Source organism: Microcoleus sp. POL10_C6 (assembly GCF_036701585.1).
Taxonomy (GTDB): Bacteria; Cyanobacteriota; Cyanobacteriia; order Cyanobacteriales; family Microcoleaceae; genus Microcoleus.
In genome coordinates this window covers 1-56869 of record NZ_JAUBRB010000015.1, presented here as the reverse complement: position 1 = coordinate 56869, position 56869 = coordinate 1, and the positions used below count along the sequence as shown (strand labels likewise).

Sequence of the window (56869 nt, the reverse complement as noted above, 5' to 3'; positions counted from 1 at the left end):
GCAGAATTTTCCACTGTTTCCGCTTCCCGATTTCCTAATAAGTGGTATCTGACTTTTTACGTACTAATTGCCTTAGCAATTCTGGCTAAGGGGCCTGTGGGAATTGTCTTGCCAGCGCTGATTGTTGGCAGCTTCGGGCTTTATTTGGGAAATTTTCGGCAACTTTGGCGCGAAATGCGTCCGGTGTCGGGAATCTTGATTATTCTGGCGATCGCCTTGCCTTGGTACATTTTGGTTATTTTAGCCAACGGTCAAACTTATATTGACAGCTTTTTTGGCTATCACAATTTCCAGCGTTTTACTGGAGTAGTCAACAAGCACTCGGCGCCTTGGTATTTTTACTTTTTTGTAGTGCTAGTTGGTTTTGCACCTTGGTCGATTTATTTACCCGTGGCGATCGCCCGCACCCGTTTTTGGCAGCGCAGTTACTGGCGTCGTCAACCGCGATCGGCTCAGTTGAGTTTATTTGCCCTATTTTGGTTCGGCTGCATTTTTGGCTTTTTCACGATCGCCGTGACCAAATTGCCCAGTTATGTATTGCCTTTAATCCCCGCCGCTGCAATTTTGGTAACGCTGCTGTGGAGCGATATTATTGCAGGCAATGAACCCGGAAACAAGCGGGTAAAGTTAGAAAAAAAACCGAATTCTTTACCGCGAGGGCTGTTAGCTACATACATTTTCAATGTCGTATTTTTATTAATTATAGCCGGAGCAACTTTCTACTGCTACAACTGGCTGGGAGACGACCCGGCAATGCCCAATTTTCCCCAAGCAATTCAGCAGTCGGGATTGCTGATTGTCGGCGGTACGATTTGGATAACTACAGCGGTGGCGATCGCACTTTTACTTTGGCAGCGGCAACAACGCTGGATTTTGGTTGCTAACTTCATCGGGTTAGTAGCATTTATCATCTTTGGTCTTACTCCCGCCTACAAAGTCGTCGATATCAACCGCCAGTTACCTCTGAGACAATTAGCGCAGGTTGCGGTTCAACAAAAACTGCCGGGGGAAGAGTTTATTATGGTTGGTTTCTGGAAACCCAGTCTGGTTTTTTATACCGAAGGGCCGGTGACTTACTACCGAGCTGTCAGAAGGGCGATCGATTACATTAAGCAATCTAAAAACGCAAATTCTCCCTCTATTTTGCTGCTGGGATATCCAGAGAAATTTGTGGAATTAGGATTGCAGCCAAGTCAATATCAATTGTTGGATACTCGGGGCGCTTACCAACTCGCCAGGGTTCCGAGACAAGCGTTTCAATAGTGCCTATAGTGTGATCTCATACTTGTTAAACAAGGTAGAAAAATGATTACAACTAAGAATCTTCAACTACTTGCCGTCGAAAGGATTCACATAGAAGCTTTCTTACGAAGTAAAAGCCAGCTTGCAGCAATTTTAAATGTCATAGTGCCTAATAGCTGGCCTCATTTCCCGGAAGCATTTTCCCTCCCTGCTGACGAATCTTCCGAATCCAATCCGCCTCCAACTGACTGGCACAGCTACTTCTTTATTCATCCAAAAAATCAAGTGCTTGTCGGCAATGGAGGTTTCACAGGCTCACCTGATGAGTCGGGGAATGTAGAGATAGGTTATGAAATTGCTTCCGAATATTGGAATCGCGGATTTGCAACTGAGGTGGCACAGGGAATGATCGATTATGCTTTCGCTCGCGAGGAGGTGAAAGCAGTCATCGCCCACACTTTAGCTGAAAAAAATGCCTCGAATAGCGTGTTGCAAAAAGTGGGAATGAAGTTCATTGCAGAGGTGGACGATCCTGAAGAAGGCAAGATATGGCGATGGCAAATAAGCAGGGATGAATATCATCCGACTTGAACTGTAACGCCGTTTCGCGGTTTAAGCCACTGGTTTTGGCGGTAATTTGAAGGTTCTCGGTTGGAGCATTAAATCTGGCAGATTGAATAAAAGCTATAATCTAGTCACTACCTAAAACCCGAAGCTCGGAGCCTACAATGGTTTCAATTCTCAACAAACCCTCCTCGTTAGTCCATGAGATTTGCATTGAAAAAGTCGATGGGTGGAAGTTGTTCAAATTTAGTGAACCGCTGCTACAGCGGATGGAACAATTGTTAGAGAATAAAAAGGCAGATCAACTAATGGCAGAAGAGGTAGCGGAACTCGACGCCATTGGGGAATTAGATCGCATCTTTACCCACATCAATGCAATGATGGTGGCTCAAGATGTCGATCAGCGATGCGACTATATAGAACGTTTTGGTTAGCCACGCCCTTCAATGTATCCCTTGAGAAGTTGGGTAAGAGCTAATACCTCAAGCATTAAGTAAGTGAATAAATTAGCTATTAAAAATGATTTATTAACTTGGCTTTTTTCAATTATTTTTAGTCCCCAACTACCTATTAATAATTCTAGGTAAACGGAAAAGAAAAACATAGGAATCAGTGTAATCATAATTTCCAACGGCAGAAATGGAAAAGAACCAGGCTGTACAGGCACGGTTGTTTGGAAGACGATATGTCCAATAAACGCCCCAATACAGAGGATAATAAAACCTCCCCCAATCGTCGATATGATATTTGTTATAAAAGCAATAAAAATTGCTTTTAGGATACTGAGATTGAGTAGTTTTTTGTGAATGCATGCTTCTATCGCGATAATGGGAATGAGCAAAATAATTTGATAGAAAACACTCTGACTGAATAATGGAATCCCTGCATTTGCGAGATATAGAGATGTATTTAAGTGCATGAAAAAGCTAATAGAAAACATAGAAGTGGGTTGACCGTAGTTATTAATGATGAGAATTAGCCTACCATTTGTTCGACCTACCCTCAACTTGGCTGAAACAAGGGATAATGGATAGGATGCCATTTTAATTGTAAAAGTGTGGTAGCCATGACTGAGTTACTCGAACGTGCGATCGCCAAGTTGAAAACATTGTCTGCCAGCGAGCAAGATGCCCTCGCTTCAATGATTCTGGAAGAACTTGAAGACGAGAGGCGCTGGGATCAAGCATTCTCCCGTTCCCCAGATACTCTTGCTAAACTCGCAGCGACCGCAATGGCTGAGTATCATGCAGGCAAAACCCAAGAACTCGATCCAGAAACCTTGTGAATTCACGCACTACAACCGAGTTCCGTAAATTATTTGCTGATTTACCTGAACAAGTTCAACAGCAGACGCGCGCGGCGTATCGCCAGTTCAAGGAAAACCCAAGTCATCCAAGCCTGCGTTTCAAGAAGGTGCATCCTGACTTACCAATCTACTCCGCCCGAATTAGCAAAAACTATCGAGCAGTTGGTCAGTTGGATGGAGACACTGTAATCTGGTTTTGGGTTGGTTCACACGCAGAGTACGACAAGTTTCTGGGGCAGTTGTAGCAGTGTCTACAGCCAGCCAATATCAATTAGAAAAGTGTATTTAGACAAGTGGAAAATTATGATCCCAATCAATCAAGCTCAACAGCAGTTACAGCAGTTGATCGATGCGGTGAGTCAGTCGCATCAACCTATTGTGATCGCAGGACAGACTAGCAATGCAGTGTTATTATCTGAATCTGACTGGGCATCTGTGCAGGAGACTCTGTATCTTCTATCAGTGCCAGGGATGCGGGAATCGATTCGGGAAGGAATGGCAACGCCGATCGAGGATTGCGCTAGGGAGTTGGAGTGGTGAGTTGGAATCTAGTCTATACCAAACAGGCACAGAAAGATGCCAAAAAGCTCGCTTCTAGCAATTTACGAGACAAAGCGCAAGAGTTACTCGACATTATTCAAACCAATCCGTTTCAGAATCCGCCACCCTACGAGAAATTGGTGGGAGATTTGGAAGGTGCATATTCACGGCGAATCAACATTCAGCATCGTCTGGTGTACGAGGTGATTGAGTCCGAGAATACGATCAAAATTTTGCGGATGTGGACGCATTATGAGTAGTGTTTCTTACAGGTTAACTAATACAGGGGTATAGCGATCGCTCTTTGGACTGGTGAGGAGAGCCGACCATACGTGCAATAATCAGCCATATTATCTGGTACGCGATCGCCTGAACCTATGGATGCGCTAATCGGCAAAACTTTACAGGGTGGAAAATACACCCTCGAACAAGAATTGGGAAGAGGCGGCTTTGGAATAACCTTCAGGGCAAATCACCGCTATTTAGGACAGCCTGTAGTCATTAAAACCCTCAACGAATCTCTGCGGCAGCAACCCAATTTTGCTGAGTTCGATCGCAAGTTTCAAGACGAAGCGAGGCGGTTGGCTTCCTGCGTTCATCCGAATATTGTCCGCGTCAGCGATTTCTTTGTCGAAGACGGGCAGCCTTACATGGTGATGGACTACATTGCCGGTCAGAATTTGGGCGATGTAGTCGGTTCAAATAATCCGCTGCCAGAAAATCTCGCAATTCTCTACATCACTCAAATTGGGGCTGCTTTGAAGGCAGTTCATCAAAAGGGTTTGCTGCACCGAGATGTCAAGCCACAAAACATTATTTTGCGCCAAGGTACTCAGGAAGTCGTGCTGATTGACTTTGGCATTGCCCGCGAGTTTACTCCGGGTGCAACCCAAAGTCACACTAATATGGTGTCCGACGGCTACGCGCCGCCAGAACAGTATTTCGCTCAAGGAAAATATACGCCCGCCACAGATGTTTACGGTATGGCGGCGACGCTTTATACTCTGCTGACAGCACAGGTGCCGGTGGCTGCAATTTTGCGTACCAGCCAGCCGATGCCTTCACCCCGCGACTTGCAGCCTCAGCTAAGTACGACAGTCAGCTCTGCGGTGATGCGGGGGATGACGGTAGAAGCTCAAAATCGCCCTGCTACCGTGGATGAGTGGCTGTCGCTGCTGCACGGGCAGCCTCTTGGTGCTGCGTCGCCGAGCACCGGGCCGACGGTGGCGGTGATTCCGGGACACGGGCCTCAGTCGCCTGTGGGATCGAGAACAGCGCCTGCTGTGGTGCCTTCAGGGAACAACAACCGCCAGGTTTGGTGGATTTTGGGGTTCGTGGCGATCGCACTTATTGTTGCAGGTTTGGTCGGGATTGCTAGGGTTTTCCTCAGCCGGCCGTCTTCAGAACCCGCACCGGTAGCCCAGGACGATCGCACTTCGACCCCCGCAGATCCAGACGCGCGCTCAAACCCCGCACCCATTCCCGCGCCGACACCAACGCCTTTCTCGCCGACTCCCAGAGAAACTCCGCCGGCTGCTGAAACTCCAGCGCCGACTGCTGAAACTCCAGCGCCGGCTGCTGAAACTCCAACACCGGCTGCTGAAACTCCAACACCAGCACCAGCGCCAACACCAGCGCCTTCTCCGGAGGCTGTCGAACCCACACCAACAGAAAAACTTGTTGACAAAGAGTTGCCGCCCGATCGATCGCCCGCACCCAGCGAACAACCGGGAACCAATGATCAGAAGACTCCCACAATCCCTGGGTATGCCGTTGGTACGGCGGAAAGTCAGATTTTATCCGAATTGGGAGAACCGACTGACTCTCAAGCGCGGGGCTATTGGCCAAATACTCGCACCGCACTTTACGAAATATTGCCAAATCGGATTACTCTGGGCTACATTTACGATCGCGATTCGGGCCAGCTAGTACAAACAGAGGGTTCTTTTGCCCAGTCGGTGGACGATTTGGTAGTGCGAACCGCCTTAAACGGGATGGTGGGCGGCGCCAGCACCGAGATTTTGCAAGGCTTGGGCGACGTGCAGCAGCGCCGGAGTAATCGGTTTACGTTTAGGAAGGGTTCCCTCGAAGGGATGATCGAACGCAATGAGCGCGATCGGATTTACATCGGCGTCTGGGACGACAACTTGCATTAATTAGGAATTACGCACGGGTGGTCAGAAACCGGGTTTTTTTGCCAGATACTTCGTTACAGCCCGCATTAACAGCAAAAAAACCGGTTTCTTTAGTCCCCAATCGAAAATCTACAATCCCAAATCTAAAATCGACTTGACCACTGTCAATAAACCTTTCAAGGGCGGGCTCTGGGGACCCACCCAAAAAAACTGGAACTCTTGTGGAACAGGCATCTTGCCTGTTCAAGAAAATGGTGCAAAATGTAAATATTCTTGACTCAGCTTTGTGCCAAAATCCCAAATCCAAAATCTCAAATCTAAAATCGCTTGACTTGACGCAACACGAAATATTGTCTATCATAAAAGAACACACGAGGGGCTGTAATGGTTTCGACAGGGTGGCGAAAGCTGCTCCGTGATGCAGGTCGAGAGGGAGTCTACTCTCGTTAATATCGGCTCAAAAAAAATAGTAAATGCGAACAACATCGTTCCTTTCGCTCGTGTAAACAAAACTGTTGCTGTAGCCTAAAAACTTCTTAAGCCCAGTTTAGAGCGTCTGCCACCTCACTCCGTTAAAGGTAGCAGAACAACCCCCAACGGATGCCCTAGCTAAACGTTTCTAGTCGGCTAGCTGGGAAAGCAATCACTAGAAAATCCCCCCATTTGGGATAAAAATGGTTCCCGCCCCGAGGATTAGAGGGGATAAACCTGTGAACGATCGGAAGGTTAATACCCATTTTGGACGGCAGTTCGATTCTGCCCAGTTCCATAAAAGAAGTAGCGTAAAATCAATGGTTTAAGCCATTTGAAAGTTACTTTAAAGCATTAAAAGGGCCCAGAGTTAACTCTGGGCCCTTTTGTTTGGCCTATATCTGGCTTATAGCTGAGTCTAGAGCCTCCTCGCATCCCAGGGCTGTTTCATTCTCAGGAAAATCATGGTTTTGTAGGGGTAGTACCCCCGTGCCTATCCCCCACCGACGCTCGAATGGGCGTTTCAGCCATCGGGGCAACCATGGGGGTTTGCCCCTACAGATATTGTTTCCCCCTGTTATTAAGAATGGCTAGGAGGGAGCGAGGTTGGAGGCACGAGAGTACGTAAATCCAGATTGATTTCTTACTCAAAATCGATCGGGTACTCAACAGTCAACAGCCAACAGTTAACCGTCAACCGTCAACAGTCAACGCTCAACCATAAGTTACCCACCCATTAGCTACGCTGCGGGCTCATATAATTAGAACTTCACCTTGTCTGTGCGTTCTTGGAGCCTGTCGGGCGATATACTATTAGGCGGTAAAGCATTAAAAATCTTTACAAAGACCCCGATTTCTAAGCCTACTCCTACAAAGGACGGGTGAAAAATTATATGCTGATCGCTCAAAAGCTGGACAAATGAACCCAGGAATTGACTTACAAGGAAGTTTCGTAGAAGCCCTCATGAATTTGGGCTTACCGGCGGACATCGCCCAAGTGCTTTGGCTACCGCTGCCAATGTTGCTGATGATTGTCGCTGCCGTTTTCGGGGTACTCACTAGCGTCTGGCTGGAACGGAAAATTTCCGCCGCCGCTCAACAACGGGTAGGCCCGGAATTTATCGGCCCTCTGGGAGTTTTAGCACCCGTTGCTGACGGTCTGAAGTTGGTATTCAAAGAAGACATCGTACCGGCCAAAGCTGACGCGCTGCTATTTACCCTAGGCCCGGTAATTGTGGTGATTCCAGTTTTTCTCTCCTACTTAATCGTGCCATTCGGAGAGCATATGCTGATCGCCGATATGGGGACAGCGATATTTCTGTGGATTGCCCTGTCTAGCATTCAGCCGATCGGCTTGCTGATGTCCGGCTATGCTTCCAACAACAAATACGCCCTCCTCGGAGGACTCAGAGCCGCGGCTCAATCCCTCAGCTACGAAATTCCCCTAGCTTTGGCAGTATTGGCAGTTGTGATGATGTCCAACAGCCTCAGTACGATCGACATCGTACAGCAGCAAGCAGGCTACGGGATTGTCGGCTGGAACGTTTGGCGGCAACCTGCAGGTTTCCTGATTTTCTGGATCGCAGCACTAGCAGAATGCGAACGTTTACCCTTTGACCTTCCAGAAGCAGAAGAAGAATTGGTAGCAGGATATCAGACTGAGTATACAGGCATGAAATTTGCCTTGTACTATATCGCTTCCTACGTTAACCTCGTCCTTTCTTGCCTGCTAGTAGCAGTTTTGTACCTCGGCGGCTGGGAATGCCCGATTCCTGTCGGAGTGCTGACAAATGCCCTGGGATTGAGCGAGACGACTCCTTGGTTACAGGTAATTACTGGCTTGCTGGGCATTACAATGACCATGTTGAAAGCCTACTTTTTCCTGTTTCTGGCAGTTCTGCTCCGCTGGACTCTGCCGCGAGTGCGGATCGACCAATTGCTAAATTTGGGATGGAAGTTTTTACTTCCCGTTGCTCTAGTTAATTTGCTATTGACCGCAGCTTTGAAACTTGCCTTTCCCTTTGCTTTTGGCGGTTAATTAATAATAGGTAAAGGGCAACAGCTAAACAAAAATAGCTGTTAACCAATTACCTATTATTAATTATCAATTACCAAAAACTCAAGTACAGAGAGAGAACACCATGCTAAAATTCCTCAATCAAGTAGGCGAATACGCCAAAGAGACTCTTCAAGCTGCTAAGTATATCGGTCAAGGGCTATCTGTTACTTTTGACCACATGAGACGCCGGCCGATTACGGTGCAGTATCCTTACGAGAAACTAATTCCTTCGGAACGTTTCCGGGGTCGAATTCACTTTGAATTTGACAAGTGCATCTCCTGCGAAGTATGTGTTCGGGTGTGTCCGATCAACTTACCTGTAGTGGATTGGGAATTTAACAAAGAAACTAAGAAGAAGCAACTCAAGCACTACAGTATCGATTTCGGAGTGTGTATCTTCTGCGGCAACTGCGTAGAATATTGTCCGACTAATTGTTTGTCGATGACAGAAGAGTATGAGTTAGCCACCTACGAACGTCATGAATTGAATTTTGACAACGTGGCCCTCGGACGTTTACCCTACAAGGTTACAGACGATCCGATGGTGACACCGATGCGGGAATTCGCTTATTTGCCGAAAGGTGCGATCGACCCCCATGAAGTTTCCTACACCGATCGCCGCGCCGGTCTGCGTCCAGAGGAAATTATCGAAAAGTAAGTAATTAGTCATTAGTCAGCAGTCATCAGTCATTAGTGAAATAACCAATTATTAATGACTGCTAACTAATGAGTAAAAACGAACAATAGAAAACTAATAATTGAGGATAAAAAATTGTGAATCTAGCTGAAGGGGTTCAAATTGTTTCATTTGGCATACTGTCGGTAATGATGATTGCAGGAGCACTAGGAGTAGTGCTGTTCTCAAATATCGTTTACTCAGCATTTTTGCTGTGCGGCGTATTTACCAGCATTGCCGGCTTGTACCTGTTGCTGAATGCCGACTTTGTAGCAGCAGCGCAGGTATTGATTTATGTTGGCGCTGTTAACGTCTTGATTTTGTTTGCCATCATGCTAGTAAACAAGCGAGAAGATTTCCGCACAATTCCCAACGCTTGGGTGCGTCAAGTAGCAACTGCACTGGTTTGTGCTGGTTTATTTGCGCTTTTGGGTACGATGGTGGTTTCTACTCCTTGGGCTATTGTCGCGACGACAGGAGCACCGGCCGAAAGTTCGATTGTCACAATCGCCAAACATTTCTTCACCGACTTTTTGCTGCCTTTCGAGTTAGCATCAGTGTTTTTGTTGATGGCAATGGTAGGGGCAATTGTGTTGGCGCGCCGCGATTTCTTCCCGGATGAACTGTCAAAGAAGCTATCCGAAACACCTGCTTTGAGTTTGCCGGAAAGACCTCGCGAATTAGTTTCTGCCGGAGATGTGTCTTCGCCAGAATCTAAGTAATATTATGGTGCGCTAGGCGCACCATAGTGTTAGTTTTGTAGTAACTTTAGATTGAGACAAAATCGCAAAATTTATGCAACTGCAACTCCAGTATTTCCTGTTATTAGCCGCCGCACTTTTCTGTATTGGTATTTACGGTTTGATTACCAGCAGAAATGCAGTGCGCGTGTTGATGTCGATCGAGTTGATGCTGAATGCTGTCAATCTCAATTTGATGGGTTTCTCCAATTATCTCGACCCTGTACAAATTAAGGGCCAAGTATTTACCGTGTTTGTAGTTACGGTAGCGGCGGCTGAGGCTGCGGTGGGTTTGGCAATTGTTTTGGCGATTTATCGCAACCGCAATACGGTAGACATGGAAGAATTTAACTTGCTGAAGTGGTAATTCATCAATAGTCATCAGTCAATAGTCATCAGTCATTAGCGACAAACTAATGCAGATTAAAGACTGATGACTAAGGACTAAGGACTAAGAACTAATGACTAATGACTTCTAGTAATTTCTAGAGTAATTCTACCTCCGAAATCAGGGATGGGGGCAGCAGGTTTCGAGAGTTGTAGTTTAACTTTTTCGACTAACGGTAGTTCTAAAAGCGCTTGAGCAATAGTATCTGCTAGGCGTTCGATTAATAAAAATTTCGACTCTTTGACTAGCTTTTGAATCAGAGTAATTGCGCTGCGGTAATCAAGAGTATGTTGAATATCATCACTTTTTCCAGCTTGCGATAAATCCAGCCAGAGAGTAACATCCACTTCAAACCACTGCCCCAAAACTTGCTCTTCCGGCAGATAGCCCGTATATCCGTAGCAGCGAATTCCTGTAAGTTGAATAGAATCCATTTTGCAATAAACTAAAAGTGCGTTGTCTATACCAATTTGTATTAAACCAGATAAAGTTCTCTTTCCCTTCCCTCTCTTTTTTCGCCCTTTTCCTTCTGCCTCTGCGCTCTTTGCGCTCTCTGTGGTTCAATCACTCTTATTCTATCTTAAATTTCACAACTCTCCTCCTTTCTCCAACTTGTCCAGTAAATCCTCAGCAACTTCATACCATTTCCGCCTAATTTCAGCATCTTCAGGCTTTTCTGTCAAGGTACGACCTTGGAATTCTGGATATTTATTGTAATATAATTCATCCACTTTTTGATAGAATATATCTTGATTAATGTTGAGATTTTTACGTCGTTTACCAATCTTTTCTTGACGAACTATTTCGGCTTCTTCTAAGGATGTATCGGGAGGTTGCTGGCGCGAAGTTAATTTAGGTAACTCCGGCAACTTGGGCAACGTGAAACCAGATTTGACTACACTAAAAGCTAAAATTCCTGGCACCAAAACGACAGTTAAACTACCTAGGGTTTTCCAAGGAATTAACTTGAATGTGCTGTTGTGGTTAACAACTTGAGGAGTTTGGTGAACAGGAGTATGATTGCTGGTAGCAGTTTGAGTGGTGTTTTTGAAAGGGCGGCCGACAAAGTTCATTGTCACCATTTGGGAAATTATACTGCCAATGTGAGAGAGTTTTGGATCTTTGAGTGCTTCGCGGACTTCTTTTGCAGATTGGTAGCGATCGCCCGGTTGTTCTGCTAACATCCGATCCAATACCGTGGCTAAATTAGGGCTGACACTGACGTGCGATCGCCAATCCCAAGTTTTATTATTGATATCGTACAATTTTTGAGGCTTTTTGCCGCTTAACAGTACCAAAGCCGTGACGGCTAAAGCGTACAAATCGCTAGCAGCAGAAACTTTACCCAGCCGCATTTGTTCCGCTGGCGAATAACCCTGTTTGCCGATAGCCGTATCCGATTGTCCGTTAAACTGAAGTACGGCATTGGCTGCGATTTGCTTAACAGAACCGAAATCAATTAAAAATGGTAGTTTGTCAGCATCATGCTGAATAATATTATCCGGGGAAATATCGCGGTGAATTAAATTTTTCGAGTGGATGTATTCTAAAACTGGTAAAAGCTGAAATAGCAGTTGAGTAACTTCGGCTTCGGTAAAATTTTTACCTTGCTGCTGGCGCGATATCAATATTTCTTCGTAGGTTTGACCTTTGATATAATCTTGCACTAAAAATAAAGATGGATTCCCGCCCAAATCCGTTCGCAGGAGTTCTCGAAATTTTGGAATTTGCGGGTGTTGGAGGTGGTAAAGCATACTCGCTTCGCGATCGAACAATTCGGCCGCTTTCGGGCTGTGAACCACCGGAGAAAACTCTTTGAGGACGCAATGTTCGTTGTAGCGGTTGATGTCTTCGGCGAGATAAGTCCGCCCGAAGCCACCGCGGCCCAATTCGCGGAGAATGCGGTAGCGTTTTTCGAGAGTCGAACCAGGGGTGAGGAGGGAGGAGTTAGACATAAACCACGGCAAATTGTTCGATTTGGGGAGTCGTCGAGCACAGTATAGCTTATTGTAGCTAAGTTTGTTTACCGGGGAGGGCGATCGCTTTTTTTGGGATGGATGAAGGAGAAGAGACACTTTACTTAAGATTCAGTATCTACCGACTTTTTTATTGTCTGGTTTGATCGGCTATGGAGGATTTACAAATCTCGATGCGTAAACCCCTTAGCATCTTTCCCTACATAACTCGCGGCAACATGGCCATCTCCAACAACTCGATACTTATAGGTAATTAACCCCTCTAAACCGACAGGGCCGCGAGGCGGCATTTGCTGCGTGCTAATCCCCACTTCTGCACCGAAACCGTAGCGGAAACCGTCGGCAAATCGAGTCGAGCAATTGTGATAAACTCCGGCCGCATCGACTCCATTTAAAAAAGTTTCGGCGGCTTCGCTGTCTTCGGTAACAATGACATCTGTATGTCTGGAACCGTAAGTATTGATATGGTTAACTGCCTCTTCCACAGAATCTACTATTTTGATTGACAAAATCAAATCGCTGTATTCTGTAGACCAATCGGTTTCTGTCGCTTCGGCAATATTTTCGAGGATGGCGCGAGTTTTTTCGTCTCCCCGCAGTTCGACTTCTTTATGCTGCAAAGCTTCGGCAACTGCGGGCAAGAAAACGGGGGCGATCGCACTATGGACTAACAAAGTTTCAATGGCATTGCAGGCGGCTGGGTACTGAGTTTTTGCATCGACAGAAATCTCTACTGCTTTCTGAATATCCGCCGCTTTGTCTGCGTACAAATGACAAATGCCGTCGGCGTGTCCCAAGACTGGAATTCTAGTATTTTCCTGCACGAACCGCACGAAGGAATTAGAACCTCTGGGAATAATCAAATCTACATATTCATCCATTTTTAGCAGTTCGATTGTTTCTTCCCGCGTGGTCAGCAACTGCACGACTTCTGGATTAACAGGAGTTTCTGCTAATGCTTGATGTATCACTTTTGTCAAGATTTCGCAGGAATGGACTGCTTCTTTGCCGCCTTTGAGAATGACGCCGTTTCCTGATTTTATTGCCAAGGATACTATCTGAATTAAAGCTTCTGGGCGCGCTTCAAAAATAATGCCTAAAACGCCCAAAGGACAGGTGATGCGCTTCAGAATTAATCCTGTATCCAATTCACGGTGAATTTGCACGACACCTACGGGATCTGGGAGTTTCGCAACGTCGCGCACGCCCGCGATCGCACTTTTCAACTTGCTCTCATCCAACTTGAGGCGATCATACAGCGGTTTCGCTATTCCATCAGTCTGGGCCGCCTTGCAGTCAGCCGCATTCGCCGCCACAATATCCGGCGCAGCAGATTCTAAAGCTTTCGCAATAGCCTCAATAGCTTGATTTTTGGCATCAGTCGACAAAACTGCCAACTTTCTAGCAGATACGCGCGTTTTTTGGGCAATTTCAATAATAGACATGGCAGTAAGTTTTAAATAGTTTTGATTGTTGGTTTTGAATTTTGAGTTGTGAATTGAATCCGCACAAATAAATTTCGGGGCGGTTTTCAGTCTTAACAATTTTAGAGGAAATTCTATATTTTTGTTGAGACCCCTGACAGCAATCCGCATTAACAGGTTAAAACAGGGAAGTATAGATAAAATCCCACGGTCATTTCCATTTGTCAATAACCTTTGGAGATTATTATGTCATCTCATGCCCCTTTACGCAAGGCAGGGCGAGCCACCAAAGCAGGCGTTAAACTGATACAGAAAACTGGCGGAAATCTCGTTTTAGCTTCCGGCGTCACCCTCAGCCTGCTGTTTGGTATGGTGTTAGCGCTATCTTTAGCCTCAGTTTTGATTCTCAGTAGTCCCGATCCAGTTACCGGATTGGCGATCGCACTTCCCATAACTCTGATTTTTAACATCGCTGCTTTTTTCCTATCGCCTTACTTGATGGACTTAAGCCAAAATTGGCTCTACAATACCCGCTGGGTTTCCCTAGCAGAAATTGAAGGCCTCAGTCCCGAAACAGCGAAAGTTATTCAGAAGGTTTGCAAGCAGAAAAAACTCTCTTCTCCGCGTTTAGGAATTATCGACGACCAAAACCCTACTGCTTTCACTTACGGTTCATTTCCCAACAGCGCTCGTTTAGTCGTCAGTCAAGGTCTTTTTACCTATTTAGACGACGAGGAAATTGCCACTGTTTACGCCCACGAACTCGGTCACATCGTCCACTGGGACTTTGCAGTAATGACTTTAGCTTCGACTTTGGTGCAGATTACTTATTTAATTTACACTACAACTCAAAGAATGGGTCGAAGTGGTGGCGAAAAAGCTAAAGATGCGGCGGCTACTGTAGCTGCTGTTGCTTATTTGTTTTACATCGCTGGCACTTATTTATTACTGTATTTGTCGCGGACGCGAGAATATTTTGCCGACCATTTTGCTGCCGAAACTACTGGCAACCCCAATGCTTTGTCTCGCGCTTTGGTAAAAATTGCTTACGGTATTTTGGAAGAAGGACAAAGAGCAACGGAACCCAGCATTTTGTTAGAAGGAACTCGCGCTTTAGGCATTTACGATGCCAAAGCTGCCACCTCTACCGGTACCGCTTACCGGATTTCTTCGGAACCAGAAAAGATTGGACGAGTGTTTTTGTGGGATATGTTTAATCCGTGGGGTTGGTGGATGGAGTTGAACTCGACTCACCCGCTGACTGGTAAACGAGTTCGCGCTTTGAGCACTTATGCCGAACAATTAGGCTTGGATATTGAGTTTGATATGGGTCGAATTGTCGCCGAAGGCAACGATTTGAGCAAACGGAGATTGTACGGCAATTTTGTGTTCGATGTGCTGCTGTACAGTGCAGAAACTCTGGGCTTAGCGGTGGGTTTTGCGATCGGCATTTCCCTGTATGCTGTAAACCCGATGATGATGGTTGCTTGTCCTTTAATCGGTTTGGGTACGGGAATTTTGCTCAAGACTCTGGTGATGTTCCCGAATTACCAACAAGCAGAACATTTTGATGTTTTAACCTTAATGTCTGACCCTTACGCAAGCCCTTTACGGGGTCAGCCGGCGCAACTACAAGGCGAATTAATTGGTCGCGGCGATGCGGGTTATGCCTTCGGTTCAGATTTGAAATTGCAAGACAGAACGGGAATGATTTATCTGCGATATGCTTCTCGTTTTGGGCCACTTGGTAATTTCCTGTTTGGCATGAAACGGGTTGAAAGTTTGATTGGAATGGATGTTAGCGCATTGGGTTGGTTCCGCCGGGGTGTTGCACCTTGGATGGATTTGATTCAGCTTGAAAGCGATAGCGGTACGACGGTTAAGAGTTATCACCGCTTCTGGTCTTTTGTGATGGGTATCGGTGCGATCGCGATCGGTATTGCCTCGCTATTTATATCATTTGCTGCTTGAGAGTTGAAAGGAATAAAGTCCTTACTACAAACAGTTTCATAGTAAAGGCTTTATTCCTCTTAAGTCAGGGTTAATAACTTGAGCATTCGTGTCCACTTAAACAGTTGAAAAATTAACCTCTTTGTGATTATGATTCCTGGGTGTTAAACCAGGGGCTTAACTTATGATTGAGAACTGTTAAGTGGTTGAGATGATTTGAATTCCGGTGTGGAAGACAATTGCTTCAGATTGATAAATACCGAAAATTGGCTGGTATCCAAAAACCCGCATTTAAGCTGTTTTTTCTTATGCAATTGTTGACCGATCGCACAAATTTTGCACATGATTTTAGCTCTTTTTGATGATATAATAGTCGTTCTGGAAATCATGGGCTAGTTGCTTGATTTCAACGCTGCTAAACCCAGCTTCACTCAACATTTGCAGCGCTTTTTCTTGACCCCACATCGTGCCCAATCCCATGCCGCCGTAGGCTAAAGAAACAGTCATGCAGTGCATACAAGAAATGGTGTAGAGTAAGGGCGCAATGGGATGCTCTAGATTACCGCCGACATCCGTTGTGGCGCGGATATCTTGCATCAGGTAAACGCCATCGGGACACAACGCTTTGTAGATGTTTTGGAGTACAATATCGGGTCTGGCTTGATCGTGAATTGCATCAAATGTGGTGATCCAATGGTAGCGATCGCACTCATCCAAGGTGGCGGCATCCTTGACCTCAAACTGGATATTGCTTAATTGCCGCAGTTGGGCTTCGGTGTTGGCATGGGCAATGGCTTCTCCCGAAAAATCATAGCCTGTGAATCGGCTATTCGGAAAGGCGACCGCCAGCTTGTTGAGTGCTCGCCCGCAGCCGCAGCCGACATCTAGCACCTCAATACCCCGTTGCAACGCTTCGGTAAGTCCGGGAATCAGTGGCAGAATGTGGTCAAATAGAGCAGATACCACGGTTTGACCGCTATCTTCTGCCATCACGGCATGAAAACGTTTGAACTCGGAGTAGGGTACACCGCCGCCTTTGTAGAAACAATCGATAATCCGGTCTTCCACCGATGCCAACACCGGAATGAATTGAGCAAAGGGGGCAATGTTGTCAGAAGCCGCAGCCCGTGTCAGGAATGCTGCATATTCTGTCGGCAAAGTGTAGGTTTTGTCGATCGAATTATAATCCACCAACCGACCCGTTACCATTGCACCGAGCCATTCCCTCACGTAGCGTTCGTTCAATCCGGCAGCATCGGCAATTTGTTGACTGGTAGAGGGCGGCAATTCTGCCATTGTGTCGAACAGTTCGGTGCGATGCCCGATCGAAATCATGACGGAGAGTGCGCCACTGTTGAGAATGTCCAGCATCCGTCCGGCGAATGCTTCTGCTTTGGTTTGATCGAATGTTTGTGTCATCATAATTTAAGCGTGATGGTATTCAAAAGTTTCTATTTGGAAGATAAGATTTATGCAGGGGTACGATAGTCAGATTCCTGCCCGTCAATTCAACATTTCACCTATCTGTTCTTGCACCCAAATTTCAAACAATTCGCGCAGCAAACGTTGACGCATCGCTAAATCAAACTGAGCCGGAATCAATGTTTCTAATCTGACGATCACCAGCCATCCTTCTACAGGGATAGGATGCCAAAGCTGACCGGGCAGGCTGATCGCCAACAGATGCGCCAAATTCGGGTGGATTGTGCCGAGTTCCGCCGGGCCAACGATTCCATGGACTTGAGCTTCTGGGCCTTGGGAATACTCGCGCGCCAGTTCGGCAAAGGATTGCTCTTTTTCTTGAATCCGAAAATACAGTTCTCGCGCAATTTCTGCGTCTTTAACCCGAATCAAAGAATAGATGACTCGATCTAGCGATCGCTTGCGTTGCAGAAAATATGACTCTAGTTTGTGATGCCAATTTTGGTGTTTGAATTTCTCAATTTTGAGCAGCCGCGGAATGAAAACAGTCTCTAAAAATTCCCGACTCATCCCCTGCTGTTTTAGCCAAATCTGTTGTGTGGTTTCGTCCAGCAGTTGATTTTGTTCGTAGAACTGCTGGCTGGCATTCACGATTTCTTCAGCGGTGCAATCGATGGGGGCGATCGCTTCATCAATGATGCTTTCGCGGTATAATTGGGGCAGCATTTGGTAGCTGGCAAGTCGAGGAACTATCTCCTCCCCAGAGATGGTGCGATTGCGGATTTGTAATAAAACTGCGGTCATAGCTGTCTGGCTTCAATTAAAGCCATTTGAACGAACAATTGATAGGGTAAGGTGCACAGTGTGCACCCTACAGATAGAGTTTTTACCCAGGACTTTCTAGTTGGGAATGGGAGTCAAGGTAACAGAGTAATTAGTGTTACCTGTGAATTGAGAGGCTTGAAGATAGTAGTTAGTTGCCGGAGCCAAGTTTTGGACAAATCCTTCGGAAATAGTGCCTCGCTTAACCACACTTCCAATTACCTCACCTGCATCGACGGCGCGATTGTTGTTTTTGTCTTGAATCAATCGGAGATCGGCATCAGCGCTGAGATTATTGAGACCAAAGTGATAAAATCCCTGGGTATTGACAGCGAGATGAATAGTATCGGTGGTGTCGGTGTTACCCACAGAACCTTGATGAGTTCTTGGTTTGTCGTTGGAAAACACGGCACCGAAATCATCTTCTATGGCAAGGACTTTGCTGGGTGTTCCTGCTGCGTCAGCCGATACTCTCAAATTGTAGGGAGTATCGTTGAACACACGGTTCCGATTGACTTGCACCACGTAATTGCCTGCATCAACGTCAGCAACTGCTGAGGACAAGTTGATTACTTCATCCAAACGCAATCGATCGGAAATAGCAATTTGCTTATCGTTACCATCAACTAAGCCATTGCCATTGAAGTCGCGAAATAGTTGAACATTGAGATCGTCGGTCATACCAACCAGCCCAAGGTTGATATTTTTATCGCTATCCAGACGGAAACTGTAGGTGTCTTTGCTGTTGAGATTACTGATAGTGCGGCGCGGAACTACTACGGCACTATTAGATGGCAAGGTACCAAGGTCAAATTCAGCCATTTTATTTCTCCTTAAAGTGTAAAGGGATGAGTTAATTTGCTGGTTGTTTGATTAACTTGATATCAATCTAACGAGGCGATCGTTCCGAAACCGTTCCGAAAGCGTTCTCGAAGCGTTCCCAAAGCATCCAACCCCGATCGTCCGCGCGAATTTAAGGTTTGAGAACTTCGGCACACCAAACGCGATCGAAGGGAATTCCAGCTTTACCGTGGGCTTCTCGAATCACTTCCGCATCGGGCGCGTTCAGTTCGCACACCACGCGAGTTTTATCCAGCGACGCATAGGAACGCACCCATTCAATACCCCGTTCCTCATAGCACGCTAAAATTAATCGCTGGGCTTCCTTCCACTCTTCATCGGTAAAGCCCTTCGGATAGCTTCCCTCCCACACCTTGAGGATGGGTTCGTTCCATACAGGTAGCACACCTTCAGGTTCAATAACTTGGGCTGTCCAAACCTTGCTAAACCCAACATCGGCTTGGCGATAAGCTTGTCGCACAGACTCTGCATCTGGTGCCTCAAAGGTGCAAATCATGCGATCGCGATCGGCTGATAGTAAAGAGTAGTGCCACGTGGCATTTCTTGCCCCAAGACAATCCAAAACTCGCGTATCAGCTAACATTTCTGCGGTTATTGGTTGATCGGTCGTTGTTTCAACTTTGATGAGAGACATAATGACCTCTGTAAGATAATTTAAGCGTTTTTTGCAGGAATTTTCTGCATCTGTTCGATCGCCCGATCGACAGCAGTGCGCGCACGGAAACTGAGCGCAGGGCGATCTATGCGATCGCGCAGCGATTCAAACCGCGCGATCGCCCCTTCTCGATCGCCCAAACCTAAAGCACCCTCAATCAAAATTGCCCAAGCCAGAGCAATCTCGCTGGGATGATCGACCGTCTGAGCGGCTTCTAAAGCAGCTTCAGCGCGGGCTGTTGCCAAAAGGGGTCGATCGCACTCTAAATCGACTTGGGCGGCCCCAATCAGCACATAAGACAGCATCCGTTTCGCATCCACCTGCTGCAAAGTCGCGATCGCCCGCTCCAAAGCAGCATCCCCACCAATTTGCTGAAGCTGATAGTTTGCTAAAGCTAAAAGCGCATTGGCCACCGCACCTTCACTACCTTCGCCTTTAATTTTGGCGGAGACGATCGCCATCTCCTGACAATAAGGCAAGGCCGCAGCCGGATCGCCCGCTTCCAGTTCCGTCATCGCCAAATAGCTGAGGTTATAAAACTCGCACCAGTGATCCTGCTGGGCCGCGGCCGATCGCCACGCCTGTTGCCACAAAACTCGCGCTTGGGCATAGTTCCCGTGATGGCGCTGTACGGCACCCAACCCTTGGTCAATTCCGATGTTCTTCAAACCAACTCTCTCAGCCAGGGACTGCGCCTCTAGCAACAATGCTTCTGCCCGCGCCATTTCCCGTCCAATTTCCGCCAAGCAAGACCCGCCATAGGCCAGCAATCGCACGGCAGTAGCTGGACTCGATGCCCGACTTACCTCTGCTGCCCGCAGCGAGTGTTGGTGAACGTTGGCGAAGTTGCTGCGATCGAAATGCAAGATCACCAATGCCTCAAGTCCCGTGGCTTCTGCTTCTTCTAAACCGAGAGCATTTGCTTCATCGATTAAGCGGTGCACCTCCCTGTCGAGTTGAGAAACTCGATCGCCAGTAACGCCTGCGATCGCACTAACCCGCAGCAATTTTAAATGCAATTGAATGCGAGTGCGATCGTCAAGTCCTTGACACTGCTCAATCCCAAGCTGAGCCAATTCTGATGCTTCCGCGTAGGCAAACAATTTCAAGCAACGTTCGGCTGCACAGAAGGCGCTAGAAGCGGCTAATTCTCGATCGCCCCCGATGGCGGCGTGACGAGCAATATCGCCAGCCCAGGCGTTGTCTGGTGTGGAGAGTTGATGCAACTTATGAGCAATTTGCAAATGAATCAAATGGCGGCGCGGTTGTGACAACTGCCGGTAGACAGCCTGACGCACAATATCGTGAGCAAAGTCATAGCCGATTTCGTCACCGAGAGAGGCGCTGGGACGGATAATAGTTTGTTGTTCGAGCTGTTCGATCGCCATCAGCAATTTCGGCAGCGGATAGTCTGCCACATGAGCCACCGCTGTCGGTTTAAAGCTGCGCCCCAATGCTGCTGCCCAAGGCAAAAATTCGCGAGCCATGTCATCTAATTGGTGGAGACGATCGCGGATCAAAGCCTCTAAATTATCAGCATGAGTAGAGCGATCCTGGGACAATGCCCGGGCAACTTCCAGCGCAAACAGGGGATTCCCGCCACTATCGATAAATACGCGCTCCACCGCTTCTGGAGATAGCTCTAACGGATTAACCGCTTGCTGTCTGCGAATCAATTCAGCCGTTTGTTGTCGATCGAAAGGCTGCAATTCCAGCGTTAGCAGCCGTCGCTCTCGTCTGAGTGCCTGCACCACCCGCGAGATGCCCGCATTCTCCTCTAGTTCCCTGGAACGCCCGGTGCAGGCGAATAAAATCGGCTTATGACTCAGCAAGCGGATGGCGTAATGTAGCAATGCCGATGAGGCTTCATCGATCCACTGAATGTCATCTAGAATGACGATTAAGGCAGCCTCACTGGCAGATTGAGCCAGCAATTGTACCACCGCATCAAATAGATGACTGCGTTCGCGCAAGGGTGCCGGAGGCATATCGGGCGGAGCTTTCCCAGGTTGAGCGAGCTCTGGGAGTAAGAAACCTAGCTCTGGCGGAATGTTGAGGGCGGGGGGAATAACGAGCGATCGCAAAACATCAATCCAGATACCGTAGGGTCGCACCATCTCGGCGGCAAATCCGCGTCCCCACAGCACTTGAACCGCCTGTGCCGTGACTCGTAGCTCCTCCAGCAAGCGAGTTTTGCCGATTCCGGGTTCGCCCGCGAGCAAGAGCACTGGCGATGCCTCAGCGGTGGCGATCGCGCCGCAGTTTGCAAGCAGTATCGGCTTTGCCCACTGCTGAATCGATGCCCATTCGCGATCGCGTCCCACTAGAGGCGACAAAGCCAAAGGTGAGGGAAACAAATTCGTTTGGGGTGGCCCGGCGGAGTGAGACGAGGGTTGAATGTCGGGCGCTTCGTCTTCCAGCAACAGTTGCTCGTACAGCTTGCGAGTGATCGCACTAGGGTCAACTCCTAGTTCCTCGCGCAGCAAAGTCATGCAGCGGTGGTAGACTTGGAGTGCATTGGCGCGATCGCCGTTCAAATGGTGCGATCGCATCAAAGCTGCATAGCTGGTTTCGTGCAACGGATCGATCTCCAGTAAGCGCTGTGCAGAGCGGATTGCACCCCGATAATCACCCTGAGCTTCCGACAGGCGAGTCAGAGATTCGAGTGCATGGAGCAATTTCTGTCGTAGGTGTTCGCGCTCTGGAAAAATCCACTCATCCTCACAACTCGGCAGCAAATCACCGCCGTAAAGTGCGATCGCTTGCTCCCAGGCTGTTCTGGCACCGTTAACATCTGCGGCTCGTTCCGCTGATTCTGCTGCGGCGAATGCCCGTTCAAACTCAGCCACATCCAGCACGAAAGAGGCATGGGGATTCCATTGCAGGGTTTTGGCATCCGCCAGCAGGTAGCGATCGGCATCGGGGAGTCCCTGACGCAGGTGATGCAATTCCCGGCGCAAGTTGGTGCGAGCTTGGGCCTCGGTGGAATCGGCCCAGAATTGAAAGGCAAGCCGCTGACGGGTTTGCGGGATATCGCGGTGCAGTACCAGGTAAGCCAACAAAGCTTGCGGGCGCTCTGTTGTGACACCGACAACGGGCTGGTCTGCACAGGAAAGGCAGAATCCGCCTAGTAGTTTGATATCTAACATAGAAAGCATATAGCTAGATATTATTTGTGATTTTAATCCATGCTCCGGCGTGTCAACTTCAGGAATGTCAGCAGGTGGCGATCGCTAATTGAAATGACATTGCTATACTATGTTATCCGCGCGGCGGTCTGTTTGAAGCCACACTTTTGTATTCTTAATATAAATGTAATATAGGTGCGGTATGATCGCTTTTACTACGACTCTCACTCAATGCAATTAACAAGGCCAACATGATCGCCAAAATTGCTACCATCAGCCTCTTGTTTATAGTTTTGACTCTAGCATTCAGCAACACGCTTTTCAAAAATCATCTGTTAAAACCTTTCACTGACAGCAATTTGTCCAACCAATTAACATCTGATTTGACAATCTTGACCGCCCAAACGGAAAACCAGGACAAAAAAAATACCATGCAACGTATTCTCGATGACAGTGCAAAATTAGAAAAACTAGCTGGCGATTTCCAATTTATAGAAGGCCCGATTTGGCATCCAGACGGCTTTTTGCTGTTCAGCGATATTCCCGCCAATATTATCTATAAATTCGGCTCAAATCAGCAAGTTGAGGTATTTCGCAGCCCTTCGGGAAAAGCCAACGGTAATACTTTAGACAAAGAAAACCGCCTACTTACTGGCGAACACGAAAATCGCCGCGTATCCCGCACAGAAAAGGACGGCCAAGTTATCACCTTGGCGGATAGATACGAGGGCAAGCGGCTCAACAGTCCGAACGATTTGGTGGTTAAATCTGATGGCAGCATTTATTTTACCGATCCGTCATACGGTGTTAGTAAAGATCAGGAAGAATTGGGCTTTTACGGTGTTTATCGACTGGCACCAGACGGAAAATTAACTCTGCAGGTTAAGGATTTGGTGCTGCCCAATGGCATCGCTTTTTCACCAGACGAGCAAAAACTTTATGTCAACAATTCGGAAGCGGGATACATTGCCGTTTTCGATGTAAAACCGGACGGAACTGTTACCAACCAGCAGCTTTTTGCGGAGTTAAAAGACGCTAGTCAAGGCGGAGTTCCCGACGGTTTAAAGGTTGATGTAGAGGGGAATGTTTACAGCACCGGGCCGGGGGGAGTGTGGATTTTTTCGCCGGATGGCAAGCTTTTGGGGAAGATTTCTGTGCCTGAGACGGCGACTAATTTGGCTTGGGGAGACAGCGATCGCAAAACGCTTTATATTACGGGAAGTACAAGTCTGTATCGGATTCGCCTTAAAATTGCGGGCGTGCAGCCTGGAAAATAATCTAAAATTGGGCAGAGTTGAAAGTAAACTGGTTTTTATTAGGGGTAATTGACCGGGCATGATATAATCCTAGGTTTGAGAATCAGTCCTTCCCGATTCTTTAATCTCAAATCTCCAATCTCACATGGTATTAATAGCTCGGTTGCACAAATTTCTAACTGCTACAGTCGATCGCAAATCCCGATCGCACACAATATTTTGGTTAACTCTGAGCCTGACATTTGCCGCCCTCTATGCTATTTTAGGCTTGAAGCAAGCCTTTAGCGGTGAGTATATCGTGCAAGACGATGCGAGGCAGCACGTTTTCTGGATGATGCGATTTGTAGATCCTGAATTATTCCCCAACGATTTCATTGTTAATTACTTTCAATCTGTCGCCCCCGCAGGATACAGCACGCTCTACAAATTAGCCGCAACAGTTGGTATTCACCCGCTATTTCTTCACAAAATATTGCCGCTATTTCTCGGCTTAATCTCGACTTATTACTGTTTTGGGCTTTGCCTAGAAATGCTGCCAGTGCCGATGACTGGGTTTATTGCATCTTTGCTGTTAAATCAGCATATGTGGATGACTGATGATTTGGCTTCCACAACGCCAAGAGCTTTTATATATCCGATATTTCTGGCTTTTTTATATTATTTGTCGCGCAGTTCGTTGCTGCCTTGTTTAGGGGCGATCGCACTTATCGGACTATTCTATCCTCCTTACGCCTTGGTTGCTGCCGCAATATTAGTTTTGCGCCTGCTATGCTGGAAAAACGGCGGTTTGTGCTTGTCGGGCGCTCGAACTAATTACCTATTTTGCACTACAGGTTTGGGATTAATATTTTTAGTAATGCTGCCCTATGCCTTAGATAACTCTGAATTTGGCCCAACTTATACCGCAGCAGAAGCGAAGCAAATGGCCGAATTTGCACCAGGTGGCAGAAATGCTTTTTTTCGCCCAAATCCCAAAGATTATTGGTTGACAGGGCGGGGTAGCGGGATGTTTCCCAAGTCGCTGTTTACGCCTGTAACTCACTGTGTCGCGCTGTTATTTCCGCTGCTGCTATTTTTGCGATCGGCTTTTCCCTTAGCAAATCAGATTCAAAGCAAAATCTGGCTTTTGCTTCAGCTATTTCTAGCATCCTCGGCGATGTTTTTTGCGGCTCACGCCACCATTTTCAAGCTATATCAACCCGGTCGCTATACAGCCTATAGCTTGCGATTTATTGTTGTTTTAATAACTGCAATTGCCCTAACTTTAATTATCGATGGAGTAGGTCTTTGGGCTTCAAAAACCACAACAACATTTGATGTAAAAAACCTAGTTGCACTAATTACGACAGCGATTATCGCTATCGCCGTTGTCCTTTATCCCTGCTTGACCGAAAAATTTCCCACCGTCGGGTATGTAGAAGGTAAAATATCGGGTTTGTACAAATTTTTTGAGCAACAACCTAAAGATATCTTGATTGCTTCAATAGCGGGAGAGACTGACCACTTGCCAACATTTAGTCAGCGTTCTGTTCTGGTAGCCAAGGAATATGCAGTGCCTTATCAGAAAGGCTACTACCGCAAATATCAACAGCGACTTAACGATTTAATTCGCGCTCAATACACTCCCAATCGAGCTGTATTGCAAAATTTTATTAATCACTATGGAGTTGATTTTTGGATGCTCGATCGCAATGCTTTTACTCTTGAGTATATAAAGGATGATGGCTGGCTCAATCAATTTGATTCTACACCGGAGGCGACGCTTTCTCTAGAACAAGGGAAAATTCCCGCCTTAGCTTCAGCAATGACAAGTTGTGCTGTTTTTCAAAATGAAATTCTAGTGGTTTTAGATGCTTCTTGTATTGTGAAATTGACCGGGAATTAAGGCGTGGCAGAGCCTTGGGATATGCGTTCTCAGGAAGAGCCTGGGAACTAAGAAGAACTGTTCGGATTCTGAAACTAAAATTGCTGCACGGATCTTCTGTAGGAGCGATCGCACAATGCGTTATAATGCCCATAAGAGATAATGGTGCGAGTCAATGACACAAGTTCTCGATCAGGAAATTCTCGATGGGCGAGTGGTGATCAACGGCACTTGGGAGCAATTCAAGTTAATCCAGAAGGTTTCGGAAGATTCCCCTGGCATAAAGTTGTCTTTTTTTGCAGGGGCGATCGAGATTCTGATGCCGGGATTCCAACACGAAAATTTTTCTGCAATCATTGGTTACTTGGTGACTACTTTTCTGCTGCAACAAGGTATTAAGTTTTACCCTTCTGGTTCAATGACGCAGGAGAAGACGCCAGAAGCTTCTACTCAAGCAGACAAATCGTTTTGTTTGGGAGAAGCTAAGTTGATTCCCGATTTGTCGATCGAGGTAGTTTATACTAGCGGTGGACTGAGCAAATTGCCAAAATATCGGGCTTTGGGCGTGCCTGAAATCTGGTTTTGGGAAGATGGCACGCTGCGGCTGTATCATCTCCGGGAAGATGGCTACGAGCAAGTAATTAAGAGTCAACTGTCAGGATTGGAAACGCTGGATATCGATTTGCTAAGACGCTGCATTTTAATGGGTGAAACTGATTTGGCTGAAGCGGTTAAGGTTTTTGGGCAGGGAATCTCGATCGATCGTACATGACAGCAAAACGTTCGATTTTCCTCATGGGCGATCGAAATTTTAGCGGTTTTGGCAACATCTGGAAAAAATAGCATCCCCAGATCCCGGACTTCTTAAATAAGTCGGGTTCTGCTGTTGCTGGGAACGATAAATACAGTCTTTTGTAGGGGGAATCCCCCTGCGGTTGCAACTTCTAATGGGTAATGTTGTGGGTATCCTGCAATTAAATAATCTCCGAAATCCAAGGTGAATATAGATCCGGGGTCAAGTTCGCAGACAATGAAAATTGCACAAAAGCTCGCTCGCCAATTATTTCTTTAACAAAAACATGGCAACACTTTACGTCAACCCGCAAACAGGCAGTGATTCCGCAGCCGGCACCCAATCGGCTCCATTCAAAACTATAGCCCGTGCAATCATCGCCCGCGCTGCATCGGGAACTACGATTCAGTTAGCAGCGGGAACTTACAGCGCTGCTAGTGGCGAAAAATTCCCCTTGGAAATTCCTTCGGGAGTAAAACTTATTGGCAATGAAGCTAACAAAGGTAGAGGGATTCTGATTCAAGGCAGCGGCAAATTTCTCAGTCCCACCGCTGCAAGCCAAAATATCACGATACAGCTAGCAACTAATTCGGAATTGCGCGGAGTAACTGTCACCAATCTCGATAGTCGTGGCACGGGAGTCTGGATTGAGTCAACTTCTCCGACCGTAGCTAACTGCACTTTCACACTTTGTAAGCGCGAAGGCGTTTTTGCCACGGGCAGCGCTAATCCTGCGATTCTCGACAACATATTTGTGGCAAACTCTGCGGCTGGGGTGATGATGGCGGGAACTGCTAAGGGAGTAATACGGCGCAATATTTTTCAAAAGACGGGTTTCGGCATTTCTCTGGAAGCTAAGTCGGCTCCTTTGATTGCTGATAACCAAATTTTGGAAAATCGCTCCGGTATAGTTTTAGCGGGGGAATCTCAGCCGATTTTACGCAATAATCGCATCGAAAAAAATACGGAAGACGGTTTGACTGCGGTGGGGAAGTCGCTGCCAGATATGGGTAATGCTCAAGATTTAGGCGGCAATATCTTTCAGAATAACGGCGAATTTGACTTGCAAAATGCGACTGGGGTTAAGATTTTTGCGGGGGGAAATCAGCTCAATTCTTCGCGGGTGAAAGGTTTATTTGATTTGGGCAATGTGACGCCAACTCCGACTCCTGGCGGGCTAAAGTTTAGCGACATCAGCACGCACTGGGCTAAGGATTTTATCGATCGCTTGGCAAAGATGAATATTGTTAGCGGGTTTCCCAATGGCACTTTTCAACCTTACGAGATTGTAACTAGAGCTCAGTATGCGGCTATGTTGGCGAAGGCGTTTGAATTGGTGCCGCGCCGTGATGCGACGGTTTTTAAGGATGTGGCGGCGGATTTTTGGGCCAAGGGAGCGATCGACCAAGCTAATCGAGCTGGCTTTTTGGCTGGATATCCAGACAGCACGTTTCGCCCGGAGCAGAATTTGACTAGAGTTCAGGCGATAGTTTCTTTGGTAAACGGCTTGCAGTTGGCCGGTGGCAACCCCAATTCTTTGAGCGTTTATGTCGATCGAGCTCAGATTCCCAGTTTTGCCACCGACGAGATAGCAACCGCCACAGAGCGCAAAATCGTGGTCAACTATCCCGCGCGCGAAAAGCTTGCCCCCGCCCACGACATCACCCGTGGCGAGATATCCGCCCTCATCTACCAAACTCTGGTAGCCACAAAGCGGGCCGAGCCCATTAACTCTCTTTACATCGTCTAAGGGAACTGGGAGACAAGGGAGAGGAGAACTTGGGGTACAAAGAACTCACATCTTCCACCTTTCTCGCTCAACAGGCTTTCCGGCCTGTTCGACAAAGAGTAGATTAACCTGAGTTCGGGTTAAGCAGAAGGGAGAAAAAAGGCATCGATATTGAGAGAAGGCTTTTTAGGATGAAGGCAATAGGCAATCAATCCACAGATCAAGTTGACTAAGAAATTGACCGGACTGCGACGGGTGAGAATGCTCAATCTGAGAGATGTTTTTTAGTTGGTCGATAATCGTCTCAATGATGGAGCGTTTGCGCGTTAGCAGCTTATCCATCCGTGGCATCAGCTTATTTTTCATATTGCGCTTTGGCTTTGTAATCAGTTGAATCCCAATCTGGGTTCAAAAACTTGGCAGAAATCATCGACAGCGCAAAATAGTTCTTCTAAACTAATCATGGGACGAGCCTGTAAAGCTTTGGTTTGATGACTTTTAACTTACTTGCTTGTCCCTTTCTTATCCCGAACTCACGTTACATATAAATCGCACGGCTCAGACGAACCCCGAAATCGGCATCCGGATTTGTCGTAGCGTCACCAAGTCGCTCTTGTATCACTGCAACTGCTAAGTCCCGGCGCTTTGGCGATCGTGATGCGTCGGCAACTGCCAGCGCTGCCGCCATCTGTTCGCGCGTGAGATCGGTGCAATAGCAGGGCGTGCCTGGTTGCTGACGCCACGAATCGGCGAGCGTGCCGGCGTCGAAAGCATCAAGCCCAGTGTCTTCGACGAGCGCCATCGTTACTGAGGAGCGACTAATTTCTAGCTCTAAGGTGTCGTCAAACCCATGACCGATGCCACGATCTCGAACGACCGAAGCCGGGCTGCACGTTCGTAGACATCGGACACGAGGATAAGCTCGTCCGCGGAGGTCTCCTGTAGCAGTGCTTCCAGTCCCTCCTTGACGATGGTCAGCCCACCGACCACCGAGCGTGCGAGCAGGCGCCCCGCCTGCGCCTTTGCTCGGGGCGACCAGTAGTCGTCGATGTTGTTGATTGGCGGCTCCAGGGGACCGGACGTGCCGTGTTGCAAAAGGTCGGCGAACGACTTCTGCTGCGAGGTCGCGAGGCGGCGCGCCTCATAGTCGGTGTCAGCGGCCACAACGTTCACGCCGACCATCGCGTAAGGGCGAGCCATCTGCTTGGAAGGCTTGAACCGCTCGCGGTAGATCCTCAGCGCGTCCAGGAGAAGGTCGGGAGCGAAGTGCGAGGCGAAGGCGTAGGGCAGGCCGAGATCTCCTGCCAGCGCCGCGCCGAACAGGCTCGAACCCAGGATGATCAAAGGGACTTCCGTCCCATCGGCGGGAGCCGCCACGAGCCGTTGTCCGGGCGACGAAGGTTCAAAGTACGCCTGAAGCTCGATCACGTCCTGGGGAAACGAGTCGGAGGCTTGGGGCGGCCGTCTCAGCGCACGGACTGCCATTTGGTCGGTGCCGGGCGCGCGGCCGAGCCCTAGATCGACGCGGCCTGGAAAGAGTTGGGCGAGCGTCCCGAACTGCTCCGCGATCACGTAGGGAGCGTGATTGGGAAGCATAATGCCGCCCGCGGCGAGGCGGATCGTGCTCGTCCCCGCGCCGATGTGTGCAAGCACGAGCGCGGTCGCGGCGCTCGCGATCCCGGAGGCGTTGTGGTGCTCCGAGATCCAGATGCGCCCGTAATTCCACCGCTCTAGGTGGGCCGCAAGGTCTCGCGTGTCGTCGAGGGCGGAGCGGGCATCTCCGCCCTGCTTGATCCGCACAAGGTCTAATACCGAAAGCTTCGTCATCACGTTTCCTTTTTCAGTCAAGCGTTCTAGGTCGGTAACACTGTTGTGTGGTCAGGTCGCACAATGAAAAGGGAAATGGCATATATGCCCTTCACTTTCCCTTTTGGTCTCACCGCAATTTGTGGCTTTTACATATAAATCACACGGTTCAGGCGAACCAGGAAATCGGCATCCGGATTTGTCGTAGTGTCACCAAGTCGCTCTTGTATCACTGCAACTGTTAAGTCCCGGCGCTTTGGCGATCGTGATGCGTCGGCAGATGCCAGTGCTGCCGCCATCTGTTCGCGCGTGAGATCCGTGCAATAGCAGGGCGTGCCTGGTTGCTGACGCCACGAATCGGCGAGCGTGCCCGCGTCGAAAGCATCAAGCCCGGTGTCTTCGACGAGGGCCATCGCCACGGAGCGATCGTTCTGGCGGTCAGCAGCCACAGGGATGGCTATACGGTCAGGGCTTCCAGCAGGCTTGCCCTTGGTGGCGAAGCAGCCAGACCCGATCGCATTCCACGCCTTGGCGATCGGTCGGCCTAGCTGTTGGGCCACCCAAAGGCTCTCAACCTGCCCGGCCTCGATAGCATCGATCTTGTCGTCGCGGTGGGGATAGTAATTCGACGTGTCAATGACGACTGTCTCGGCTGGTAGGTTGGCGATTAGCGGCGCGATTGTGGGAATGCGGTTAAGAGGGATCGAGAGGATCACCACTTCAACGTCCTCCACCGCTTGGGCCGTCGAGACCGCGCGTGCGCCCAAAGCCAGCACATCGGCCTCGATCGTCTCAGGGCCGCGAGAGTTGGCCACCTTCACGTCATGTCCGGCTGCACTGAGTTTGCGTGCCAAAGTCTTCCCGATATGGCCAGTGCCAAGAATGCCTATCTTCATAAAACGATTTCCTTGTACTGAGTAAGAGTCTCATTCCACTGCTGTACATCATTTGGGCCGGTCTTACCCGGAGTGAATTATACTCCCGCGCTAGTGATAAAAGAGGGTTATTCCGTGGGAGTTTCGTCGGCGCGCCGATCGACCAGATCGAGCAGTTCGGCCCGGTGTGCTGTCGCCCAAGCACGGAAACTGGTTCCGGGCCGACCCAGCAGATATGGGATGTCGTCGCGCACCGTGCCGAAATAGCCCAGCCGCCCGTCGGCCAGTTGTGTGCAGAATTCTATCGAGCTCTTGGCGTACCAGTCCTCGACCTTCAACCCGCCCGCCTTGAACAAGGCTTCCATGTCCGCTGGATGGCGCACGTCGCAGGTGATCGTGCGGCCCATGACCTCGCTCAACATGATGGCGAGTTCGGGCCCCGTCATCGTCTCGGTGCTGAGATAATAGTTCTTCGAGGCGTGGTTCTCGGGTCCGTCGCGCAAGACCTTGGCCGTGACCGCCGCAATATCTGTAACGGCGATGTAGCCGACCCGCTGCTCTCCCCAGAACACCGGGAACGAACCGCCCGTCGGCGGCGACACGTTCAACATTCCATCCATGAACATATTGGGGTGCAGATGCGTCCAGGGTATGCCACTGGCCTCGATGTAGCACTCGACCAGCGCGAACCAGGAGAATTTCGAGTCGGTGCAGTCGTCGTTGGCAAAGACGCCCTGATTGACGATGTGCTTCACCCCCGCCTTCTTGGCGGCGTCGACCAGCGTCTTGGTCTGGTGCGTCATGGCGATCGTGTAGCCGGTCAGGATATTGAGTCGATCGACACCGCAGAGCGCGGGCCCAAAGGTGCGCGGATCGTCGAGGTCGAACAGCACCGCGTCGCGACCTTCATTGCGAAACCGCTCCAAATCCTCCTGCTTGCGCACCCCGATACGGATGCGTGCGTCGCTCGGGTTTCGGTCGAAATCCTCCAAAATGAAGCGGCCGGTCTGGCCGGTGACGCCCATAAGGAAGATGAGTGGGCTGTTGTCGGTCGCCATGATTGCTCTCCGCTTGTTTGTGTGGATGTCGAACGGGAAGAGGCGTGGCGCGGCTCGACGATCGTGTGACGAGCCATGTCACGTCTCACTGTTGTGGTCGGTCTGGACGATCGGCGTGACGGGCGGGGAAGTTGTTCTCCAGCCCATGACCGCCTTCACATGAACAGCGCGCGGGTCAGGCGCACGGCATAGTCAGAATCAGGGTTGGTAGTGCTATCACCCACCCGCTCCACGATCGCCTCGATCGCAAGCTCGCGGCGCCTGGGCAAGCGCTCACGTTCCGCCGAGGCGAGCGCGGCAGGCATCTCCTCGCGGCTGAGGTCTGTGCAGTAACAGGGCGAGCCGGGCTGCTGGCGCCAGGACTCGGCAAGCGTGCCTGAATAGACCGCGTCGAGACCGGTTTCGTCGACCAGCGTCATCGCCACGTCGCGCTCCCGGTCGCCATCGGCGGCGACGGGGATTGCGATGCGACCCGCTGCCCCTGCAGGCGCGCCCTTGTCGGCGAAGGATGCGGACGTGATCGCGTTCCATGCCTTGGCAATTGGGCGACCGATCTGCTCGGCGACCCACTCGCTCTCGGCCTGCCCGCCTTCGATCGCCACAATTTCGCCGTCACGCTTGGGATAATAGTTGGACGTGTCGATGACCACCGTTTCGGCGGGCACGTCTGCGAACAGTGGTGCGATCCGGGGGATGGCGCCAAGCGGCGTGGACATGATCACCACATCAACCCGTGTGACCGCCTCCGCGGAGGTGACCGCACGGGCACCGTTCTTGAGGATGTCGATGTCGATTGTCTCTGGGCCGCGAGAGTTGGCTACCTTCACGTCATGTCCAGCAGCACTGAGTTTGCGTGCCAAAGTCTTCCCAATATTGCCAGTGCCTAAGATTCCGATGTTCATGTTGACTTTTCCTCCTGTGGCGCTATCGATAATGATGCGCGTAATCCTTTTAAGTGGGGTTGCTTTAGTCAGCCAAGTGCCGGATTGTATGCTTTAGTCAGCCAAGTGCCGGATTGTAGGACACAAGCGCGGCTTTTACTTCTGGTCTGTGGGTTACGTCTGTTAAATGACCAATCATCTGAGGAAGAACATTTTTTAATGGTGAAAGGTCACGCTTTCTGAGACGGGAACGCGCCCCATCCGAACACTGTTGACTGGTGCTGTGAAGTCTGGATAGCCAAACGCAATGGCAAACATCAGCTTGAGTTCATCGGAGATACCCAAATATTCGCGGATGGTCTGTGCAAAAAAGCCAATGGCGGTCTGCGGAATACCTCCTAAACCGCGCGCCGTCAGAGACAACAAAAACGTCTGGCCATACATTCCAATGTCACCGCCAACGCGCACATTATCTCCAAAGGAAGGCATGAAGAGCAGAGCGACATGAGGTGCACCGTAGAAGGTGTAATTTTTTGCAGCGGCTTTATGACGCGCGATCTTGTCGCCCCGCGCCACACCCATCGCCTCATAAAAGGTTTTGCCGTGTTCAATTCGGCGTTCACTATAGGCGCCATAAAAGCACTCCATATCGAAGCTAAAATCCGGCGTGAAATTCTCCGCTTCGTTTTGCTCGGTTAGAATGCGGCCCAATTCTTTGATCTTTTCGCCCGAAACGATGTGTGTGTTCCACGGCTGCGTGTTGCAATTCGATGGAGAATATTGTGCATCTTCCAAGACTTGCTTTATTTGAGCGTTAGGGACGGGTGTTGGTAAAAATGAGCGGAATGAGCGGCGCGCTCGAACTGTCTCTTCAAAAGAGAGCGTTTGTGATGGTTCATTTTCTAATTCAATGAGACCGTTTGAAAGGTGTGTTGCGTTTGACATCGTGAAACCTCAAAAGATGGTGTCAGTTGGAAGGTGGTTCGTGGTCGAGAGCCTTGGCCGAACGGGGATGACCTAGCCCGTTCAAGGTGTCGCGAAGCTCGGCAAGGTCTTCATCGGAGAGACGGCAGGCCGTCTCGATCTTTTCAGGGATCGAGCACGCTGCCTCGCGGAGTGCCTCGCCCGCTTCTGTCAGCTCGATAAGAACGCGGCGTTCGTCCTGCTGGTCACGGGTGCGCGTTACCAACTTCGCGCTCTCAAGGCGCTTTAAGAGGGGCGTCAAGGTTCCGTTCTCCATACCGAGCTCTTGCCCTACTTCCCCAACAGTGCGCGGGGTGCCCTCGTAGAGAGCCAGCATGACCAGAAACTGAGGATAGGTCAGGCCCAAAGGCTCAAGAAAGGGCCGATGAAGCCGAATGACGCGGTTCGACGCACTATAGAGGGCAAAGGAAAGCTGCCTCCCCACGCGTCGCCGTTCGTTGATGTTCGAGTTGTTATCCATTTAAAAATCCAGTCAACAACTATTATATAGCACACTACATAATAGTTCGATACCTATAATTCACTTTTTTTCTGGGTTTTCTGTGGCTACCCCTATAAGTGCGTGTTTCATAGGGCGTGAAATTGGCGTTTCGCCAGCTTTGGCTTGGTGAGCCGCTTGAGAATGAGGCGGATCGTGGACACATATACGAAGGCTTCTGGGCTAGGCGGCAGCGCCTCATAATCTTTGCTCAGAGGCCGGTTGCGACCCAGCTAGGCGAAAGTGCGCTCTATTTCCTTCATCTTAAGAAGCCTTCTCTCAATATCGATGCTTTTTTTCTCCCTTATGCTTAACCCGAACTCAGGTTAGATTATCTTGTGGAGTGGGCCGGAGAACCCGCCCTGAAAGGATTATTGAGAATGGTGCAATATCTCAGAAGAACCAACCCATATCCCCTCGCCCTTGCCTTTGATTGCCTCACTCTCACGCACTCTCACCCGCTTCCACTCTCCCAAGTCTTGATTTGCGAGTACCCGAATCGTTTTATGATTAAACATTAAGAAATTAAGTAAGCAATCCTTAAGGTTCGACTGTCAAATTATGGCTAAAATTCAATTTTCTCGGGGTATAGACGAAGATGCTGTGCCCGAAGTGCGCCTAACCCGTTCTAAAACGGGAGCTCAAGGCACTGCCACGTTTATCTTTGAAAATCCCAAAGCTCTCAGCAGCACCAGTACCGAAGACATTACTGGAATGTACATGATCGACGAAGAAGGCGAACTCCTCACTCGCGAGGTTAAGGCTAAGTTCATCAACGGTCAGCCTGCTGGTTTGGAAGCTCTTTATCTAATGAGAAGTCCCGAAGAATGGGATCGATTTATGCGTTTTATGGAACGCTACTCGGAATCAAACGGCTTAGGATTTAGCAAGGCATAATTGATGGGGAATAGGGCATGGGGTATGGGGCATGGGGTATGGGGCATTGGTTATTGGTTGTTAGTTATTTGATAATGAATAACTAACAACGAAGAAATAACAACTAACTAATGACTTCTTCGCTTTTCCCTCTTCCCTCTTCCCTCTTCCTTCTTGCTTCTTCCTTCTTCCTTCAACATCTGTTATATGACGCAAATTCCTCACCCCGACTTATCTAAAATAACCGTAAACTGCGCTATCATTACTGTTAGCGACACCCGCTCGGCGGAAACAGACAATAGCGGCTTGTTAACTAAGAAGCTGCTAAAAGATGCGGGTCACTCTGTGGTAGCTTACACTGTTGTTAAAGATGATGCAGCCAAAATTGTATTGCAAATGCAGGCTTTTTCCCAGCGTGAAGATGTAGATGCAATCATTTTTAACGGCGGCACGGGCATCGCTCCCCGAGATACGACCTATGATGTGATGGAGAGTTTGCTTGACAGGATTTTACCAGGATTTGGGGAAATATTTCGGTTTTTGAGCTATCAAGAAATTGGTTCGAGGGCGATCGCCTCTCGCGCAGTTGCAGGCGTCTATCAAGGCAAGTTAGTCTTTTCTCTTCCGGGCTCTAGCAATGGCGTGAAACTAGCTGTGGAAAAGCTAATTTTACCCGAATTAGTTCACTTGGTGACGCAGTTGCGCGGAGGATGAGAGCGAAAGTTCGGTTAATTTATTGACAATCAAGCAATTTGGTTACAAATCGTCCGAGGCATCCGTGGAGTGAGAAAAAAGCTTTTAATCCTCATCGCAAGCCCCCGGTTTGATCGGTGAGGTCGCTTTCTTCAATCTCTTCAATCTCTTCAATCTAAAATCTAAAATCTAAAATCGACTGACTGCATTCACCGCAAGAAACGGGTGGCTTTGAGCCTAGTATATGGCTAAAGTAAGGAAACATCAAAATTCCCCTGACTTAGACTAGATGATTTCGATGCAGAATGCCAGTGTCTATGCTAGCGAAGATTATCACCGGATTGCTCGGGCGATCGCCTTTATGCGACAACACCACCTAAACCAGCCGAATCTGGCAACTGTGGCCCAACACATAGGACTAAGTGAATATCATTTTCAACGGCTATTTACTCAATGGGCCGGCATTAGCCCCAAGCGGTTTTTGCAATATCTGACAGTTGAATATGCCAAGTCAAAAATCACTCAGACTAAAAGCCTTCTCGACCTAACATTGGACGTGAGACTATCAAGTCCCGGACGATTACACGATTTATTTGTGAACTTAGAAGCAATGTCACCAGGGGAGTTCAAAGCAGGCGGAGCAGGTTTGCAAATTCGCTATGGCATTCATGATACCCCCTTTGGCAAATCTGTAATCGCGACAACTGCCCGCGGTATTTGTAATCTTTATTTCTTGGATACAACAGACGAACAAACCGCCGAACAAAGACTGCAGTTGACCTGGAAAAAAGCTGAAATCATTCGTGATGAGCAAGCCACTCAATCATTGCGTGACCTGATTTTCACTTCAGAAACTCTCAGCGAGCAAAAATCACTAACGCTCTTGGTAAAAGGCACTAACTTTCAGATTCAAGTTTGGCGAGCACTTTTGCAATTGCCATTTGGGGCGATCGCAACTTATCAGACTATAGCTCAAATGGTAGCACGCCCAACTGCCGCTAGAGCTGTAGGAAATGCGATCGGTAACAATCCTATCGGCTATCTAATTCCGTGTCACCGTGTCATTCGAGAATCTGGAGAACTCGGTGGCTATGGCTGGGGACGAGAGCGTAAAACAGTCATGTTAGGTTGGGAAGCTAGTCATACAATTTGCGATTGATTATCCTTTTGGTTTGTTGGCGCGGCAATTATGAACCGCCCGGTGCAGACCCGCACGCCCGGTGGTTTAGGAGGGAAGAGCTAAATACCCTTCTCGACCCGATTATGCAGCCCTACTTGAGACTCCGATTGTAGAAATCAGCAACTTTGTCAACGTAAATCTTGGGGTTGGTATTGTAGCTTTCTGGATGTTTCTTCACATTGGTTTCCCAGTATTCGGCTGAAGGATATGCTTCTCTAAGTTGACGGGAGTTTTCTATAGGAGTATAAGGATCGATCGCACTATGAATAATCAAAACTGGTCTAGGGGAAATACGACCTATCTCCTGCACTGGCGTAGAAGAAGTTAGATCATATCCAGTCAACAAATGTCCAAACATCATGGTAGAAAGAAGAAATATCCCAGGTAATCCTGAAGCTGACTGCCAATGCTTCTGAATAATTGGATAAACCTCTGCGTAACCACTGTCAGTGACCACTGCTCCGATGTCAGAGTCATCTGCTGCTGCTCCAATTACAGTAGCAGAACCCATTGAAAAACCTAAAACCCCAATCTTTTTGGGCTTAAAGCCCCTGATTTTAAGCCAATCCACTGCTGCAATAACATCTCGCCTTTCTGTAATTCCAAAGGTGAAACGAGAATCAGCACTTTGCCCATGTCCTCGCAGATCGATCATAAGTATCGAAAAGCCTTTTTGATTCATAGCTGAACCAAACTCGGCAAACTTTCCAGCAAGCTCACAAGTCCGACTGGAATTCAATCCATGCACTAAAATTAATACCTTGTCTGTTGCTTGTTCTGGAATAAACCAACCAGCAATCTCCACGCCATCAGGTGTACGAAATGTTACATTTTCAGGAGGAACAGCAAAAACAGATGCTTTAAGAGGGTCAAAGCATCTGTTTGGCTTTGAAAGAGTATGTCCTGCATAAGCGGAGATGCCGAAATAGCCAACCACTAGAAATGCTGAGATACCAGAAGCTAACTTGATAAAAATATGCTTTTGGGCTTTCATCTATTTTGTTACCTAGTTCTTGCAGATTATTTTCAGCGAATGTTCGATAGAATTTCCTGGCTGCATCGGTACCGCGTTAGCAAGTTGAGTGAAATATTCCCCGACCTTCTTCCCTTGTTGCATTAAATTGTTGAAAAGGTCTACAGCCAATTTGGTAGGCCCAATATAATACTCAATACCTCTTTGATTCAGCAGTTCTTCAGTTTCGGGACAGGTATGTAGCATGAGTTCCATACCACGTATCAAAACCATAAATTCTATACCTTGCTCTAAAATTTCTTCGATATCAGCAGGTTGAATACCTGGTTGGTGACGAGTACCTGTGAGTCTCCAATCCCATTCCTTAGAACCTCCAGGCCATACTTTACAATTTTTGAATTGACAAGTTTGGCCGTCAGTGGTTACTTTAATACGTCCCCAAGAGATATGAGTAATCAGGCTTTGGTGACAATTGCTCATAATATTGTGTATTTATAAAAAAGATAAACAAAAGACATTTAACTAATGTAGATAGGAGCGCCCAACCGCTAAATTGAGATGCCCCCATTAACTTTAGTTTAACTGAAATTATCTCTATTCAGTAAATCAAGGCTCGTTTACAAACATCAAGTCCTTGAGTTAAGCATTCCTCTCGCCACTTTCCAGATATGGGTGCAAACATTTCTACCAACAGATGTTTTGTCCATTCATAGTTCTGGTGTGACTTACGCTCAGAAACCCGGTTTCTACCCTATGTCGATAGACCGAAAATAAATTTTATGGTCAAGGTCAATCTACACTAAAAATAGTGGGTTTCGCTAGCTTTCTAATCATATTGTTTCCGGTTGCATCAGTATTGTTCAAATATCCCAACACTCAGTTGTCAGGAAATCATAATTTTACTCAACATTCAACAATCATCTCATTCGTGCAACCGGAATCACTATCACCAAGATAGGTTATTCGATGAAAATCCCAGCAACTTTGTCTCCATTCATAGTCATGTGTGCCACAAATTCATCTCCACCATCTTCAAAACTCAGCTTCCACAAATAAATCGGAAAATTACCTTGTTTTATTTCACCAAAATAATTAATTGAGTATCCCTTTTGCAGGCGGGAAGCAAGCTGCTCGCTAACATCGTCAAACATTTTTTGTGTAATGCTCGCTTTGTAGCCTGCATCACCGACTGTAGTAAAAAGCTGGTAATTTTTCGATGCTGTCGCATCCAAGATAACCTGCAAACAATCGATGACGTTTTGAGAGGGGTCGGTCGGGTTCATGCTCATGTCCTTCTTTTAGGGTTCTATCAAAATGTCTAACAAATGGCGCTGTGAATAGCTTCTACGGCTGTCTAATATCAAATCCGGTAGCATCGCCATTATTTATCAGTAGGGGGTGCGAGCGCAGAAATTTTAAAATCCACAGATTAGACTATTTACACTCACCCACCGCCCCAAGGATTGAATAATATCTATGCAACTTTACCATTTATAGCAGTTTTCAATCGAATTAAATAAAGACAGCGTTAGACACGGCACTGCCGTGTCCTACCCGATATCTGTACTTCACTATACTGAAAATCGCTCTATTGCCTCAGCAACAACAGTGCGGTGTCGGACTGTATTGCAAGTAATTGTCGGCTGTGCAAAACCGGAATCTACCAAAGCTTGCTCAATATCCAACCCAAAATACTGATCCAAATAAGGCTCCGTACTCTTGAGCAAAGTCAAAATATAAGGAGGCATTTTGGCATACACTTCCGACTGAGGATTCATATCCATAATTGTCAAATGTCCGCCAACACGTAGCAAACGCCTCGCTTCCCGGAAAATTTCTCTCGTAGCTTTCTGTGGCAATTCGTGACAAACTAAACAAATAGAAACTAAATCAAAAGCAGCCGCAGGCAAACCAGTAGATTCAGCAGCAGCGTGCACCCAAGTGGGAGATTTGTGATTTAAAGATTCAGATTCTCGCTGTTGGGAACGGTATTTAGCAACTGCTAAAAAATAAGGCGACAACTCTACCCCAGTCATCTTCGCTTGCGGGTAAATATCCTGAAGGGCAAAGGTACTCAGGCCCACGCTGCATCCCAAATCAACAATATCCTGCGGTGAAGAAGCAATTTGAGATTTGATGACTTCGTGATAGCTGGCGCGGAGTTTTGCATCGCCTTCTGCACCTGCTTCCGGCCAAATTGTGGCGTGAACTGTACGGGCGGCAACTTCAACTTCTGTAGCAGCTTCCCAACTCATATTACCTTTTTCATAAGCGTGAAATGAAGTTAGATAATATTTCGGGTAAACCAGATCTGGATTTTGAACGCTGAGCAATTCTGCATCCCAATTCCGGGACAAAAGTGCTTGGGATTCTTGTCGCCAATGCACTCCGATTTTTTCTCCTCTTTTTATCATCATTTCCCGCGCTTGGTGCTTGGCTAGATTAGCCAAAGGCTTGATGGAGAGTACGCCATTTACTAAACGCGAGGCTAATCCCGGAGTTTTGTTAACTGCAACCGTCATGTTTTATGTTTTTCTATTTTGCGCCACTTATTTTAACACGCTTAGGCGATTTTGAGTCGGTTAATATAATGAAACTTAACTTTATGCTGGCGAGTGAAATGCAAATGTTTGGTGAAAAAGACTTTTTTTAATGAACCGCAGAGGGCGCTGAGAACGCAGAGTTAGAGAAGAGAGAAAAGATCAGAGTAGGGCAAAAGTGGATCGGGTGGTATAATATTTATTTGTGCTTACCTACTTCCTTCTGGGGAATTCATCGGGAATCTGGAATCGGATTTGCCGAAGTTGGAGTATTTGGAAGAACACTTTAAATCGGGCTATTCAGGAGTTTGTGATGAGCAAATCTATTGTGGAATTGGTTGACAATTTGCCGTCTGGTGGCGTCACTGTGATGATGCTCAAATCCCTCGATTTTGTGGTTCCGGGGGAGTGGCATAATCTAACTGGTTTTGAGAATACTATTCAAGCGGTGACAGGGGAAACAAAGCGCAAATTAGTTGATAAAATTCGCGATCGCGCGATCGAGCTTTACGCCAACCCCAACGAACCCTATCAAGGCGTAGTCAGGCTTTACCAGTTAGCAGACAGCGCCGACAGTGCGTTAGGTGCAACGGCTATGGCGAATAAAATCGGCGAAAACATCGGCTTTCTTTCCTTTCTCAACCGCCTCACTCCCAAAGCTGACACAACTCAAACGATCGACTTGTGCGTCAAAGTGGCGATCGAGCTAATTGCCTTCTGCAAACTTAACAATATTTCCCTTGACAATGTGGGAAGCTTTGGTAATTATTTATCCCATTACAAAGGCGAATCTCTGATGCGGATGGCTGCATTAGTTTGCGCTGACGGTTTAATTCCCCTTGGCCCGGACTTCATTCGAGTAGCACAAAATACCCTAGGCGGATTGAATCCTTCAACTTTGCAGCACAACTCAACATTCCAAAATATCAGTAACCTAATTCCCGGCGCAAATAATTCACAAAAGTTCGGATTTGTGACAACAACTTTCGCCTCAGCGCAAGGTTGGATGAACAATTTAGTACAGTCTCGCGGCTTAACTCCCGCCATAGTTTTAGGCAATCTCAAGCAATACGTTGATGTTACCGATGACAAATTGGATTATGTGGCCGCGTTTTTAGACATGACTACCAATTATTACGAACATACGGGAATTCAGACGGTTGCTCGCCGATTGATCGATCGAGCTTATGCTGAAATAGCCTCTGGCAGATCCTAGAAAACTCGTCGCTCATCATTCTCAAGAACAGGCAAGATGCCTGTTCCACAAAAATTAAATTTTATTGTGGGCCGTTGCTCCTAGCCCGCCCTGAAGGCGGGAGTGCATTATTAATTGCTGAAACCATTGCTTAGTTTGCCTTCTTCCTTCTTCCTTCTTCCTTCTTCCTTCGGCTGTGAGTTAAAATAAGCAGATTATGTTTAGCAAACCTCTTTTAATCGCATTGTGAAAAACAAATCACTTCCTTCATCCGTAACAGTCAAGCTAGGCAAATTTGTCTGGACATCAATGTGGCAATTAATGATGTCCAAACTAGCGCCGCCCGATCGCACCGGAGCATACATTCGCCCCACCAGCAGTTTCCGCAACTTTGTCAGCACTGCACCAGACAACCCTCACGGGCCCGCTGCGGGACGGTATCGCCTCTTCGTGGGTACGGGATGCCCTTGGGCGCACCGCACTCTGGTGACGAGGGCGCTCAAAGGGCTTGAAGATGCGATATCTGTGTCTCTTGTCTATCCCTCTGAAGGGGGAATGTGGGTGATGGAGTCGCAGACTTTTGGCTGCAACACGATGCCCGAACTTTACCAGTTGGCTTTACCGGGCTATCAGGGGCGGTGTACGGTGCCGGTGCTGTGGGATGACTCGAAAAAGGCGATCGTCAATAACGAGAGTTCGGAAATTATTGTGATGCTAAACTCGGAGTTTAACGAGTTTGCTAGCAATCCTCAAATGGATCTTTATCCTCTGGATTTGCGATCGCAAATTGACGAGTGGAATGAGAAGATCTACCAATCGGTGAATAACGGCGTTTATCGCTGCGGTTTCGCGCAATCTCAAGCTGCTTATGACTCGGCTTGCAGTGAATTGTTTGCTGTTTTAGACGAGATCGATCGATCGCTCTTGAGGAGTCGTTACCTGTGTGGCGATCGGGTGACTTTAGCAGACGTGCGGCTTTTTACTACTCTATTCCGTTTTGATGCCGTTTACTACAGCTTGTTTAAATGCAATGTGCGCCGCATTCAAGATTACGAGCATTTGGGAGCTTATCTGCGCGATTTGTACCAGTTACCGGGAGTTGCGGGCACTTGCGATTTGGAGGCTGTGAAGCGCGATTATTACGGCAATTTGTTCCCGCTGAATCCCGGCTGCATTATCCCCGCTGGACCCGATCCGGCGACTTTGCTCAAAGCTCACGATCGCGCAGGGCTCAGAAACCGGGTTTCTTAACTTAATCTTGATTAGGATGCCAGAATTATCGCAGAAACCCGCTTGGATTATCTGCGTGGGCATCAGAAACCGGGTTTCTTACCAAAATCGGGCGTGAAGATGCCAGAATTATCGCAGAAACCTGGTTTCTTGGACAAGGAGGATGTGACTTCTAACTTCCCGATAAAATTTCTTCGAGTGCTAATTTCAGCGTCGGATATTGATATTGAAAACCGCTAGCTAAAGTTTGTTTCGGCAACACTTTCTGCCCTTCCAAAACAAGTTTTGCCCCGTCTCCCAACAGCATTTCTAAAGCAAAACCAGGCACCGGCAACCAAGAAGGCCGCTGCAAAACTTCCCCTAAAGTTTGACACAATTCATTCATCCGCACCGGATTAGGTGCTGTCGCATTCAAAACGCCTTCAACTTGCGGATTTTGCAAAGCGTACAAAATTAAATCAACCACATCCTCGCGATGAACCCAAGAAAACCACTGTTTTCCTGTCCCAATCGGGCCGCCTGCAAATAGTTTAAAAGGTGGCAGCATTTTTGCCAACGCGCCTCCCATTCCCAAAACTATCCCCAGCCGCAAAATTGCTAGCCGCGTTCCCGCATTTTTTGCAGGTTGGGCTGCTGCTTCCCAGTCTTTGCAAACTGCTGCTAAAAAATCGTTTCCCGCGAGGCTCGTTTCGTCAAATTCAGCGGTTTCGCTGGTTCCGTAATAGCCGATCGCCGATGCGCTAACCAACACAGATGGTCTAGGATTAGCATTGACGATCGCTTCCACCAATTTTGCCGTCGTCAGTTTGCGACTGTCGAGAATTTCTTGCTGGCGCGCCTCCGTCCACCTTTCCTCAGCAATCGGAACCCCAGCTAAATTTACAACACCATCGCAGCCCGCGATCGACTTTTGCCAATCACCAGACTCCGCCGGAGTGTAGGCGACAACTTCCAAATTCGGATAAGCTGAAGCGGGAAAAACTCGGCCAGCCTTCGCCGCATCCCTGCTCAAAACCACCACTTGATGTCCCGCAGCTTGCAGCTTCTCCACCAGCCGGCTACCTACAAATCCCGTTGCTCCCGCGATCGCTACTTTCATCTTTTACCAATAATGCACAGTTCTAGCAGTTTAGACGATCGTCCAAACTTGTTTTGAATTATACAAAAATAAACAGCAGCCTCGATCGCCTCCCCACAAGCTTTCTGTATTTTGATTAAACTGATATGGACGCGAGGAACACAAACCATGCCAGCAAAAAAATCAAAGCTTCTAATTGCTGCCTCCATCGCCGCAGCAGGTAGCGCTGCGGTCTACTTTTACTTCCAGGGTTTGAGCCAACAAGTATCCAACCCTCAAGACAGCGCCAAAGTTGTGCCCGACGAAGCAATGATGGCCGCGTTTATCTCCCCCAATCCCCAAGCGTTGGCCCAGTTGCAGCGATTTGGCACGCCAGGGGCTCAAAAGTTGATCGGTCAGGGTTTGAAGGGCTTTCAAGAACAAAGCTTGGCAGGCACTCAAATCGACTTTGACAGGGACTTAAAGCCTTGGTTAGGGGGGGTGATGGTCGCTTTGCTGCCCCCTGATGCTGTGACGAATACAGAGCCTCCAAAACTGCTGGTAGTAGTCAGCGTGAAAAATAAAATTAGCGCTTGGAATTTTGCTAATAAATTAAAATCTCAGCCCGGTGCAACTACTCAAGAAACCGAGTATAAAGGAGTTAAAATTTTTGAAATTGCAGAGCCAACTGGCAAGCGCTACAGTGTGGCTTTGCTGAACGACCAATTAGTGATGGCTCCTTTGAAAAAGCCTGTGGAATTGGCGATCGATACTTTTAAAGGAGAACCCTCCCTCGCTACGCAGCAGAGTACAACTAAGTTTTTTTCTGAGAGTGCTGGTGTCAAGAATCCGATCGCAACTGTTTATATTGCTGACTATCCTGCGGCAATTGAGCAATTGAAAGCTAATTTGCCCGCCGATATCCAGTTGCCTTGGACAGTGTTTTCGCAGTTCAAACAAGTTAAGTCTTTGGTTGCGGGAATTGGGGCGGATAGTGAGGGATTGAGGGTAAAAACTATTGCTCAGTTAGAGCCTAAATTCGTGCAGCAAAATCCACAATTTGCATCGAAATTGTTGCCCAGATTTCCCGTCGAAACCATTGCGTTAGTCGGTGGCAAGGGAATTGATCAAATTTGGTCGCAAGCAACCGCTGAGGCACAAGATAGCCCGGAAGTTGACAGGGGAGTTCAGCAGGTGAGGAATAGTTTTAAGCGGTTGGATTTGGATGCGGATCGAGAGGTTTTTGGTTGGATGAATGGGGAATTTGCGATCGGGGCGATCGGTTCCAATCAAGGGATTTTGTCTCAGTTGGGGATGGGGGCGGCGATGATTTTTGAAACCAGCGATCGCCCTGCTGCCGAAGCAACTCTGAAAAAACTCGATGCGATCGCCAAAAGCAATCCTACAGTCAGTGTCGCCCCTAGACAAGTTCAAGGCAAAGAAGTTACGGAGTGGCAAATACCCCAGCAAGGCACTTTATTCGGGCACGGTTGGCTGAATGAAAATTCTGTATTTGTAGCTTTCGGCGGGCCTTTAGTTGATGTGATTACTTCGACGCCACCCCAGCCGTTAAGCAGCAGTCCGAGTTTTCAGGCGATCGCTACTTCTTTACCGCGGGCAAACCAAGGTTACTTTTACATAGATATGGAAAAAACCATGTCTTGGGCTAACCAATATTTGCTTGCAGTACAGCCAAATTTAGTTTCACCGCCCGTCGCTGAATTGCTGAATTCTCTCCGAGGAGTTAGCGTAGCCACAGCTTCTACACAACCAACAACTGCTGAGTTGGAGATGCTTTTTGCCTTGAAATCTAACCGGTAATTTTTCCTCCTATTCTTCTATCCCTTAATATCCTTTCCGGTTGCATCGGAATAATCACATCGAGTCAACAGTTAACACTCAACCATTCAGTTTTTCGACCCGCCCGTCAACAGTCAACAGTCAACAGTCAACAGTCAACAATTCCGGAGGAGTGCAACCGGAATTGATATAAATCCCGTACACGACTTCGTGGCCGGAGTTTTTTCTGACAAAAAAAAGATGCTGCCCTCAATGGAGGGCAGCTACTCAAATAAAGCATCTTAAAGTCTCTCACAACTTCAGAATTAACCTTCAGACATTCCTGATTTATTCGGCAATTGCAAATCATCCGGATCTACGTAGTGACAAACTGCTTTGTCCATGCAAATCAAGGCCCAGCCGGATTTATCGATGCTCATCAACTTGTAAGAAGCTGGCTGAATAAAGAAACCTTTGTGGTTGCGGGTTGCTGGTTTGATGTTAACGTGGCTGTCAGTGCTCATGTTTTTACAACTCCTAGTATTATCCTAATAAAATCTGAAAACCGCTGAGCGGATTTGGCAATCGTCTAAGTTTTCAAATACTAGCACTGACTTCCTGAGTTTTCCATAAAGTTATTTATTGATTTATTACGATGTCGTAATAAACCGCACAGCCGATTTCTTCGATCCCCGCCCAAAAATCGACTTGTTTGCGTGGTTACGGCTCCAGAAGCCACTGTTTAACGCGGGCGAGACTCTTCCAGTCGGGTTTTCTCTTTAATCCTTCTTCAAAATTTTTTTTAACTTCGTCGAGCAACTCTTCCGAAGCCATTAGAAGTTGCTGAGCCACTTCGACGTGGGGGCGCACTCCTTTTTCTTTGAGATCGAGGATCGCTACTGCTAGGTTGATGCGAGCTTGGGGGTCATGAGGGTTCAATTTAACGGCTGTTTTCGCTGCCTTTTGAGCCGGTGCAGGTTTATTTTCCAACAGGTAGAGCCACGCGAGGCTAGCCCAGGCATTGCCATTTTTGGGAGCTTTTTCGCACACTTCTTTAAACACGGGGATCAGATTAGCCGGGGCTTCGCCAGCTTGGTAGCGATCGAAACCGTCTTTAAACAATTCTTCAGGGGTCATTCGATTTTAGATTTTAGATTTGGGATGTTGCATGGAAAAGGGCATGGGGCAGTTAACAACTTTCTGCCCCATGCCCTCTTTTCCGATTTATGTAGAAAAAGAACTGCCACAACCGCAAGTTTGAGTTGCGTTGGGGTTAGTAAACTGAAAGCCGCCCCCGATCATAGCATCGCTGAAGTCGAGAACCAAACCGTAGAGATAAAGAATGCTTTTGCGATCGCAAACTACCTGAAAACCGTCGTAGTCGAACACTTCATCGTCGGATTTCACAGTGCTTGGATCTGCGAAATCCATCACGTAGGACATTCCAGAGCATCCGCCCTGCCGCACCCCTACCCGCAAGCAGAGGTCTTTACCTTGTTTTTCTCTCAGGGCTAAAACTTGACGGACAGCAGAGTCCGTCATTTGAATGCCGCGCTTTTCAGAAATGGCTTGAGTCATAATTTGCCGAACTCCTGAGACTGTCTAATGCAAAGAGTTTAATCTTATTGCTCCATTGTACAGGCATTCGCCCGAAGGCATTCGGTTAGATGCTGAAGGCAGAATTTTTAGCTTCTAACTTTTAATTAGCGTGGGGCATCGTTCCCCAGCTTGATGTCCTCTCCCCCTATAGGGTTTATGATTGAGAAGCAGCGGTTGACCGGCTACCGGCACCGCAACAATGCTTCACCCAACGGGCTTACTCTATGGCAGCGCTGAATCGCTCTACTCTTCGTCGGCTACAAAACTTACCTCAAATTCCCAGCGTGTGGGAGGGCGATCGCCGACCCTTATCTAATGCTGACTCGCACATGATGCTAGATGACGATGACATTCTAGAAGGTGGTGGCGAGTGCATTCTCTGGGTCGATGGCTCCGAGGGAGTCGTGAGGGCTATGGACATGGTAGGCCCAGATGCCGGCCCAGAGGCGATCGTCCGGGCCCTGCTACGGGCAATGGAACATCCCCAAAGTCCGGCTCCCGCAGTCCGGCCCCAAAAAATAGTAGTCAAAAACCGAGAAATTCAATTTTATCTGCGGGGCGTACTTCAAGATTTAGGCATTTCCATTGACTACGTGCCGGAATTGCCCCTAATTGACGAAATATTTCGCGGCATGGAAGAGGTCGCGATCAACAGACCTCCTGAGTTGCCCCCTCAGTATGCTGAAGTTTTAATGGAAAAAGCTGCTCAAATTTGGCAAGATGCTCCGTGGCGGACTTTGAGCGAACACCAAATTATATCTATTGAAATCAATCAGTGGGATGTCGCCAGCCTCTACGTGTCTGTATTGGGGCAAGGCAGAATGGATTACGGAGTTTTACTGTACCGTTCTCTAGAATCCTTGAAGCGGTTTCGAGAACGAGTCGTCAATGATGAATCTTTTGAAGATTTAGAACAGGCTTTTTTAGGGCAAGACTGTTTGTTTCTTACCTTTGAAAGTGCGGCAGATATTGATGAGGACGACGACGACGAAATTGATTTAGCCGATTTGCCTCCATCGGAAATTGAACCAAATTTCGGCAACCTGCATCCTTTAGAAGGATTGCGATCGATTCTTTACGAAGAAGAAGCCCTCACGATGTTAGTTGCTCTCGAAGCATTTCACCGCTTTTTCCGCAACGGTCGCCGGAAATTGGGATCAGATACTTTTCCCACTCTTAGCAGCCGCTACCGCATCCCTGTTCCGCAGTCTGACGGAGAAATTCAACAGGTATCCGTTAAAGTTTCCACGATGCCGGATGTGTCAGACGAATTATTACAGATGCTCGGTGATGACGATGATGACGATGATGACGATGATGATGAATTTGACAAGCCACTGCTGCGGGACGATTTGGTGCCGCAAAATTCATTTTTGAGTCTCGGCGCCGTACCTTGGGAAACGGTAGATTTCCTGCGCCAAAGTGTCCAGTTTCACCAAGGTGCAGAAATTGATATTAATGCCGCCGGAGATGGTTTGCCGGTGGTGATGATCCAAACTTCTCATCCGAAGGCAAAAACTATGATTCAGGATTTGAAAGAAGCTGGAGGTGTGAAGGGGATTGGTTTTAATCCGGGCGAAAATCCGTTTCAGGATGAGCAATACGACTTGGGTATTTTGCAAACTAAAAATGGCGAGTTGTATTTGTTTGGGGAGTTTAATGAAGACGATCCGGTGCATCAAGAAGCTCGCAAGAAGTGGGATCGCCGCTGTAAATTAACCAACGGTTGGTGCGGTTTGATTATTGCTAAAGGGTTGATGGGTGCTTCTCGCGGTCAGCCTCAGTTTAAGGATATGATCGCTTTGCTTGAGGTGCGTTGGGTGTCTGCTAAAGACTTGGGAATTGGGCCACTTCAGTTGATGCCGATGTTTTAAAGTTAGTTGACTGTTGGCAGTTGACTGTTGGCAGTTGGCAGTTGGCAGTTGGCAGTTGGCAGTTGTTAATTGCTTGGGACTGCTAATAACCAATAACCACCAACCAACAACATTAGTCAGCAGTCAACCGTCATCAGTCATTTTTTTTATTTGAATTAGCAAGGAAAATGATTATGTCAAATTCTACTGAAAAGCGAGAAGTGTTAGTCACCCTTGATGCTGAATTCGCGGAGAAAATAGATCAGCTTACTGATGATTGGACGGAGGCGATCGAACAAGCTCTCCGTCTCTGGTACGCTAAGCAAATAGAAGATAAGTTGCGGAAGTTTTATCAAAACCGCAGCCAAGAAGATATTGAGTTTGAGGAAGAATGGGCAACATTTGCTCAGGAACAAATGGAAGAAATTTTAATAGAGGAAGGTCTTTGATACAATGACAGAAGCTTATCCGCGACAAGGCGAAGTTTATCTTGTTAGAGCTTTGCGAACGATCGGAGATAGCAAAAAGCGTCCTGTTGCTGTCGTTTCCATAGATAGCCGGAATGAATTGAGCCGTACTGTACTGATTGTCCCTTTTACTAGCGATTTGAGAGGGGGCGAAACTCCGACTAGGGTTTTGATTACGGCACGGTGAAGGAGGGTTAGAATCTGACTCGCTGGCTGTCTGCGACCAAATTCTAGCTGTCCAAAAGACTTATCTGGAACAAGACCCTTACGGTCAAATTAGTGCCGATGTCCTAGCAAGAATTCAGAGGGCTATACAAATGTCGATCGGCATTTATGAACTTTGAATGCTTCGGAAATTCTAAATTTTGTTACAATTTGTAAAAATACTGTAAAGGATAGGTAAAATGCGGGTTGCGATCGCAGGTGCGGGACTGGCTGGAATGACCACAGCAGTCGATTTAGTGGAGGCCGGCCACGAAGTAGAAATTTTTGAATCCCGCCCCTTTGTCGGCGGCAAAGTCGGAAGTTGGGTAGATCCCGACGGCAATCACGTTGAAATGGGTTTGCACGTTTTCTTCGGCTGCTATTATAACTTATTTGCTCTGATGAAAAAAGTGGGAGCATTTGACGATTTGCTCCTCAAAGAACACGTCCACACTTTTATCAATCGAGGCGGCGAAACCGGTTCTTTAGATTTTCGCTTTCCGGTGGGTGCTCCTTTGCACGGATTGAAGGCATTTTTCACGACATCTCAGCTATCCGTACAAGACAAAATTCAAAATGCGATCGCCCTGGGAACTAGCCCGATCGTCCGGGGTTTGATAGACTTTGAAGGAGCGATGAAAACTATCCGCGATTTGGATAAAGTTAGCTTCGCTGACTGGTTCCGCAGTCAAGGTGGCAACCAAAACTCGCTCAAAAGAATGTGGAATCCGATCGCCTACGCACTGGGTTTTATCGACACTGAAAATATTTCAGCCCGGTGTATGTTGACAATATTTCAATTCTTTGCATCAAAAACCGAAGCCTCTGTCATGCGGATGCTGGCTGGTTCTCCCAACGAATATTTGCACAAACCCATTGTGGAATATTTGGAAAGCAAAGGAACGAAAATTCACACGCGGCGCAGAGTCCGAGAAATTCAGTTTGAAGAAGGCGAAGAAACCCGCGTAACAGGCTTGCTAGTAGCTAACGGCGAAACAGAAGAAAATATTACCGCAGACGCTTATGTTTTTGCATTAGATGTGCCTGGAATTCAGAAAATATTGCCCCCAGCTTGGCGCAAATGGTCAGAATTTGATAACATTTATCAATTAGATGCGGTGCCGGTTGCTACAGTACAATTGCGGTTCGACGGTTGGGTAACGGAACTGGAAGACGAAGCTAAGCGCAAACAGTTGAGCCACGCTGTAGGAATCGATAATTTGCTATATTCAGCAGATGCAGATTTTTCCTGTTTTGCAGATTTGGCACTGACAAGTCCCAAAGATTATTATCAAGAAGGAAAAGGTTCGCTGTTGCAGTTGGTGCTGACACCGGGCGATCCGTTTATTAAACAAAGCAATGAGGCGATCGCCCAACACGTACTTAAGCAAGTTCAGGATTTATTCCCGTCAGCGCGGGAATTAAACATGACTTGGTACAGTGTAGTTAAGCTCGCTCAATCTTTGTATCGCGAAGCACCGGGAATGGATGTTTTCCGCCCTGCTCAAAAAACGCCGATCGCCAATTTCTTTCTAGCAGGAAGTTACACTCAGCAAGACTACATTGATAGCATGGAAGGAGCGACACTTTCAGGCCATCAAGCGGCTAAGGCAATTCTCGAAGCTTACAGTCATTAGTCATTAGTCCTCTCTCGTTTTCTCTCGTTCCCAGGCTCGCCCTGGGAATGCCGATCAGGAGGCTCTGCCTCCAGTATTCTAGAGGAAAAGCGAGGCGGAGCCTCTGGATCTGCGTTACCAGGCAGAGCCTGGTAACAAGAAACAAACAATTCTTCAATCTAAAATCTAAAATCTAAAATCTAAAATCCCATGACTGATTGGTTAGAACACAGCGTCCAAGTAGAAGTGGCAATTCCCATCGAATTAGCGTGGCAACTCTGGTCAGATTTAGAGCAAATGCCGCGCTGGATGAAGTGGATAGAATCTGTTCATGTTCTCGAAGAAGATCCAGAGTTGTCTCGCTGGAAACTCGCAACTGGCGGGTTAGAATTTAGCTGGCTTTCTCGGATTCTCAAATTAGTGCCGAATCAGATAATTCAGTGGGAATCGGTAGACGGTTTGCCAAATCGAGGTGCGGTAAGATTTTACGATCGCAAAGACAGCAGTATCGTCAAGCTGACAGTGGCTTACGGAATTCCCGGCTGGCTGGGAAAATTGATGGATAACCTATTTCTCGGCCGCGTGGTTGAATCGACAATTCAGGCTGACTTGGAAAGGTTTAAAGAGTATGCTCTGAAAGTAAAAGCGACATCTTAAATTCTGAGGACTTTAGTCCTTTGGTTTTTAATTGTAACGCGAGAGTCGATCGCCCCCCGGCCTCAGTATCATAGAGATGTGCTGCTGATTCCTTCTCGGTTCAGTTATGAGTTATTGCCTAAACCCCGCCTGTCAAAACCCGCAAAATGCCGATCGTACCCAATTCTGCCTGAATTGCGGCTCCAAACTGTTGCTGAGAGAGCGTTACCGCGCCATCAAACCCCTGGGGCGCGGCGGTTTTGGTCGCACTTTTTTAGCAATAGACCAAGACAAACCCTCAAAACCCCGCTGTGCAATTAAACAGTTTTTCCCGCTATCTCAAGGTACCAGCAGCAGCGAGAAAGCAGCAGAATTATTCAACCGAGAAGCAGTGCGGCTGGACGAATTGGGGAAACACCCGCAAATTCCCGAACTGCTGGCGCACTTTCAGCAGGAACGCTATCAGTATTTGGTACAGGAATTTATAGAAGGTCAGAATTTACAGGAAGAGTTGGCGCGGACTGGGCCTTTTAGCGAAAGTAAAATTCTCAGTCTGCTGAAGGATTTATTGCCAGTATTGCAGTTCGTGCACGATCGCAGTGTAATTCACCGAGATATTAAACCGCCCAATATTATCCGCCGCCGCATTTCTCAACCTCCCATCATTTATACTTACCCCACATTAACGGGCGAATTAGTTTTAGTTGATTTTGGCGCTGCAAAAGTTGTGGAGGGTTTGAGACAAACCGGTACAGTCATCGGTTCTCCCGAATTCGTGGCGCCGGAACAAATTAGAGGTCAAGCGGTTTATGCCAGTGATTTGTACAGTTTGGGAGTAACTTGCATTTATTTGCTAACTCAAATATCTCCTTTTGATTTGTTTGATATTAATCAAGATGTTTGGGTTTGGCGAGACTTTTTGAAGGTTCCAATTGATCCGAAATTAAGTCGAATCCTCGACAAAATGATCGAATCGAGTCTCAGTCGGCGCTACAAATCTGTAGCTGAGGTATTGAAAGATTTGCAGTTGCCGCAGTCGGCGGGGGCGGGCACGGGGGCACCGCCCCTACCAGCGCCTACAATTCCCGTGCCGCAGAGGACGCCTGTGGTGCAGAATGCAGTGCCACCAACGCTTGCAGGCACCATTTTACCTGTGCCGCCGATGCAGCGGGTTGTACCCGCACGCGGCCCTACTTGGAGGTGTGTTCATACTCTGGTAGGGCATTCTAATGCTGTTACGTCGGTAGCTTTCAGTCCAGATGGCGCGACTTTAGCTAGCGGCAGTGAGGACAAGACGATTGAGATGTGGAAGTTGGAGACTGGTAGGCGGTGGTACACTCTCACTGGTCATTCTGACTGGGTGACTTGTGTGGCTTTTAGTCCTGATGGCGCTACTTTGGCTAGTGGCGGCCGGGACAAAATGATTCAAATTTGGGATTTGAATAAGGGTAAGTGGTGGTACACTCTCACGGGTCATTCTGACAGGGTTTATGCTGTGGCGTTTAGTCGGGATGGTCAGGTTTTGGCTAGCGGCAGTCGGGACAAAACTGTGCAGTTGTGGAATTTGAATAAGGGAAGGCCGATGTCGGCTTTGACTGGTCACGCTGGCGGGGTGGAGGCGGTGGCTTTTAGTCCTGGCGGGGAGTTTTTGGCTAGTGGGAGTCGGGACAAGACTGTGCAGTTGTGGGATTGGCAAAATGGTCGATCGATTTGTACTCTGGCGGAGCACGGGGATTGGGTGCGGGCGATCGTTTTTGCCCCGAACTCCCCCAGCCCCCCCTTGGTAAGGGGGGGAGTAGGAGAAGGATTGATTCTAGCGACGGGGAGTCGGGATGGTACGGCGAAGCTGTGGCGGGTGGATGCACAGGGGCGAGGGACGCTGTTGCGGAGTATGAGGGACAATTCTGGGGATGTTTTGTGTGTGGCGTTGAGTCCCGATGGTCGGGTTTTGGCGACGGGGAGTCGGGATGGCACGATTTATTTGTGGGATGCGGGTACGGGGGGTTTGCTGGAAATTCTGACGGGCCACGGGGGGGAGGTTTTGTCGGTGGCGTTTAGTCGTGATGGGGGGAGTTTGGCTAGCGGTGCGGGCGATCGAACTGTGAGGATTTGGCGGGGGATTGGGCATTAGGGGCGATGTCAAGAGTGTCCGTCTAAAAAATCTTATATTTATGCTTGACAGGCGATCGAATGTTCTGCTACATTAGGAATTCGTGAGGACGCATAGCTCAGTTGGTTAGAGCACTACGTTGACATCGTAGGGGTCACTGGTTCGAGTCCAGTTGTGTCCATCCCAAAACCCGCTTTCTAGGCGGGTTTTGAGTTTTCTATAACCTAATGGGCTGCTATAGTATTCTCAATCAGGGGTGACAATAAGTGACAATCCCAGACATTAAATGCGATAAATCTGCGATATGCCCAAAGGTTCTGTAAATGTAGAAGTTTTCAAGGATCGGCTACGGTTAGCGTGGTCGTGGGAAGGTAAACGCTTTTGGCTCTACATTGGTTTGCCTGATACGATCGTCAATCGTAAAGTCGCTTCTATGAAAGCCAGCCAAATCGAGCTAGACATTGCTAGTGGTAATTTTGACCCCTCCCTCGCCAAGTACAAGCCCCAGAAACAAGAATCTATTTCTGTTTCTGAGCTTTTTGACCAATTTGTCGAATATAAACGCCGTAAAATTGAGGCTGATACTTTTGCTAAATATACTGCCTTTCAGAAACACGTTTCTGTGTTTTTCAAAAGCAAAACAACAATTTCTGTTTCTGAAAGTGTTGCTGAAAATTTTAGAGATTGGTTATTGTCCGATCGCTCCCTTGAACCTGTGACGGTACGCGAACGGATTATCATGATGAACGCTTGCTGGGAATGGGCCCACAAAAAGAAGCTGGTTCTCGAAAATCCTTGGGCTGATGTTAAGGTTTCAGTCCCGCCAAAACAGCGCCCCGAACCGTTCACGCTTACAGAAATGAGCGCCATCGTTCATAAATTTCGTTCTGACTCAAACTTCAGTAACTACGCGGATTATGTGGAGTTTAAATTTGGCGTCGGTCTTCGCACCGGGGAAGCTGCTGCGCTGCAATGGCGACATTGTTCCGCTGAATGCGATCGCATCTGGATCGGAGAAAGTTTGAGTAATGGTGGCTCTCGCAAATCAACCAAAACTAATAAGGCGCGCACGGTGCCGCTAACACCAAGGCTGCAACAGCTATTACTTGATCGGCGACCAATTGAGAGGCTGCCCGACAATTTAATTTTCACCAGTAGCGAAGGTAGAGCGATCGACTCCAAAAATTTCTGCAACCGCTACTGGAAACCTGCGCTTGCATCCCTTGGAATTGATTACCGAAAACCTTACAACACCAGGCACACGCTAATTTCTCACGGCTTGGAAGCTGGCATGAATCCCGTGGCGATTGCATCCCTCACTGGCCACAATGTTCGCACTCTGTACGAAAACTATGCCGGATTGGTCAACTCACCACAATTGCCGGATTTTTTCCCGGTTTTGAACCCGGTTTCAGATGCTGATTTTGTGGTAATTCCATCTGATATCTCTGAATAAAACTCAGATGTTCAGGATGATTAATATCCCCATTACAACTTATTAATTGATTCAACAAAATAGGATTATAGAGAATTTTCCCGCTTGGGTTGCGTCCCCAGTGAATCCCTTCTATAAGTTTTTTTTGTTGTCGGTATCGCATTAAGGTTCGATCGCAGCAGTTGAGAATTTGGCAGGCAGTCTTTGCATCACAGAAATTATTCATTTGGATTTTGATTTGAATTGAGTAAACTTTTGATTACGTTGTCTTTGATCATGTTTTGTCGCATTAGTTCAACTAAGAGGACTCGTGCTTCTTCTACTGAAAGTGATTGAGCTTGAGAAGCGTAGATTCTTAATCGAAGTTGTTGCTCAAGTGTGAGGTCAATAGTTGTCATGATTCTATTTTCTCAGTGCGATCTTTTTCGGCAATCAATAGGTTGATTCGATCGCGAACTTCAGCAGTTTCTCCAGTCAGCCAATTCACTATTACCTCTCTCTGGTATTTAGTCCCTGGCGCTTTCCATCCATACATCTGAGTCAGTAGATTTTGCAAGTGTTCTGGGTAGTATTCGGGCCACCAAATAGTAGCTATCTCTCTTAGTTTTTCAGCATCCTTCTCATCTATTCCCCCGGAGATAGCTGCTGGTTCGGGTGTTGGTTCGGGTGTTGGTTCGGGTGTTGGTTCTTCCGTTCTCTCCGTTGTCTCCGTTGTCGGTTCTACTATTGGCATTGTCGATTCCGATGTCGTTGGAGCTAGTGTCGGAGTTGGTGTCGGGTCTGGGGAAATCAATCCATTAAAAGCGGTTTTTTCATCAGCGGTAAGGGAGTTCCAGACTTTCTGGCGATCGGCTGCGCCTTTGCTGCAAACTTCCTTGAGCATGGTCTGAATATCAAGAGCTGTTTCTCGATCGCCGGCTTCGATCGCTAGCCGAATATATTCGACAAGATCCCCTGTTTCGGCGTTTTGTTGAGGCTGCTGATCAACCTCAGTTTTTGAAAATGGCTCCAAATTTTGAGGTCGATCGCTAGGTTGATCACCTTGCTGTGCAAAGGATTGATCAACCTGATCAACCTGATCAACCTTGTTACCAAAACTAGGAAAATCTTTCGCTGCCGTGGAATTACTAAAAGCGGAAGCAGCCATCCAGTTTACTGTTCCTTTCGAGGTCGGATTCGAGGTCGGATTCGAGGTCGGATCAGAAGTTGGATCAGAAGTTGGATTCGAGGTCGGATCAGAATTTAGTATTTTTTCAGAAATAGGATGATCAGGTTGATCAGGTTGATCAAATCCTTGTGTAGCAGGGTGATCAACCTCGTGATCAACCTCCCTTTTTAAGGGG

The 56869-nt window shown here is 47.8% G+C and carries 56 protein-coding genes, 1 tRNA gene, 1 other RNA gene and 1 pseudogene (1 of these 59 cut by a window edge); 32 read left to right on the top strand and 27 right to left on the bottom strand.

From position 1 onward, the window contains the following. From QUA34_RS10795 to QUA34_RS10785, 3 genes are all read left to right on the top strand, one after another. Nucleotides 1–1263, top strand: the 3' portion of a protein-coding gene (locus QUA34_RS10795; RefSeq protein WP_333386410.1) for a glycosyltransferase family 39 protein. The gene continues 654 nt to the left of window position 1, outside the view; only the last 1263 of its 1917 coding nucleotides appear in the window; the start codon falls outside the window, past its left edge; its stop codon occupies nt 1261–1263. Between the two features lie 42 nt (nt 1264–1305). Then, nucleotides 1306–1833, top strand: a complete 528-nt coding sequence (locus QUA34_RS10790; RefSeq protein ID WP_333386407.1) for a GNAT family N-acetyltransferase — start codon at nt 1306–1308, stop codon at nt 1831–1833. Nucleotides 1834–1970: 137 nt separating this feature from the next. Further along, the gene (locus QUA34_RS10785) at nt 1971–2240 is read left to right on the top strand and encodes a hypothetical protein (RefSeq protein ID WP_333325928.1); all 270 of its coding nucleotides are present in this window, start codon (nt 1971–1973) and stop codon (nt 2238–2240) included. On the opposite strand, the gene QUA34_RS10780 is transcribed toward QUA34_RS10785, so the two are convergent. Continuing rightward, nucleotides 2237–2848, bottom strand: a complete 612-nt coding sequence (locus QUA34_RS10780) for a hypothetical protein (RefSeq protein WP_333386405.1) — start codon at nt 2846–2848, stop codon at nt 2237–2239. The two genes, QUA34_RS10785 and QUA34_RS10780, sit on opposite strands and share 4 nt — an antisense overlap. A gap of 24 nt (nt 2849–2872) precedes the next feature. Here QUA34_RS10780 and QUA34_RS10775 point away from each other — a divergent pair, with 24 nt between their 5' ends. The 10 genes from QUA34_RS10775 to nuoK all read left to right on the top strand — a co-directional run bounded on the left by QUA34_RS10775 (nt 2873) and on the right by nuoK (nt 10100). Next, nucleotides 2873–3091 carry a hypothetical protein gene (locus tag QUA34_RS10775; RefSeq protein WP_333386403.1) on the top strand — a complete coding sequence of 73 codons (219 nt, stop codon included), beginning with the start codon at nt 2873–2875 and terminating at the stop codon, nt 3089–3091. Beyond that, the gene (locus QUA34_RS10770; protein ID WP_333386400.1) at nt 3088–3357 is read left to right on the top strand and encodes a ParE family toxin-like protein; all 270 of its coding nucleotides are present in this window, start codon (nt 3088–3090) and stop codon (nt 3355–3357) included. Before QUA34_RS10775 ends, QUA34_RS10770 begins: the two co-directional genes overlap by 4 nt. A gap of 58 nt (nt 3358–3415) precedes the next feature. Next, entirely contained in the window at nt 3416–3652 is a 237-nt protein-coding gene (locus tag QUA34_RS10765) for a type II toxin-antitoxin system Phd/YefM family antitoxin (protein ID WP_333386398.1), read from the top strand. Next, complete coding sequence (locus QUA34_RS10760; protein WP_333386395.1) at nt 3646–3912, top strand: Txe/YoeB family addiction module toxin; 267 nt, start codon at nt 3646–3648, stop codon at nt 3910–3912. Before QUA34_RS10765 ends, QUA34_RS10760 begins: the two co-directional genes overlap by 7 nt. A gap of 117 nt (nt 3913–4029) precedes the next feature. After that, nucleotides 4030–5808, top strand: coding sequence for a serine/threonine-protein kinase (locus tag QUA34_RS10755; RefSeq protein WP_333386392.1), 1779 nt, complete (start codon nt 4030–4032; stop codon nt 5806–5808). Between the two features lie 354 nt (nt 5809–6162). After that, nucleotides 6163–6559, top strand: a transfer-messenger RNA (tmRNA) gene (gene ssrA / locus QUA34_RS10750). Between the two features lie 618 nt (nt 6560–7177). Next, complete coding sequence (gene nuoH / locus QUA34_RS10745; protein WP_333325951.1) at nt 7178–8296, top strand: NADH-quinone oxidoreductase subunit NuoH; 1119 nt, start codon at nt 7178–7180, stop codon at nt 8294–8296. A 103-nt stretch (nt 8297–8399) separates the two neighbouring features. After that, on the top strand, nt 8400–8975 hold the full coding sequence (gene ndhI, locus QUA34_RS10740; protein WP_333042046.1) for an NAD(P)H-quinone oxidoreductase subunit I: 576 nt from the start codon (nt 8400–8402) through the stop codon (nt 8973–8975). Nucleotides 8976–9091: 116 nt separating this feature from the next. Next, nucleotides 9092–9715: an NADH-quinone oxidoreductase subunit J gene (locus tag QUA34_RS10735; protein WP_333230560.1), complete on the top strand. Its 624-nt coding sequence runs from the start codon at nt 9092–9094 to the stop codon at nt 9713–9715. A gap of 79 nt (nt 9716–9794) precedes the next feature. Next, nucleotides 9795–10100, top strand: a complete 306-nt coding sequence (nuoK, locus tag QUA34_RS10730) for an NADH-quinone oxidoreductase subunit NuoK (protein ID WP_228042566.1) — start codon at nt 9795–9797, stop codon at nt 10098–10100. A gap of 98 nt (nt 10101–10198) precedes the next feature. On the opposite strand, the gene folB is transcribed toward nuoK, so the two are convergent. From folB to QUA34_RS10715, 3 genes are all read right to left on the bottom strand, one after another. Next, nucleotides 10199–10555 carry a dihydroneopterin aldolase gene (gene folB, locus QUA34_RS10725; protein WP_333082878.1) on the bottom strand — a complete coding sequence of 119 codons (357 nt, stop codon included), beginning with the start codon at nt 10553–10555 and terminating at the stop codon, nt 10199–10201. A 153-nt stretch (nt 10556–10708) separates the two neighbouring features. Further along, a complete protein-coding gene (locus tag QUA34_RS10720) occupies nt 10709–12076 on the bottom strand; it encodes a serine/threonine-protein kinase (protein WP_333386388.1) in 1368 nt (455 codons plus the stop codon). Between the two features lie 182 nt (nt 12077–12258). Beyond that, the gene (locus QUA34_RS10715) at nt 12259–13542 is read right to left on the bottom strand and encodes a glutamate-5-semialdehyde dehydrogenase (RefSeq protein ID WP_333325958.1); all 1284 of its coding nucleotides are present in this window, start codon (nt 13540–13542) and stop codon (nt 12259–12261) included. 225 nt (nt 13543–13767) lie between these two features. Here QUA34_RS10715 and QUA34_RS10710 point away from each other — a divergent pair, with 225 nt between their 5' ends. After that, entirely contained in the window at nt 13768–15492 is a 1725-nt protein-coding gene (locus tag QUA34_RS10710) for a M48 family metalloprotease (protein WP_333325961.1), read from the top strand. A gap of 327 nt (nt 15493–15819) precedes the next feature. Here the strand turns inward: QUA34_RS10710 and QUA34_RS10705 are convergent, their stop codons facing one another. The 5 genes from QUA34_RS10705 to QUA34_RS10685 all read right to left on the bottom strand — a co-directional run bounded on the left by QUA34_RS10705 (nt 15820) and on the right by QUA34_RS10685 (nt 22380). Beyond that, nucleotides 15820–16893: a class I SAM-dependent methyltransferase gene (locus tag QUA34_RS10705; protein WP_333325964.1), complete on the bottom strand. Its 1074-nt coding sequence runs from the start codon at nt 16891–16893 to the stop codon at nt 15820–15822. 81 nt (nt 16894–16974) lie between these two features. Then, nucleotides 16975–17697, bottom strand: a complete 723-nt coding sequence (locus QUA34_RS10700) for a peptidylprolyl isomerase (RefSeq protein WP_333386385.1) — start codon at nt 17695–17697, stop codon at nt 16975–16977. Between the two features lie 96 nt (nt 17698–17793). Next, nucleotides 17794–18537 carry a hypothetical protein gene (locus QUA34_RS10695; RefSeq protein WP_333386382.1) on the bottom strand — a complete coding sequence of 248 codons (744 nt, stop codon included), beginning with the start codon at nt 18535–18537 and terminating at the stop codon, nt 17794–17796. Nucleotides 18538–18688: 151 nt separating this feature from the next. Further along, a complete protein-coding gene (locus QUA34_RS10690; RefSeq protein ID WP_333325973.1) occupies nt 18689–19210 on the bottom strand; it encodes a DUF4242 domain-containing protein in 522 nt (173 codons plus the stop codon). Nucleotides 19211–19230: 20 nt separating this feature from the next. Beyond that, the gene (locus QUA34_RS10685; protein ID WP_333386379.1) at nt 19231–22380 is read right to left on the bottom strand and encodes a BTAD domain-containing putative transcriptional regulator; all 3150 of its coding nucleotides are present in this window, start codon (nt 22378–22380) and stop codon (nt 19231–19233) included. Nucleotides 22381–22610: 230 nt separating this feature from the next. Between QUA34_RS10685 and QUA34_RS10680 the strand changes: the two genes are divergently transcribed. The 4 genes from QUA34_RS10680 (at nt 22611) to QUA34_RS10665 (ending at nt 28022) form a co-directional block, all read left to right on the top strand. After that, a complete protein-coding gene (locus QUA34_RS10680) occupies nt 22611–23636 on the top strand; it encodes an SMP-30/gluconolactonase/LRE family protein (protein WP_333386376.1) in 1026 nt (341 codons plus the stop codon). Between the two features lie 124 nt (nt 23637–23760). Continuing rightward, the gene (locus QUA34_RS10675; RefSeq protein WP_333386373.1) at nt 23761–25500 is read left to right on the top strand and encodes a hypothetical protein; all 1740 of its coding nucleotides are present in this window, start codon (nt 23761–23763) and stop codon (nt 25498–25500) included. A gap of 154 nt (nt 25501–25654) precedes the next feature. After that, nucleotides 25655–26251 (top strand): Uma2 family endonuclease, encoded by a 597-nt coding sequence (locus QUA34_RS10670; protein ID WP_333386370.1) that lies wholly within the window; start codon nt 25655–25657, stop codon nt 26249–26251. Between the two features lie 307 nt (nt 26252–26558). After that, nucleotides 26559–28022: a DUF1565 domain-containing protein gene (locus tag QUA34_RS10665; protein WP_333386367.1), complete on the top strand. Its 1464-nt coding sequence runs from the start codon at nt 26559–26561 to the stop codon at nt 28020–28022. Between the two features lie 119 nt (nt 28023–28141). Here QUA34_RS10665 and QUA34_RS10660 read toward each other — a convergent pair. The 8 genes and pseudogenes from QUA34_RS10660 to QUA34_RS10625 form a co-directional block, all read right to left on the bottom strand. Further along, nucleotides 28142–28400, bottom strand: a pseudogene (locus QUA34_RS10660) (transposase); the annotation flags it as partial. A 139-nt stretch (nt 28401–28539) separates the two neighbouring features. After that, nucleotides 28540–28803 carry a hypothetical protein gene (locus QUA34_RS10655; RefSeq protein WP_333325984.1) on the bottom strand — a complete coding sequence of 88 codons (264 nt, stop codon included), beginning with the start codon at nt 28801–28803 and terminating at the stop codon, nt 28540–28542. A gap of 29 nt (nt 28804–28832) precedes the next feature. After that, nucleotides 28833–29849 (bottom strand): LLM class flavin-dependent oxidoreductase, encoded by a 1017-nt coding sequence (locus QUA34_RS10650; RefSeq protein ID WP_333386364.1) that lies wholly within the window; start codon nt 29847–29849, stop codon nt 28833–28835. 107 nt (nt 29850–29956) lie between these two features. Beyond that, nucleotides 29957–30703 carry an NAD(P)-binding domain-containing protein gene (locus QUA34_RS10645; RefSeq protein ID WP_333325988.1) on the bottom strand — a complete coding sequence of 249 codons (747 nt, stop codon included), beginning with the start codon at nt 30701–30703 and terminating at the stop codon, nt 29957–29959. A 107-nt stretch (nt 30704–30810) separates the two neighbouring features. Next, entirely contained in the window at nt 30811–31740 is a 930-nt protein-coding gene (locus tag QUA34_RS10640) for an NmrA family NAD(P)-binding protein (RefSeq protein WP_333325990.1), read from the bottom strand. A 155-nt stretch (nt 31741–31895) separates the two neighbouring features. Beyond that, nucleotides 31896–32642, bottom strand: coding sequence for an NAD(P)-binding domain-containing protein (locus QUA34_RS10635; protein WP_333325992.1), 747 nt, complete (start codon nt 32640–32642; stop codon nt 31896–31898). A 195-nt stretch (nt 32643–32837) separates the two neighbouring features. After that, on the bottom strand, nt 32838–33566 hold the full coding sequence (locus QUA34_RS10630; protein WP_190663286.1) for a nitroreductase: 729 nt from the start codon (nt 33564–33566) through the stop codon (nt 32838–32840). Between the two features lie 22 nt (nt 33567–33588). Further along, nucleotides 33589–34065: a MarR family transcriptional regulator gene (locus tag QUA34_RS10625; protein WP_333386360.1), complete on the bottom strand. Its 477-nt coding sequence runs from the start codon at nt 34063–34065 to the stop codon at nt 33589–33591. Between the two features lie 579 nt (nt 34066–34644). Here QUA34_RS10625 and psb28 point away from each other — a divergent pair. The 3 genes from psb28 (at nt 34645) to QUA34_RS10610 (ending at nt 36811) form a co-directional block, all read left to right on the top strand. Continuing rightward, the gene (psb28, locus tag QUA34_RS10620) at nt 34645–34980 is read left to right on the top strand and encodes a photosystem II reaction center protein Psb28 (RefSeq protein WP_333057059.1); all 336 of its coding nucleotides are present in this window, start codon (nt 34645–34647) and stop codon (nt 34978–34980) included. A gap of 186 nt (nt 34981–35166) precedes the next feature. Beyond that, nucleotides 35167–35673 (top strand): MogA/MoaB family molybdenum cofactor biosynthesis protein, encoded by a 507-nt coding sequence (locus QUA34_RS10615; protein WP_006632696.1) that lies wholly within the window; start codon nt 35167–35169, stop codon nt 35671–35673. A gap of 277 nt (nt 35674–35950) precedes the next feature. Further along, nucleotides 35951–36811 carry a methylated-DNA--[protein]-cysteine S-methyltransferase gene (locus tag QUA34_RS10610; protein WP_333386357.1) on the top strand — a complete coding sequence of 287 codons (861 nt, stop codon included), beginning with the start codon at nt 35951–35953 and terminating at the stop codon, nt 36809–36811. Nucleotides 36812–36923: 112 nt separating this feature from the next. Here the strand turns inward: QUA34_RS10610 and QUA34_RS10605 are convergent, their stop codons facing one another. From QUA34_RS10605 to QUA34_RS10590, 4 genes are all read right to left on the bottom strand, one after another. Beyond that, a complete protein-coding gene (locus QUA34_RS10605; protein ID WP_333386354.1) occupies nt 36924–37826 on the bottom strand; it encodes an alpha/beta fold hydrolase in 903 nt (300 codons plus the stop codon). Nucleotides 37827–37838: 12 nt separating this feature from the next. Then, nucleotides 37839–38285, bottom strand: coding sequence for an Mth938-like domain-containing protein (locus QUA34_RS10600; RefSeq protein ID WP_333386351.1), 447 nt, complete (start codon nt 38283–38285; stop codon nt 37839–37841). A 479-nt stretch (nt 38286–38764) separates the two neighbouring features. Continuing rightward, a complete protein-coding gene (locus QUA34_RS10595; RefSeq protein ID WP_333326002.1) occupies nt 38765–39088 on the bottom strand; it encodes a hypothetical protein in 324 nt (107 codons plus the stop codon). A 288-nt stretch (nt 39089–39376) separates the two neighbouring features. Next, nucleotides 39377–40327 carry a class I SAM-dependent methyltransferase gene (locus QUA34_RS10590; protein ID WP_333386348.1) on the bottom strand — a complete coding sequence of 317 codons (951 nt, stop codon included), beginning with the start codon at nt 40325–40327 and terminating at the stop codon, nt 39377–39379. Between the two features lie 331 nt (nt 40328–40658). Here QUA34_RS10590 and QUA34_RS10585 point away from each other — a divergent pair, with 331 nt between their 5' ends. Then, on the top strand, nt 40659–41561 hold the full coding sequence (locus QUA34_RS10585; protein ID WP_333326006.1) for a hypothetical protein: 903 nt from the start codon (nt 40659–40661) through the stop codon (nt 41559–41561). A gap of 288 nt (nt 41562–41849) precedes the next feature. Beyond that, complete coding sequence (locus tag QUA34_RS10580) at nt 41850–42791, top strand: glutathione S-transferase C-terminal domain-containing protein (RefSeq protein WP_333386491.1); 942 nt, start codon at nt 41850–41852, stop codon at nt 42789–42791. A 151-nt stretch (nt 42792–42942) separates the two neighbouring features. Here the strand turns inward: QUA34_RS10580 and thyD are convergent, their stop codons facing one another. After that, nucleotides 42943–43869 carry a thylakoid membrane protein ThyD gene (thyD, locus tag QUA34_RS10575; protein ID WP_333386345.1) on the bottom strand — a complete coding sequence of 309 codons (927 nt, stop codon included), beginning with the start codon at nt 43867–43869 and terminating at the stop codon, nt 42943–42945. 147 nt (nt 43870–44016) lie between these two features. On the opposite strand from thyD, the gene QUA34_RS10570 reads away from it, so the two are divergent. Next, complete coding sequence (locus QUA34_RS10570; protein WP_333386342.1) at nt 44017–45648, top strand: DUF3352 domain-containing protein; 1632 nt, start codon at nt 44017–44019, stop codon at nt 45646–45648. Between the two features lie 284 nt (nt 45649–45932). Here the strand turns inward: QUA34_RS10570 and QUA34_RS10565 are convergent, their stop codons facing one another. From QUA34_RS10565 to QUA34_RS10555, 3 genes are all read right to left on the bottom strand, one after another. Next, nucleotides 45933–46130 (bottom strand): hypothetical protein, encoded by a 198-nt coding sequence (locus QUA34_RS10565; protein WP_006632682.1) that lies wholly within the window; start codon nt 46128–46130, stop codon nt 45933–45935. A gap of 196 nt (nt 46131–46326) precedes the next feature. Further along, a complete protein-coding gene (locus QUA34_RS10560) occupies nt 46327–46743 on the bottom strand; it encodes a tetratricopeptide repeat protein (protein ID WP_333070877.1) in 417 nt (138 codons plus the stop codon). 87 nt (nt 46744–46830) lie between these two features. Further along, nucleotides 46831–47184 carry a HesB/IscA family protein gene (locus QUA34_RS10555; protein ID WP_006632680.1) on the bottom strand — a complete coding sequence of 118 codons (354 nt, stop codon included), beginning with the start codon at nt 47182–47184 and terminating at the stop codon, nt 46831–46833. 245 nt (nt 47185–47429) lie between these two features. On the opposite strand from QUA34_RS10555, the gene QUA34_RS10550 reads away from it, so the two are divergent. The 8 genes from QUA34_RS10550 (at nt 47430) to QUA34_RS10510 (ending at nt 55547) form a co-directional block, all read left to right on the top strand. Continuing rightward, nucleotides 47430–49079 carry a DUF6930 domain-containing protein gene (locus QUA34_RS10550; RefSeq protein ID WP_333386338.1) on the top strand — a complete coding sequence of 550 codons (1650 nt, stop codon included), beginning with the start codon at nt 47430–47432 and terminating at the stop codon, nt 49077–49079. A gap of 173 nt (nt 49080–49252) precedes the next feature. After that, nucleotides 49253–49507 carry a hypothetical protein gene (locus QUA34_RS10545; RefSeq protein ID WP_333386335.1) on the top strand — a complete coding sequence of 85 codons (255 nt, stop codon included), beginning with the start codon at nt 49253–49255 and terminating at the stop codon, nt 49505–49507. Nucleotides 49508–49511: 4 nt separating this feature from the next. After that, a complete protein-coding gene (locus QUA34_RS10540) occupies nt 49512–49712 on the top strand; it encodes a type II toxin-antitoxin system PemK/MazF family toxin (RefSeq protein WP_333386332.1) in 201 nt (66 codons plus the stop codon). Between the two features lie 217 nt (nt 49713–49929). Then, nucleotides 49930–51366: a 9,9'-di-cis-zeta-carotene desaturase gene (gene zds / locus QUA34_RS10530; RefSeq protein ID WP_333386330.1), complete on the top strand. Its 1437-nt coding sequence runs from the start codon at nt 49930–49932 to the stop codon at nt 51364–51366. Nucleotides 51367–51555: 189 nt separating this feature from the next. Continuing rightward, nucleotides 51556–52002, top strand: coding sequence for an SRPBCC family protein (locus QUA34_RS10525; protein ID WP_015175311.1), 447 nt, complete (start codon nt 51556–51558; stop codon nt 52000–52002). A gap of 106 nt (nt 52003–52108) precedes the next feature. Further along, a complete protein-coding gene (locus tag QUA34_RS10520; protein WP_333386326.1) occupies nt 52109–54112 on the top strand; it encodes a serine/threonine-protein kinase in 2004 nt (667 codons plus the stop codon). 86 nt (nt 54113–54198) lie between these two features. Continuing rightward, nucleotides 54199–54272, top strand: a tRNA-Val gene (locus tag QUA34_RS10515). Nucleotides 54273–54395: 123 nt separating this feature from the next. Beyond that, the gene (locus QUA34_RS10510) at nt 54396–55547 is read left to right on the top strand and encodes a tyrosine-type recombinase/integrase (RefSeq protein ID WP_333386323.1); all 1152 of its coding nucleotides are present in this window, start codon (nt 54396–54398) and stop codon (nt 55545–55547) included. A gap of 197 nt (nt 55548–55744) precedes the next feature. On the opposite strand, the gene QUA34_RS10505 is transcribed toward QUA34_RS10510, so the two are convergent. Then, a complete protein-coding gene (locus QUA34_RS10505) occupies nt 55745–55924 on the bottom strand; it encodes an NblA/ycf18 family protein (protein ID WP_333041339.1) in 180 nt (59 codons plus the stop codon). Next, nucleotides 55921–56673 (bottom strand): hypothetical protein, encoded by a 753-nt coding sequence (locus QUA34_RS10500; protein WP_333386320.1) that lies wholly within the window; start codon nt 56671–56673, stop codon nt 55921–55923. The genes QUA34_RS10505 and QUA34_RS10500 overlap by 4 nt, the downstream gene beginning before the upstream one ends. Between the last annotated feature and the right edge of the window lie 196 nt (nt 56674–56869).

Bases quoted from the DNA above. Each gene is read 5' to 3' on its own strand.
- QUA34_RS10790 (WP_333386407.1), top strand. From the start codon at position 1,306: ATGATTACAACTAAGAATCTTCAACTACTTGCCGTCGAAAGGATTCAC.
- QUA34_RS10785 (WP_333325928.1), top strand. From the start codon at position 1,971: ATGGTTTCAATTCTCAACAAACCCTCCTCGTTAGTCCATGAGATTTGC.
- QUA34_RS10780 (WP_333386405.1), bottom strand. From the start codon at position 2,848: ATGGCATCCTATCCATTATCCCTTGTTTCAGCCAAGTTGAGGGTAGGT.
- QUA34_RS10775 (WP_333386403.1), top strand. From the start codon at position 2,873: ATGACTGAGTTACTCGAACGTGCGATCGCCAAGTTGAAAACATTGTCT.
- QUA34_RS10765 (WP_333386398.1), top strand. From the start codon at position 3,416: ATGATCCCAATCAATCAAGCTCAACAGCAGTTACAGCAGTTGATCGAT.
- QUA34_RS10755 (WP_333386392.1), top strand. From the start codon at position 4,030: ATGGATGCGCTAATCGGCAAAACTTTACAGGGTGGAAAATACACCCTC.
- nuoH (WP_333325951.1), top strand. From the start codon at position 7,178: ATGAACCCAGGAATTGACTTACAAGGAAGTTTCGTAGAAGCCCTCATG.
- ndhI (WP_333042046.1), top strand. From the start codon at position 8,400: ATGCTAAAATTCCTCAATCAAGTAGGCGAATACGCCAAAGAGACTCTT.
- folB (WP_333082878.1), bottom strand. From the start codon at position 10,555: ATGGATTCTATTCAACTTACAGGAATTCGCTGCTACGGATATACGGGC.
- QUA34_RS10720 (WP_333386388.1), bottom strand. From the start codon at position 12,076: ATGTCTAACTCCTCCCTCCTCACCCCTGGTTCGACTCTCGAAAAACGC.
- QUA34_RS10715 (WP_333325958.1), bottom strand. From the start codon at position 13,542: ATGTCTATTATTGAAATTGCCCAAAAAACGCGCGTATCTGCTAGAAAG.
- QUA34_RS10710 (WP_333325961.1), top strand. From the start codon at position 13,768: ATGTCATCTCATGCCCCTTTACGCAAGGCAGGGCGAGCCACCAAAGCA.
- QUA34_RS10705 (WP_333325964.1), bottom strand. From the start codon at position 16,893: ATGATGACACAAACATTCGATCAAACCAAAGCAGAAGCATTCGCCGGA.
- QUA34_RS10700 (WP_333386385.1), bottom strand. From the start codon at position 17,697: ATGACCGCAGTTTTATTACAAATCCGCAATCGCACCATCTCTGGGGAG.
- QUA34_RS10695 (WP_333386382.1), bottom strand. From the start codon at position 18,537: ATGGCTGAATTTGACCTTGGTACCTTGCCATCTAATAGTGCCGTAGTA.
- QUA34_RS10690 (WP_333325973.1), bottom strand. From the start codon at position 19,210: ATGTCTCTCATCAAAGTTGAAACAACGACCGATCAACCAATAACCGCA.
- QUA34_RS10685 (WP_333386379.1), bottom strand. From the start codon at position 22,380: ATGTTAGATATCAAACTACTAGGCGGATTCTGCCTTTCCTGTGCAGAC.
- QUA34_RS10680 (WP_333386376.1), top strand. From the start codon at position 22,611: ATGATCGCCAAAATTGCTACCATCAGCCTCTTGTTTATAGTTTTGACT.
- QUA34_RS10675 (WP_333386373.1), top strand. From the start codon at position 23,761: ATGGTATTAATAGCTCGGTTGCACAAATTTCTAACTGCTACAGTCGAT.
- QUA34_RS10670 (WP_333386370.1), top strand. From the start codon at position 25,655: ATGACACAAGTTCTCGATCAGGAAATTCTCGATGGGCGAGTGGTGATC.
- QUA34_RS10665 (WP_333386367.1), top strand. From the start codon at position 26,559: ATGGCAACACTTTACGTCAACCCGCAAACAGGCAGTGATTCCGCAGCC.
- QUA34_RS10655 (WP_333325984.1), bottom strand. From the start codon at position 28,803: ATGGCGCTCGTCGAAGACACTGGGCTTGATGCTTTCGACGCCGGCACG.
- QUA34_RS10645 (WP_333325988.1), bottom strand. From the start codon at position 30,703: ATGAAGATAGGCATTCTTGGCACTGGCCATATCGGGAAGACTTTGGCA.
- QUA34_RS10640 (WP_333325990.1), bottom strand. From the start codon at position 31,740: ATGGCGACCGACAACAGCCCACTCATCTTCCTTATGGGCGTCACCGGC.
- QUA34_RS10635 (WP_333325992.1), bottom strand. From the start codon at position 32,642: ATGAACATCGGAATCTTAGGCACTGGCAATATTGGGAAGACTTTGGCA.
- QUA34_RS10630 (WP_190663286.1), bottom strand. From the start codon at position 33,566: ATGTCAAACGCAACACACCTTTCAAACGGTCTCATTGAATTAGAAAAT.
- QUA34_RS10625 (WP_333386360.1), bottom strand. From the start codon at position 34,065: ATGGATAACAACTCGAACATCAACGAACGGCGACGCGTGGGGAGGCAG.
- psb28 (WP_333057059.1), top strand. From the start codon at position 34,645: ATGGCTAAAATTCAATTTTCTCGGGGTATAGACGAAGATGCTGTGCCC.
- QUA34_RS10615 (WP_006632696.1), top strand. From the start codon at position 35,167: ATGACGCAAATTCCTCACCCCGACTTATCTAAAATAACCGTAAACTGC.
- QUA34_RS10610 (WP_333386357.1), top strand. From the start codon at position 35,951: ATGCAGAATGCCAGTGTCTATGCTAGCGAAGATTATCACCGGATTGCT.
- QUA34_RS10605 (WP_333386354.1), bottom strand. From the start codon at position 37,826: ATGAAAGCCCAAAAGCATATTTTTATCAAGTTAGCTTCTGGTATCTCA.
- QUA34_RS10600 (WP_333386351.1), bottom strand. From the start codon at position 38,285: ATGAGCAATTGTCACCAAAGCCTGATTACTCATATCTCTTGGGGACGT.
- QUA34_RS10595 (WP_333326002.1), bottom strand. From the start codon at position 39,088: ATGAACCCGACCGACCCCTCTCAAAACGTCATCGATTGTTTGCAGGTT.
- QUA34_RS10590 (WP_333386348.1), bottom strand. From the start codon at position 40,327: ATGACGGTTGCAGTTAACAAAACTCCGGGATTAGCCTCGCGTTTAGTA.
- QUA34_RS10585 (WP_333326006.1), top strand. From the start codon at position 40,659: ATGAGCAAATCTATTGTGGAATTGGTTGACAATTTGCCGTCTGGTGGC.
- QUA34_RS10580 (WP_333386491.1), top strand. From the start codon at position 41,850: ATGTGGCAATTAATGATGTCCAAACTAGCGCCGCCCGATCGCACCGGA.
- thyD (WP_333386345.1), bottom strand. From the start codon at position 43,869: ATGAAAGTAGCGATCGCGGGAGCAACGGGATTTGTAGGTAGCCGGCTG.
- QUA34_RS10570 (WP_333386342.1), top strand. From the start codon at position 44,017: ATGCCAGCAAAAAAATCAAAGCTTCTAATTGCTGCCTCCATCGCCGCA.
- QUA34_RS10565 (WP_006632682.1), bottom strand. From the start codon at position 46,130: ATGAGCACTGACAGCCACGTTAACATCAAACCAGCAACCCGCAACCAC.
- QUA34_RS10560 (WP_333070877.1), bottom strand. From the start codon at position 46,743: ATGACCCCTGAAGAATTGTTTAAAGACGGTTTCGATCGCTACCAAGCT.
- QUA34_RS10555 (WP_006632680.1), bottom strand. From the start codon at position 47,184: ATGACTCAAGCCATTTCTGAAAAGCGCGGCATTCAAATGACGGACTCT.
- QUA34_RS10550 (WP_333386338.1), top strand. From the start codon at position 47,430: ATGGCAGCGCTGAATCGCTCTACTCTTCGTCGGCTACAAAACTTACCT.
- QUA34_RS10545 (WP_333386335.1), top strand. From the start codon at position 49,253: ATGTCAAATTCTACTGAAAAGCGAGAAGTGTTAGTCACCCTTGATGCT.
- QUA34_RS10540 (WP_333386332.1), top strand. From the start codon at position 49,512: ATGACAGAAGCTTATCCGCGACAAGGCGAAGTTTATCTTGTTAGAGCT.
- zds (WP_333386330.1), top strand. From the start codon at position 49,930: ATGCGGGTTGCGATCGCAGGTGCGGGACTGGCTGGAATGACCACAGCA.
- QUA34_RS10525 (WP_015175311.1), top strand. From the start codon at position 51,556: ATGACTGATTGGTTAGAACACAGCGTCCAAGTAGAAGTGGCAATTCCC.
- QUA34_RS10520 (WP_333386326.1), top strand. From the start codon at position 52,109: ATGAGTTATTGCCTAAACCCCGCCTGTCAAAACCCGCAAAATGCCGAT.
- QUA34_RS10510 (WP_333386323.1), top strand. From the start codon at position 54,396: ATGCCCAAAGGTTCTGTAAATGTAGAAGTTTTCAAGGATCGGCTACGG.
- QUA34_RS10505 (WP_333041339.1), bottom strand. From the start codon at position 55,924: ATGACAACTATTGACCTCACACTTGAGCAACAACTTCGATTAAGAATC.
- QUA34_RS10500 (WP_333386320.1), bottom strand. From the start codon at position 56,673: ATGGCTGCTTCCGCTTTTAGTAATTCCACGGCAGCGAAAGATTTTCCT.